The following is a 48,389-nucleotide window of genomic DNA, read 5'->3' on the forward strand; positions in this document are numbered from 1 at the left end:
TGAGTTGGTTTATTTTTTTCTGTACCATCAGGATTTATAAAATATAATCCTTTTGCATCTGTGATAGCAGCACTTCCTTTTATAGTTAATTCATTTGGTTTTGCTGTGTAAGCAATGTATAGGATATATTTTTCGTCCTTTACGTATTTTTTATTTAGTTGAATATAAAGCTTTTCTTTATCGTTTGTAAACTTTAACGGCATATTTCCTTTAGCACCAACTACCGAAATACTTTTAACATCCATCCCTTTTGCATCAAGAGTTACGGAATCAGTAGTGTAAAAGTGTGGTTTTAACGTTATCCAAGCTTTTCCATATAAATATCGTTTTGCGTAATCGAAGCTGACATCTAATTTGGTATGCATTAAATCGTTAACTTTTGTAGCAGTTACCCGATAGGTTGGATTTACTTTTGCTTTTTCTTCTTGGGCATTTGCCGAAGAAATTCCGCCTAAAATTACCAGACTCATTAATCCGGCTATGAAATGTTTATTCATGGTTTATATTTTTTTATTGGATTTAATTTGATAAATAAAGATACAAGGTAGGCAGAAAGCTACAAAACATTATCCGCTATTTATAATTTGGCAAACCTGCTTAATTTTTTGTTGTTTTGTAAATCGATTTTCAGATTAAACATCTTCACATGAAAACAAATATCAACACTGTTTTAAAACAATTAGGAATTGAAAATAGTAATCCGGCCTACAGTACAGGCAGTAATTGGGGCAAAACAGCTAGCGAAAAAATTATTGAAAGCCACTCTCCTGTAGATGGTCAAAAAATAGCATCAGTACAAGTTGCTTCTGCAAATGATTACGATATAGTAGTTGAAACTGCACAAAAAGCTTTTTTACACTGGCGAACTGTACCTGCTCCAAAAAGAGGAGAAATGGTGCGTCAATTTGGCGAAGCGTTAAGAGCAAACAAAGAAGCTTTAGGCACATTGGTTTCTTATGAAATGGGCAAAAGTTTACAAGAAGGATTTGGTGAAGTGCAAGAAATGATTGATATCTGCGATTTTGCTGTAGGTTTATCACGTCAGTTATATGGCTTAACCATGCATAGTGAACGACCAAATCATCGGATGTATGAGCAATGGCACCCGATAGGAATTGTTGGAATTATTTCGGCATTTAATTTTCCAGTAGCAGTTTGGAGTTGGAATACGGCTTTGGCTTGGGTTTGTGGAAATGTTTGTATATGGAAACCATCCGAAAAAACACCATTAACAGCAATAGCTTGTCAACATATTATAGAAAAAGTTTTAGCAGCTAATGACGTACCTGAAGGCGTTTCTAATTTAGTTATTGGAGATAGAGAAGTCGGTGAATTGTTAAGTAATGACTCTAGAATTCCATTGGTTTCTGCAACAGGTTCTACCAGAATGGGAAAAGCTGTTGGTGCTGCAGTGGGTGCTCGTTTAGGCCGTAGTTTATTAGAATTAGGTGGAAACAATGCTATTATTATTTCTAAGGATGCAGATCTAGATATGTCCATTATTGGTGCTGTATTTGGCGCAGTTGGTACAGCTGGACAACGTTGCACTTCTACTCGACGTTTAATTATTCACGAAAGTGTATACGATGCATTTACAGCTAAATTGGTTAAAGCTTACGGTCAATTGCGAATTGGAGATCCTTTAGATCAACACAATCACGTTGGACCATTAATTGATACTGATGCCGTTGCAAGCTATTTAGATTCTATTGAAAAATGTAAAGCCGAAGGTGGAAATTTTGTTGTTGAAGGCGGTGTTTTAAGCGGCGCTGATTATGCTTCTGGTTGTTACGTAAAACCTTGCATTGCCGAAGTTAAAAACGATTATAAAATTGTTCAACATGAAACTTTTGCACCAATTTTATATTTGATAAAATACAAAGAATTGGATGAGGCTATCGCTTTGCAAAATGGTGTTCCGCAAGGGTTATCGTCTGCAATTATGACCTTGAATTTAAGAGAAGCTGAACAATTTTTATCTACTCAAGGTTCTGATTGTGGTATTGCAAACGTAAATATTGGTACTTCTGGCGCAGAAATTGGTGGTGCTTTTGGTGGAGAAAAAGAAACAGGCGGTGGTAGAGAAAGTGGATCTGATGCTTGGAAAGCTTATATGCGTAGGCAAACTAACACCATTAATTACGCAAATACATTGCCTTTAGCACAAGGAATTAAATTTGATTTATAATAGTTAGCCGCAGATGCGCAGATTTTCCTTCGACAAGCTCAGGATTACAAAACCTGTATTATCTGTGTTTTCAAATTAATCTTATAAAAAAGAGCCTCAAATTGAGGCTCTTTTGATTTTAAAAATTGATATATGATTGGGTTATTATTTTGCTAACTCGTCAATTAGTACAATACTTTCTAAAGTTGGTTTCTTAACTGTAGCTAATTTTGCATAAATCGGTGCGGTAGAATTAACGCTTGAAGTTTCAGCTACAAAACAGCCCATGTTTAATTTCGCATTCGAGCTTAATACTGCGTAATAATCTGTAGTAGAACCACCTAATTTTAAGCTTGCATCATCTTTTACCGAAGTAAATAAATTTACTGTAGTTGTGTTAAGATCAGCGGTTGCTTTATCTTTTAAAATCACATCTAAGCTTAAGAAATTCACTTTACCGTAAGTTTTTATTCTTGAGTTATCTCCACCTTCAATTGAAGAAAGGTTACGTACATAAACTGCTACAGTTAACGTTTCTTTTTGGAAAGAGCTAATGCGTAACACACCATTCTCTTGTTGCACTAATGCATTTTTTGAATAATAACTATCGTATACTTTTACACTTTCAGTCGGTGCTTGTACCAAAATTACTTCAACGTTGCCGCTTACTACAATTTTATTAATGTTTTTTACCTGATTTAAGATAGTAACATTGTTTTCTTTTACATCTGTTGATGCGAATGCAGAACTGGTTAATACTACTAGTGTTAATGCTGCTGCGAATAATGTTTTAATAGAAGTTTTCATATCCTTAATATTTTAAATAATTGTTTATCTGATATTTATAATTTTTTATTTTCTGCGAGCCCTTGCTGGCAGGTTTCGTAATTAAGACGCCAATACCTGAAAAAGGTTGCAGCGCTTTCGTTCCTTTTAGACCATGAGCAAGTAACTCACGACGAACGGCTGTAATTTTTCGACGAACAGTAATGGGGAATTTGTTAATTAGTAACCGGTGCCTTAGATTGGGTAGTTAATCTACTGTATACAGCACGCCAAATGAACCAATGAACAAAAAAAATTGTCTATTGAGTTTGATTAGAAATTGAAATACTGTAAGTTTAGAAATTTTTAGCTGCTTATCTTTTCTTTCTTTTAGCCCTTAACCAATGTTACGCGTAAATAGTTCCAAACCCTGCAAAATCGTATATTCCTTATGTAAGCATGAGTTTTTAGGCTATTTAATTGAGCCACACATAGTTCAACTTAATCCACAGGGCGATTTTTCTTTAACTTATCAGCGTTTATTTACACATACTGCTAAAGAATTTTCGAAACATTTAACAGAGGTTGATTTCAAATTGATCAAAATTTTAGACGATACTGAGCAGGATTACATCATCAAAAAATACCATAAAAAAGCAATTAGGCCTTTTGAATTCTTCAGTAAATTTTACGATGAGAAATTTTATGAAAGCGTTCGCCCAAAAATTGAAAAGAAACTAGCAGAAGTTTTAGAAGTCCTTAAAATAAAAGATGGTTTATATTTAATGGATAAGGATGGTTGGCCAGCAGAGCGAAAAATAGATTTAGCTACTGAATCTGCAACTGTATTATTCCATTTTAGACGTGGAGAAACTGAAACCCGTTATTTTCCAACGATCAAATATCAAGGTTTACGCATAGATTTTATGTTTAAAGATGCGCAAGTTGTCTGTAATCAGCCTGCTTGGATGCTGCTAAATGACGTGCTTTATTACTTTGAAGGAGATATTGAGGGAAAGAAATTTGTTCCGTTTTTAAACAAGCGTTATATCGCAATTCCTAAAGCTACAGAAGAAACGTATTTCGAAAAATTTGTAGCTCCACTGATAGAAAAGCATCATGTGTATGCAGAAGGATTTGAAATTAAAACAGAGAAACATGATCCAACAGCAATAATTAAAGTTATTTACGTTGATGGTGGCATTTCACAAATTCAGCTTTATTTTAAATACGGAAGCTATGCTTTTGCAATGGGCAACGAGCATAAGGTTACTGTCCGCTTAAGTAAGGACGAAGACAATTATACATTTACTCGCATTAAACGTAATACCGATTGGGAAAAACAAAAATTTTCCACGTTACAAAACTTAGGATTAAAAAAGGTAAGTGCGCTTTTTCATCATTTAGAATTACCTACTTTAAGCGAAAATGATAATCCAGCTTATGCGATAATTACTTGGGTAAACGAACATATTGAAACTTTACAAGAACAAGGCTTTGAGATTGAACAAGCAAGCAGTAGTAAGCGTTTTGTTTTTGGCGCCAATAAAATTGATTTTGAAATTAAGGAAGATAACGATTGGTTTGATATCAACGCAATCGTATATTTTGGTGTTCATCCTATTCCATTTATCGCTTTAAAACAACACATTCTTCATAAAAAAAGAGAGTTCATTTTACCAGATGGTGATATCGCCATCATTCCAGAAAAATGGTTTACACAATACAGCAGCCTATTTAGCTTAGCCGATGCCGGTAAAAATCTGAAACTAAAAAAACATCACATTGGTTTAATTAATGATTTAGCTGAAGACAGTTTAGCCAATGTAACTTTAGATAGAAAACTGCAACGCTTAAATGATTTCGAGCAGATTGCTGATACACAAATGCCTGTAAATTTTAAAGGGGATTTGCGACATTATCAAAAAGCTGGTTACAATTGGTTTAGTTTTTTACGTGAATATAATTTTGGTGGTTGCCTTGCAGATGATATGGGTTTGGGTAAAACCATTCAAACGTTAGCTATGTTGCAGAAACTGAAAGAGGAAGATGAGCAAAATGCAACACATAGCACTTCGTTGATTATTATGCCAACTTCGTTAATTTACAACTGGTTAAATGAAGCGAAAAAATTTACACCAAAACTTAAAATCCATTCGCATACAGGTACTTTTCGCAATAAAGACATTAGCCTTTTTGATAAATATGATGTCGTAATTACAACCTATGGCATTACTCGTGTTGATGTGGAATTAATTAGCAAATTCTACTTCAATTATATTATTTTAGATGAAAGTCAGAATATAAAAAATCCATCTTCTAAGTCTTTCAAGGCAGTCAGACTGCTAAAATCAAGACATAAGTTAGTTTTAAGTGGTACACCTGTAGAAAATTCTGTTGCCGATTTATGGACTCAACTTACGTTCTTAAATCCAGGATTATTGGGCACACAATCTTTTTTTAATGAAGAGTATGTGCAGGCAATTGAAAAGCGCAAAGACGAAGAAAAAGCAAGAAAATTACAAGCGATTATCAAGCCTTTTGTGTTACGTAGAACGAAAGAACAAGTAGCAGCTGAACTTCCTCCAAAAACAGAGCAAATTTATTATTGCGACATGAGTGAGGACCAAGCTGCATATTACGAAAAAACTAAATCGGCGTATAGAAATGATTTGCTAACTAGTATGGATAATGGAACCTACGCAAAAAAACAAATTCAGCTATTGCAAGGTTTAACTGCATTGAGGCAATTGGCAAATCATCCAGTAATGATTGATGAAGAATACAATTCTGATTCTGGTAAGTTCAAAAATGTGATGCATACTTTAGATAATGTGTTAAAAGGTGGCCATAAAGTGTTGATTTTTTCACAGTTTGTAAAGCACCTAAGCATTTTTAAAAATTGCTTTGAGAAAGAACAAATTCCCTTTGCGTATTTAGATGGCGGAACAAAAAATCGTGGAGAGATTGTAGCAGAATTTCAAGAGAACAAAGATTTAAAAGTGTTTTTAATTTCTATAAAAGCTGGCGGTGTAGGTTTAAATTTAACTCAAGCCGATTACGTTTTCATTTTAGATCCATGGTGGAACCCTGCTGTTGAGCAACAAGCCATAGATAGAACACATAGAATTGGTCAGGATAAAAAGGTTTTTATCTATAAATTTATTTCGAAAGATACTGTTGAAGAGAAAATTCTCGCTCTGCAGCGACGAAAGAAATCTTTAGCAAATTCGTTAATTACTACCGAAGAAAGTTTCTTTAAATCGTTAAGTAAAGACGACATTAAAGAGTTATTAAATTAGATTTATGAAGACTTCAAAAATAAAATTTATTCTATTTCTGCTAATTATTTCGAGCTTAAATTCCTTTGCTCAAAAGTTAACTGAAAATGAAAAAACCGTTTTCGATGAGATTGTTTATAAGAGAAAACAGATTGGGGAATATGAGACATTATCTAAATGGGCAAAACCAATTCGATATAAAATCTATGGAGATACATCTGCTTATCTTGTTAAAGAAGTCGATTCGTTTTTCAATTTGCTAAAGAAAATAACTCCACTTGATATCAAAAAATCAGCTAATGAATCTGAAGAAAATTTCACACTAGTTTTCGGAGAAAAACCAGCAGATTTTCAAGCGTATACCTCTACAAACAGGCCTTTAGATGCTATAGGATCTTACCGAGTGAGAGCAACAAATGGTGGTGAAATTTATTGGGGTCAAAGTTTAATTAATACCAAAAAATTTGGCAGTAGAGCAAATATTAAAAATGCAATCAAAAAAAATATTGTTAAGTGCATTGGTTTTTCAGGCAGTTCTCAATTAGCTCCAAGTAGTGTTTTTACTATTAAAAATACCAACGACATTAAAATTGAAGATTTTGATATACATATTATCTCCGCGTTGTATTTGCCTGCAATAAAACCAGGTATGACAAGAGATCAGGTTGATGAGATTTTAAAGTGAGCCCAGCATCGTTAAATACTTTTCCCGACTTATCATTTCTGCGCCTAAAGTCATTAAATGTTCGTTTGGTAATTGACAATCAATCAATTCAAAACCCATAGTTGTGCACAAATGGATTAATGCAACTTTTGATGCGTTACTTACCAAACTAAACATACTTTCTCCGCAGAAAACTTTGTTAATTTTAACGCCATATAAACCACCAACTAGGTTTTTATCTTTCCAAACTTCCACACTGTGCACTAAACCTTTTTCATGTAAATTCAGATACGCTTTTTGCATGTCATTAGTTATCCAAGTTCCATCTTGTCCAACTCTAGGCGTTTTTGCACAATATTCAATTACTTTATCAAATGATTGATTAACAGTAATTTCAAAAACTTCAGCTTGTAAAACTTTTCGCATGCTTTTGCTAATTTTAATCCTATCGGGATAAATGACGCAGCGTTCATGAGGCGCATACCACAAAATAGGTTCACCCTCACTAAACCATGGAAATATTCCACTTTGATAGGCTAAAAACAATCGCTCTACACTCAAATCTCCACCAATAGCAAGTAAACCATCAGACTCTGCTAAAGCTGTATCTGGGAAAATTAAAGCATCTTCAAGTAGTCTGAAAACCATGTTGCAATGTTACTAAATTGTAACAAATGATAAAGCAAGCCGTCTTAAAAACATGAGTTTTATCGGCAATATTATCTGGGTGATTTTTGGAGGGATTTTTATTTTCTTCAATATCTTTTTGGCGGATTAGTTTTATGCCTAACCATTGTGGGTATCCCATTCGGTATTCAATGCTTTAAATTTGCCATTGTTGGTTTAGCACCATTTGGCGTTAAAATAACTGATACCTCTTCAAATATTGGCTGTTTATCAACCGTAATGAATATTATTTGGCTGGTATTTGGTGGAATTTGGATTGTACTAACTCACTTAATTTTTGGATTGTTATTTTGTATCACAATTGTGGGAATCCCCTTTGGTTTACAACATTTTAAACTGATGAATTTAGCCTTTTCTCCTTTTGGAAAATCGATTAGCTAATTATTCTGTTTTCGTAAAAACCATAGCTAGTTGACCGTCTTTTAATAACTGCAATTTGCCATCAACTATTTTAAAAGAATTTACTGATTTTAAGCCATCGGTATACGATTTTTCTGCCTGACCAACATCTTCACAATACATCATTGTACCTATTAATTCGCCGATTTTAATCGTATTTCCATCAATTGTAGCCATGCCTCCAAACCCATTGCAAAAAGATTTGCCACTAATTTTATTATCTGCATCAAAGTTTAAAGTTGCTTTTTTTGTAGTGCTAGGCATTGTTTGCCCTGGCCATTCGCTTAAAACCCATTTGGTATTCGCAACACTATTCATTCCTAGTTTTTCCGAACAAGCTTGCAATACAATTACGAGGATAAATCCTAAAAATATTCTTTTCATAACTCTATAATTTAATTAATCCGATTTTTATTGAATGCGCAATCGCATCATCACTATGTACAAATAAACATGTTTTTATTTGTTGTTGCTCTATTTTCGTTAATAACTCTTCTGTCTTACTTTGCCTTTCTGGTCTAATATTTCTAATATAAACTGCAGCTATATTTAATGGATATTTCTCTGCAATGGCATGATAAATTGCTGGATCTTGTTGCGAATTATCTCCAAAAAAAATAAATTGTTGATTTGGAAAGGCATCTATAATTCGCATTACTCTTAATAATTTACCTTCATGTTCAGTTTTTCCAGTTTTAATTAAGCTTTTCCATCTTTTAAGTTGATTTAACAAGAAAGCTCCCTCTGGCAATTGGTTAAAACGAAAGGTTTCTACTAAATAATCATATAAATTCCATTCGCTACTCGATACATAAAAAAACGGATTTGGTTGGTCGATTTCTGTATGTGTCTTTGCTAATAGTTGATAATGCTTTTGTACTGAAGGAAATGTTTTTCGTGTACGTGGATTTTTAATAAAAAGTTCTCGTAATCTCCTCCCAATTGTGGCAGAGTGAGAAATCATAATAGTATCATCAATATCAGAAATGAAAGCATATTGTGTGATGTGAGGGACAAATATTTTCCCTTCTGCTGCTGCAATAACTTCATCATTATCATCATTTAAAACCTCTATTTTTACCGCATGCCAACCTGCAGCAACATCTTGTTCCGCTTTCCATTCAAACTTAAAAAAGCCATCGTATTCTGCTTTCTGATAAACAATTTGCTCGTAAAAATTTAATCTAACTCTTGAAAAAGCATATGGTTTAACCACAAAAAGTTTAAATAGATGAACAATATTTACAAAAAGATTATTGCTATAATTCTGCGTAGTTTTTGCTTTAAATTTAAACACATGTCCATAAACAACTAAATTGTGTGTGTGGCCGTAACCGTGATATACTTTTACACTTGCAGTGTTATTCATGATATAATTAAAACAGAGTTTAGCATAAGTTGTTTGTAAGGAAGACATAATTAACCATCTGTGAAATCGAAAACTCAAAAACTGCTTTTTATTGTAAACCCAGGTTCTGGAAATCATGCCATTGATTTTAAAAAAGAAATTAAGTCATTTTTTAAGGCTAAAGAAGAAACTTTTGATATTTATGAATTGCCGAAGGACTGTGCAATTGTTGATTTAAAAGCAACTATCAAAAAATCAAAAGCAGATCGTGTAATTGCTGTGGGGGGAGACGGGACTTTAAAACTGGTAGCTGAATGTTTATTAGAAACGGGTGTACCTATCGGGATTATCCCGGCAGGTTCTGCTAACGGTATGGCTAAAGAATTGGGAGTTCCTTTGGAAATAAAAGAGGCCTTAGCATTAACAATAAGCGGTAAGCCGAAACAAATACATGCTATTTTAGTCAATGATGAATTGTGTATTCACTTGGCGGATATTGGTTTTAATGCCTTTTTAGTTAAAAAATTCGATGAATTACATGGGCGTGGAATGTGGACTTACGCGAAAGCTGCGTGGCAGGCATTTTGGAATCATCATAAAATGGATGTTGAGTTTAAAATTGGAAAGAAATTAATAAGACAGAAAGCAGCGATGGTTGCAATTGCAAACGCTACCCAATATGGTTCTGGTTTACAAATAAATCCTGATGGGAAATTAGATGATACTCTTTTTGAAATTATTCTGGTAAAGGAATACGCTGTAATGGAAATTCTTAAAATATGGGTTAGCAAATTACCTTGGAACCCCAAAAAGATTGAGAGCTTTCAGGCCTCTAATTTAAAAATAGCTACAAAACATAAGGCTCATTTTCAGGTTGATGGAGAATATATTGGAAAAGTTAATGAAATAGAGGCAAAGCTAATTCCAAAAGCGATACATATTATTACCGACCCTTCAGTTTAAGTTGCCCTTTTATAGTTAAATACAACCTAATAAATTCTATCATGATGCAGACCTTCAAGAGAATATTAGGCCATTTGTCTTCAAAATTATCAAGTGCTTCAGGTAAAAGCGTTATAAATCCGACAGTAAAAACCCATAAATAAAACCTAAAAGGGAATTGAATATAGTACAGTATAAACCCGATTTTTTTTGTAAAAAACAATCCATAAGCACCAACTAATACTAATAAAAACATTGGAAACATTAATATCGCTTCTACTTTTACGGAAAGTTGGTTAGGCATTTCATGATAGTTGTTTGCAATATTCCACAATTGCATTCCCATAAAAACTAGCGATATTAAATCTAAAAAAGCAAGAGAACGAAAAAGTAAGCGCATATTATTTACAGTATTTTAAGAGCAAATCATTTGCTTTCTCTGAACCCATATATTTTACAAAGTTAAAATCTTCACAAGCACCTTGTATGTCGCCTTGCTTTTGTTTTTTAAGGCCAGAGTTAACTTTGTCATCTAAATATTCATCATCAATTCTTAAATCGGATTTAATCTGTAAAATCTTGATTTCGTCTTCCTGTTTGTAATTTCCTTTTTCTTTATTTCGGTAAAAGTTAAGCACAACATTGGTCAATTCCTTTTCGTCTTTATATGCTTTAATGGCTAAAGTAATTTCCTTTTTATCTTTTCTATCACAATCGTAACCACTTAATGAAAAGTTAACAGGAACAATCACTAACGTTGTCGTATCATGATTTGATGGAACAATCCATTTTCCGTCAGTCATTCTAATTAATCGTAACGCCTCATCATCTAAATCGGTGCCTACTCCTTTTTTAACAACTGAATAGTAGACATTCCCTTTGGCGTTTAATTTAAATCCAATGCTAACAATTCCTTGAATGCAATTGTGTAAGGAATACGGTGGATAGATTTTATTCTCCGTTAAAAAAGACGATAATCCCCCTTTTAGTTTAGGTTCTTGTGCCTTAACTGAAACAGAAATTAACAGAAGAAAAGCTGCTGCAATTTTGAACATAATTAAATTTACGAAATTTAAGGCAAAGCCGATGTAAAAGTACGCTGCAAAATTAATGCGGGATCTGGGCAATTTAGCAAATACTCATCGCGTTTAGAAAACTGGCAAACCCCAGGGTAATCACCTTTTTTATTATCCATATCAAACATCAATTGAAAATGTAGGTGTGGTGGCCAATGCCCATTTTCTTGGGCAATACCAAAATTGGCAAATTGCTTTCCCTTTGCTATACATTGACCTTTTTGTAAATCAGCAAGCGATGATAAATTTAAATGACCATAAAGTGCATATAAGATTAAATCATCCAATTGATATTGCAAAATTATGGTTGCCCCGTAATCTCCAAAATTATCATTGAAATGAAAACTATGCACTTTTGCATCGTAAAAATTATAAATAGGCGTTTCTGCTGGTCCCCAAATGTCAATGCCTAAATGCAATCTTCTTGGTTCTTCAATGGTATCAAAGTGAACGCTTCTACTATAAATTGTACGGTGTTCATTATAACCCCCAATACCATATTTAGCATTATTTTTTGCTAGTTTTTCATCAACCCAAAGGGAAAACAGATTCGTATCTGCTAAAATTTCAGTTGTTAATTCTGTATTGTTTGCAGTAAAATCGAAAGGCAATAATGTATCAGTTGCCGGATTGAAATCAACAACTTTCCCAATTTTATGCATTGGATCAGTTAAGAACTCTTGAAGTTTTTGCAGAGAATTCATCACACATTAAAAACGTAAACGTAATTGTAAATAAAATGCGAAAGCGCACCAAAATTCACAAACACATGCCATAATTCATGACTATGAAAAAACCTATTTAAGGGTTTATCTTTCGCATAATAATAGGTACCTCCTACATAAAATACGCCACCAATAATTAGCCATGCAATCGAAGCTATTGGCAAAACTTGCAGCATTTTTTGCAGAAAAGGGATTACCAAACAACCCATCGCTATGTACAACCCAGTAGATAATGCTTGACTTTTTAAACGATTAAATATCTTCAATAAGCAGCCAATTAGTGCAATAAGCCACACAGCTCCAAAAAGCAACCATCGCAACCAACCATCAAAAACCAATAAAGCAGTTGGCGTAAAAGAACCTGCAATCATTAAATAAATACAACAATGATCAAATTTTTGCCAAAACCGAATGCCATATTCTGTTTTAGGCACACTATGATACATTGCGCTTACGCCAAATAAAATTAGAATGCCAATACCATAAATATAAGCCGCCGCATACTCAAAGTAAGTATGTGATTTTTGTAACAGCAGGTACAATCCTGGAATTGCTAAAAGCGCTGGAATAACATGAGTAAAAAAGTTTCCTGGTTCACGGATATACTTAGTGCTGTTCATCGTTTTCTTCGTCGGTATCCTTACGTTCTTTGGCAATTTTATTGAAAATCTTATCCATGTGCTCTACGTATTCGTTGGTATCATCAACAAAAAACGAAAGCGTTGGTATAACTCTTGCCTGATGACGAATACGCGAACCTAATTTATATCTAATTTCGCTAGCATGCGAATTAACAGTAGCTACAGAAAGACTAGTATTGTTGGTGTTTAAAAAGCTTAAATAAACTTTAGCCACGGCCAAATCTGGCGAAACACGAACTTTTGTAATGGTAACTAATGTGTTGGGTAAGTAGGCTGCTCCCTCACGTTGAAAAATAGCCGCAAGTTCTTCTTGTAATAATCCTGCAAACTTCTGTTGTCTTTTACTTTCCATATTCTTATTTTCTCTTTACCTCATTTAACACGAATTGCCAAGTAGGATATTTCAATTTTGCATTAATGTTAGATTGATAAACCTCTAACATCTCTTTATCGAAATAATTTGCCAAGGCAATGCTCGTTCTTGCTTCTTGTGGTTTAAACAGTGTTCCTGCAATATAACCCTTTTCTCCATTTGCCGCTCTTTTTTTATCAAAAGATGATTTAGAATTTACCCATTCTGCATGCGTTTTCTCACCTGTAAAAAATGGAACTAACCAGTCAACTGAATTTTTTAACGAATTTCCTTCTGGTGATTTATAACTATAAGGATTTTCACCCAATTTCCCATCTCTATCTAAAATAGTTGCAGCAACCATTAATGGATCCACATCATAAATATGATAGTGCAAAGCATCTCTTTCGTGAAAATCATGACTACTTCCATCCGCCAATAAATTTTTAGAAATCTGTTTTTTATAATTCTCGATTACCCAAGTTTTCAATTGTTCATCGTCAATTGCCCAAGCAACTTCTGCTATTTCTTTAATGCGGTGCGAATTCCAATTATTAAAATAAGTTGCGCTATTACTTTTTACCTTTTCATTATAGGTTTTAATTTCTTGAAGCGCTACTTTGTTTAACCAATTTGTAACTGTCGAATTTACATCAGCAGCTAAATCTTTTTTCAATAAATCATACGCAAAAATAATCCGATCTAAATTAGTGTCGTTAATTGGGTTGCCTTGCGGCTGATTTCTTTGCGCCCAAGCCAATAAAAATTCACTCGTTTTAGCTAAGTATTTCTTTTCTCCAGTAATTTTATAAGCAAATGCTAAAGAATATACCTTTTGCATATCCTCAATAGATTTCCAAGTTCTAGTTTTACGTGGATCACCTTGTAAAATGCCTTCGGTTAAAATAGTATCAGCAGGATTTGGTGTTGCTGTTAGTGATTCATCAGCAGTTTTTAATATCTCTTCCCATTGCTTTTTTACATCCGCTTGCGAACGAATTAAACTTTTCAACTTTGTTAATTCTGATGTGCTTAAACTTACTACTTGAGCTTTGGATACGGTAAATAATAAGCAGAAAGTGCTAAATAAAACAAGTTTCTTCATCATAAAATAGGTTATTGTTTCAGCTAATATAGTAACTTATCGTAAGGATATCGTGAAGTGTGTATGGCTTTAACCTTGTCGTATAACAATTGCTTAAACTCTTCGATGTTCTCCTTTTTAGTGGCAGATATAAAAATTGATGGTGCATTGTGGTGCGCCATCCAACTCTTTTTAAAATCTCCTAAAGTTAAAGGGGCCATTTCTTCTTCTTCGTTATATTCATCTGCTTTTGGTGTTACATACGCATCAATCTTATTAAATATCATGATGGTATCTTTATCTCTCGCACCTAAATCATTCAAGGTTTCATTAACGGTATGAATTTGGTCTTCAAAATTTGGATGAGATACGTCCACCACATGAATTAAAATATCCGCCTCCCTTACTTCATCTAACGTAGATTTAAAACATTCTACCAAATGGTGAGGTAATTTTCTAATAAATCCAACGGTATCCGATAGTAAAAATGGTAAATTTTCTATCACCACTTTACGAACGGTTGTATCTAGTGTTGCGAACAATTTATTTTCTGCAAATACTTCAGATTTAGCCAACATATTCATAATAGTAGATTTACCAACGTTGGTATAACCCACCAAAGCCACACGAATTAATTGTGTTCTGTTTTTGCGTTGTGTTTCGTTTTGGCGATCAATTAATTTCAAGCGTTCTTTAAGCAAAGAGATTTTCTCTAAAATCATCCTTCTATCGCTTTCAATTTGCGTTTCACCAGGTCCACGCATCCCGATACCACCTTTTTGGCGCTCTAAGTGAGTCCAGAGACGTGTTAATCGAGGTAATAAATATTGCAATTGTGCTAATTCTACTTGCGTTTTTGCTTGTGCAGTTTGTGCTCTTCCAGCAAAAATATCAAGGATTAAATTACTTCTATCCAAAATTTTAACCTGTAGTTCACGTTCAATATTCCGCAGTTGCGATGGTGATAATTCATCATCAAAAACCACCATATCTATTTCTTCAGCTTTTACATAAGCCTGTATTTCTTCTAATTTCCCTGTTCCAACAAATGTTGCTCTGTCGGGTTTCAACATTTTTTGTGTGAAAGTTTTTTCTACCACACCACCAGCCGTATCTACCAAAAAGGCCAGCTCGTCCAAATATTCCTTTGTTTGTTCAGGTTTTTCTCCAGGTGTAATCACCCCAACAAGTACCGCTCTTTCTTGTTTAAGGGCGGTATCGTATGTTTTTTGTTTTCCCATGTATAGTTACAAAGATACAAAATCTATATTCGTTTGGCTTTGCACATACAAAACCTTACATATAGATTAATGTTTGATTTTTTGCAAAGCAATTATTTAAGTTGCGTCACAAATTCCTTTATCGCTTGTCCAGGATTATCAGTTTTCATGAAATTTTCTCCGATTAAAAATCCGTTGTAACCCACTGCTTTTAATTGTTTAATAACTTCTGGATTATCGATTGCACTCTCAGAAATCTTCAAGAATTCATTTGGAATTTTATCCACTAAATCGAATGAAGTTTGAATATTAACAGTGAAATCGCCTAGGTTTCTATTATTAACACCAATCGCATTTACATTTGGGCAAATTGATTTTTCTAGCTCTTTTAGATTATGAACTTCCAATAAGACACTTAAACCTAAGCTTTGCGCTAATTTACCAAAATCTATAATTTGTTGTGGCGTTAAAATAGATGCAATTAATAAAATGATATCTGCTCCCCAGGCTTTTGCTTCTAAAATTTGGTATTCATCAATTATGAAATCTTTTCGCAAAATCGGAATTTGATTTACGGCCCTAGCTTGAAATAAATCTTCAGCCTTACCTCCAAAAAAATCAGTATCTGTTAGTACGGACAGCGCAGAAGCTCCAGCCAAATTATAAGCTTGGGTTACTTCAGCAACCTTAGCTGTACCATTTATTAACCCTTTAGAAGGCGAACGACGTTTAAATTCGGCAATAATCCCTGTACGATTTTCATCTAATAAAAAATCTTTAAAAACTAAAGGTTGTCTATTAAAGTTACTATTGGCTTCTAATTCTTTAACCGAAACTTTTTGTTTTGCTTCAGCAATTTCTTCCTTTTTACGTAATACGATTTTATCTAAAATATTCATATTTAGCCTAATTCTCTAACCAGTTTTTCATCATTTGCTTTCCATCTGGTGTCAATACACTTTCTGGATGAAACTGTACTCCGCAAACATTAAATTCTTTATGTCTTAGTGCCATAATTTGCCCATCGCCATCAGTTGCTGTAACTGTTAAGCTTGCTGGTAAGTCTGCTGGATTAACCACCCACGAATGGTAACGTCCAACTTCAATTGGCTCCACGCAATCTTTAAATGTTAAATCGTTTTTATCCAAAACTGTAATTGGCGTGGCGATTCCATGCATCGGCCTACCTAAATTTAACAAACTCCCTCCAAAAACTTCGGCTATTGCCTGCTGACCTAAACACACGCCCATTATACTTTTTGTAGGCGCATACTTTTTGATAACTTCTAATAAAAGGCCTGCTTCTTCTGGTATTCCTGGTCCAGGTGAGAGTAAAACTTTATCGTATGCTGCTACATCTTCCAATGCAAACTTATCATTTCTCCAAACCACGGCTTCATAACCTAATTCATTAATTAAATGCACTAAATTATAGGTGAAACTATCGTAATTATCGATTACTAAAATGGGTTTTTTCATTATATTTCCTCTGCCATTGCGATTGCTTTACGCAATGCTGCTATCTTGTTGTTCACTTCGTTTAATTCATTTTCTGCAATAGAATCAGCTACAATGCCTGCGCCAGCTCTATAATGCAAATAGTTGTTTTTGCTCATAAAAGTTCTAATCATAATGGCATGATTAAAATCTTCGTTAAAGCCCATGTAGCCAATTGCCCCAGCATAAAAATTACGACCTAATTTCTCGTATTGATCTATCAACTGCATGGCCTTATATTTTGGAGCCCCGCTTAAAGTGCCTGCGGGATATGTATCTGCAACCACTTTAAATGCACTTACTCCATCTTGTAAATTTCCACTCACTTTAGAAACCAAATGAATTAAGTGCGAATAATACTGCACTTCTTTAAACGATTTCACTTCTACTCCGCTACAATGTCTACTTAAATCATTTCTAGCTAAATCAACCAACATCACATGTTCAGCACTTTCTTTCGGGTCTTGCTCTAATTTCTTAGCTAAAGCAGCATCGTCTTCATCATTTCCAGTACGTTTAAATGTCCCCGCAATCGGGAAAATATTAGCCACATTATTACCAATGGTGATTTGTGCTTCTGGCGATGAACCAAACAACTTAAAACTGCCATAATCGAAATAAAACAAATATGGAGATGGATTTATAGAACGTAAACAACGGTACACATTAAATTCATCTCCCAAAAACCCTTGATTAAAAGCCCTCGATGGTACAATTTGAAAAACATCACCACGATAAATGTGTTTTTTCATTTGCTCTACCATATCCATAAAACCTTCATTGGTTAAGTTAGATTGTTCATCACCATTGGTTTTAAAGCTATATTCTGGGTAGTTTTTATTCTGAATAATGTATTCAACTTTTGTTAAATCTTCATTTTCATCGTTATTAAAAACATTTTTTACCAGTGTAACTTCATTCTTAAAATGGTCAATCGCAATAATATATCTGTACACATGGTATTGCATGGTCGGAATTTTCTCATCATCTGGCGTAGCCGAGGTAAATGAAATGTCCTCGAAATGTTGAACAGCATTCCATGTAAAATAACCAAATAAACCTGTCGAAATGTGTTTATCTTTTGTCTGACTAATCGGATTGAAACGAACTTTAAATGCAGCAATTTCATCTGCCAAAACGAAATCAGTTTTTGTTTCTTTTGTGCCATCAGGGAAATAAGTGTTCAATTTCCCATCTTGGAGAATAATTCCAGCAACTGGCTCGGCGCAAACATAGCTTGTCGCATTCTCACGACTATGATAATCCGAACTTTCTAATAAAATAGTATTCGGAAAAACATCGCGTAAGCGCAAATAAATGCTTACAGGAGTAGTGGTGTCTGCTAATCGCTTTTTAGCATGTGTTTGTATCGTATATGTTTTCATTCTTCTTTAATTCAATTACTCTTTGCCGTTGACTTAAGTCGCTGGACATAAAAAAACCCGGCGTGTGGTTACGTCGGGTTTTAAATGTGGTTTAGGTTTAGGTTGATAAACTATAAGGTGCACAAAGCTACGACGAAACTCTTTTGAGTACCACGCCATTGCCATGTATGTAAGTTATTGTTAATCATTGAGCAGCAAAAATATACAAAAAGTTAAATAATCAAAATATTTTGAGTTTTTTATTCAAATTGAATCCTTTATTCTATTTGACTACTTGAATTGTTCATGTTTTTTCGTTTATATTCTTTGTATATCGACCAGATTAGCATACCTGCAAAAATCCACGCTATAAATAAACTTAAACAGAAAAATACAAAATAAGGTGGATAGATAGTAGTATGCCAGCCCGGCAAAATAAATGACACAAAATCATTCTTTAAAAGGCTTACAGTTAAACAGATCAAAATTAAAACTGCAATTAAAATAAGAATTTGTCGAGGCTTAAACATCCAATGTTTTAAGAAACCCCAAAGAAAGTTTTAGATGGATCTGATTTTACCATCATAAAAATTGCTCCAACAATAATTACTAATGCCAAACCAAAGAAAATAGCAACAGCTTTATGTTTTGCTACAGCATCTGTAACTTTCTTAGACTTTGAATTACCAATTGTAATCAAAATAATGGCTAATATCATCATGCTAATGTGTTCCATTTTCCAATAACGGCCAATTGGCTCAGAAGAAGCTATTTTTGTAAGCGGACTAATAAAGTACAATGCCAATCCAAATAATAACTGAATATGCGCACTAATTAATGTGAAAAGGTTTAGTTTTCTATTCTGTTCTACATAATTTCTTTTTCCTATCCAACATGTAAAAGCCTGAATTACCGCAATAACCAGCAATAATAAAACAATATATCTCCAACCAGAGTGTGCACTTTTTAAAATTTGATAAAAATTCATGGCGTTTTTTATTTCAAAAATAATAAATAATTAGTCTTTATCTCAAAGATCTTCAGGTCATCATTAAACTAAAATTAATTTATATCCTTTCTAAGTAAAAAACCTGTTATAAATACTTTAAATCTTTATTTATCAATAGATTTAAGGACTTAACAAACTAAACATTATGAAGAAAATTCTACTTGCGCTCGCGTTGGTGTTTTCTACTGCATTTTTATTTGCTCAGCAAACTTATCCCGTTAATGGTTCTTTTGATGTTAGACCGGGATTATATGCTTTTACCAACGCAAACATTGTGGTTAACGCCAATCAAACTATTAGTAACGGCGTGTTGCTAATCAAAGACAAAACCATCCAATCGGTTGGTACAGGTACCGCTATCCCTAAAGGATATATAGTGATAGACCTGAAAGGAAAATACATTTATCCTTCCTTGATTGATGCTTTTACATCTTACGGAATTCCTGAAACACAACGAGCTGCTCCTGCTGGTGGTTTCTTCGGTAGACAATCTGTTTTTACGTCTACTAAAAAAGGAGCTTACAGCTGGAATGAAAGTATTCGTCCAGAAACTGAAGTGAGAACCATTTTTACGATCGACACAAAAAAAGCAGATGATTTACGCAAAGCTGGATTTGGTAGTGTGAACGTAATTAATCGCGATGGTATTGCTCGTGGTACATCTTCTGCTGTTACGTTAAATGATGGCAAAGAAAATGACGTAATGCTTAACGATCAAAGTGCAGCAAATTATTCATTTAACAGAGGTACTTCTACCAACGATTATCCATCTTCATTAATGGGTTCTATCGCATTATTGCGTCAAACTTATTTAGATGCAAGCTGGTATAAAAATCAAAAAGAGGAATACAATATCTCCCTAGAACAATTTAATAAACAACAAACCTTACCGCAGCTTTTTGAAGCAGATGGTTGGGCAAATATTTTACGCGTTGATAAAATTGCCAAAGAGTTTGGTAAATCGTACATCATCAAATCTACTGGGGATGAATACCAACGTATTGATGCCGTAAAAGCAACCGGCGCAACACTAATTATCCCAATTAGTTTCCCTAAAGCTTTTGATGTTGAAGATCCGATCGAGGCTAGAAATTTAAGTTTGTCTCAATTAAAAGGATGGGAATTAGCGCCAACAAATCCAGGTGTGTTAGAAAAAGCAGGTGTAAAATTTGCGTTGACTACCTTTGGTTTAGAAACTCCAAAAGACTTCTGGACAAACATTCAACAAGCTATAACTAACGGTTTAACAGAAAAACAAGCTTTACAGTCGGTTACAGAAATACCTGCTTCAATTTTAGGTGTTAGCGATAAAATTGGTTCTATCGAAAAGGGCAAATTGGCCAATTTCTTAATCACATCTGATAATATTTTTAAAGCTGGAAATATCATTTTCGAAAACTGGGTACAAGGAAAACGTTTTGTTGTAAACAGAATGGATGTTACCGATTTACGCGGAACATACAGTTTAAATATTGATGGTGTTGGTTCAACTCTATTAAGAATTACAGGAACTGCAACCGCACCAATGGCTTCCATTGAGCGTTTAGGTGCTGATAGTGTTAAAACTACCGCAACTTTTACACGTACTGGCGATTGGGTAACGATCGGTTTTAACTTAAAGAAAAATCCAGTTGGAGATGTTCGCTTAAGCGGGTACTTAACTAACGGAAATCCAGTAGCATTTAGTGGTGATGTAGTTATAAATTCTTCTCCTGCTGGTTTTTGGAATGGCACGTTTAAAGAAGCCGCTAAAGAAATGCCAAAACGTGATGAACCTGCTAAGCCAGCTATCGAGAATGGCGCATTAATTTATCCATTTATTGCTTTCGGAACAGATAAGGTCCCTACTCAAGAAACTGTCTTATTAAAAAATGCAACAGTTTGGACGAATGAAAAAGAAGGCATTCTACAAAATGCAGATGTCCTTTTAGAAGGAGGAAAAATTAAAGCCGTTGGTAAAAATCTATCAGCTGGTGCAGCTAAAGTAATTGATGCAACTGGCAAACACATTACTGCTGGCTTAATTGATGAGCATTCACATATTGCTGGAACGGGTGGTATCAATGAAGGTGCACAATCTGTTTCTGCTGAAGTACGTATTGGAGATGTAATTAACTCTGAAGACATTAACATTTATCGCCAGTTGGCTGGTGGTGTTACTTCATCTCAAATTTTACACGGCTCTGCAAATCCAATCGGTGGACAATCGCAATTGATTAAATTACGTTGGGGTAAATTACCAGAAGAATTAAAGTTTGCAGGTGCAGATGGTTTCATCAAATTTGCTTTAGGCGAAAACGTTAAACAAAGCTCTTCATCAAATAATCAACGTTTCCCATCAACTCGTATGGGTGTAGAGCAAACATTTGTTGATGAATTTACACGTGCCAAGGAATATGAAAAAGCATTGGCTGTTAAAGGAAACAATGTGCGCAGAGATTTAGAATTAGATGCAATCGTAGAGATTTTAAACAACAAACGTTTCATTACGTGTCACTCGTACGTACAAAGTGAAATCAATATGTTAATTCATGTGGCAGATAGTTTAGGTTTCAAAATCAACACGTTTACCCACATTTTAGAAGGGTACAAAGTGGCTGATAAAATGAAAGCACATGGTATTGCAGCCTCTACCTTCTCAGATTGGTGGGCTTACAAAATGGAAGTTCAAGATGCCATCCCGTACAACGGAAAAATTATGCATAACGTAGGTATTACCACTGCATTTAACTCTGATGATGCTGAAATGGCTCGTCACTTAAATCAAGAAGCTGGTAAATCTGTATTGTATGGTGGTGTTTCAGAAGAGGAAGCATTGAAATTGGTGACTTTAAATCCTGCTAAGATGTTGCACATCGACAACAAAGTTGGAAGTTTAAAAGTTGGCAAAGACGCTGATGTTGTCATCTGGTCAGCTAATCCACTATCTATTTACGCAAAAGCAGAAAAAACTTTTGTTGATGGTATCCCTTATTGGGATATGGATTGTGATGCTGCTTTACAAACTGCACAAAAAGCAGAAAAAGCTCGGATCATTCAAAAACTAGCAACAAGCAAAAGTGCTGGCGCAAGTACACAACGTGCTTTTGGTAATAGACCACCACGATTATACGCTTGTGAAACTGAAGAAGATTATTGGGCAGAACAAAATCAACTAGAAATGGAAGGAGCAAACAATCATGAATAAGTATATAAGTACAGCTATAGCATTATTTGCTTCAGTAAGTTTAACCTACGGACAAGCAACTATTTCTCCAGCCAAACCCCAATCGCAAAAAACTGTGGTAATGGGCGCTGTTATTCACACAGGCGATGGGAAAGTAATCGAAAACGGTTATTTAATGTTCGATAAAGGTAAAATCATAGGGATTGGTGATGCAACTGTGGTAAAATTGGCACTTACAGATGCGAAAGTAATTACCGCAAATGGTAAACATATCTATCCCGGTTTCATTTCACCAACCACCAATTTAGGGTTAATTGAAATTGAAGCAGTAAAAGCAACTGTTGATGATGATGAATTAGGAGAAAACAACGCACATATTCGTGCTTTAATTGCCTATAATACAGATTCAAAAGTAATTAACACCTTACGTAGCAATGGCATTTTAATGGCTCAAATTACACCTTCTGGCGGCACAATTTCAGGCAGTTCTTCTGTTGTACAACTAGATGCTTGGAACTGGGAAGATGCAGCAATCAAAAAGGAAGATGCAATGCACATGACCTGGCCAGTTGCCCCAAGAGGAAGAGGTGGTTTTGGCTTTGGCGGCAGACTTGCTGTTGGCACAACTGCTGTAGATCCTAACGAACGCACCAACAATGCAATACTAGAATTAAATAAGTTTTTCTCAGAAGCTAAGGTATATACCGAAACAACTCCTGCCGTAACCAATACACGTTTGGCGGCAATGAAAGGTTTGTTTAATGGAACTCAGAAATTATTTATCACAGCAGATGGTCAAAAAGAGATTGTAGCGGCTGTTAACTTTGCAAAGAAGTATGGAATTACCCCAGTAATTGTTGGGGGCGATGATGCTTATTTACTAACTGATTTCTTAAAAGCTAACAATGTAATTGTAGTGGTTAAAAAACCTCAATCTTTACCAAACAATGTTGACGATGATGTAAATATGCCCTACAAAAATGTGGCTCGTTTAAGCAATGCTGGCGTTACAGTAGTCATTAGTTTTGATGGAGGCGATGGTTTCTGGAGACAACGCAACTTACCTTTTATGGCTGGTACAGCTTCTGCTTGGGGAATGAGCAAAGAAGATGCACTTAAAACAATCACTTTAAACGCTGCAATAGCTATGGGAATTGATAAAACTACCGGTAGTTTGGCAATTGGTAAAGACGCTACATTCTTTATCTCAGGCGGAGACGCTTTAGATATGATTGGTAATAAAGTAGAACAAGCGTTTATTCAAGGAAGAGATATTAACCTAGATAACCTGCACAAACAATTAGATAAAAAGTTTAGCGATAAATACGGAATAAAATAAGCTTAGGATAAACAAAAAATTAGCCGCAGATACGCAGATTTCTTTTGATTATGTTCAAATAAGAAAATCAGCGCATCTGCGGCTTTTTCATGAAACAATCTGATCAAGAAAATCCTTAAATCCTAAAAATCCTGATCCACAAAAAAAGCGACCTGTACCTGGGCCGCTTTCCTTAACTAACTTATTATTTATAAAACTGGCTGTTGGGGAAGGAGTCGAACCTTCAAGGGGTAGTTAGCTGCAATTCAAAATTAATTTGTGGTCAACCCATAAATTGCGTTTGTCCCATAATCCCCACCACCGAGACAAGGAGGTGTGTCTGCCAATTTCACCACCCAACATTCTTTGTTAAGTTATATGTAATACGTTTTAAACGTAAAATCTAACTTGCTGTAGGGGAAGGAGTCGAACCTTCATAGAGTGGTTGTACCGTTACCGGATTTCCCATTTCCTCTACCACCGAGACAAGGAGGTGTGTCTGCCAATTTCACCACCCTACAGAGTATAAGCAAATGATTTAAAGAACTATTTTGTTGTACTTGCTTGATACAAACATAAGACAAATACCAAATATGTTGCAAATATTTTAATCATTTTCTTTTATTTTTACGATAATTGTAATAAATTAGCAGTATCAATAAAATTTAAGAAAATTATGCTTAAAAAAGAAACCCAAAATTTAGAAATTGACAACCTCGATATTCAGATTTTAACACAGTTGATGCACGATGCAACAAAACCGTATACAGAAATCGCAAAAGAACTCATCATTTCTGGCGGAACAGTTCACGTAAGGATGAAGAAATTGATAGATATGGGTATCATCAAAGGTTCTCATTTAATTATTGATCCTAAAAAAGCAGGTTTCGATATCACCGCCTTTTTAGGTATTTATTTAGAAAAAGGTTCTTTATATAAAGATGCGGTAGAACAGCTGAGCAAAATAAAAGAAGTAGTAGAATTACACTATACAACCGGTTCTTATAGTATGTTCGCTAAAATTACCTGCCGAGATACCGATCACTTACGCCATGTCTTGAATGAAGAAATACAAGCCGTAAAAGGAATACAACGTACCGAAACACTAATCTCCTTAGAAGAAAGTATTAAAAGGCAGATAGAGTTATAACCCAAGTCCGTCATTGCGAGGAACGAAGCAATCTCCATAAAAACAAACCAAAAAGGAGATTGCCACAATCATCACCGATAAAAAATCGCAGAACGATTCTCGCAATGAAGATGCCCCAAGTTTATTTAAACAATCCCTTCAGTTTCGCCAATTTCTCTTGCAAATCTCCATCTGCTTCTTTTTTAGCTTGCTGTTGAGGTTTTGCAACTGGCTGATTTGCTTTAGCCACAAAACTCTTTGCCCTCTCATCCTTCTGCTCGTAATGCTTTGATCTTTCAGCCTTAGGCTTTAAGCTTTCTTCCGTCTTCATCGATAAAGCTATTCTTTTCCTCGCTACATCAATATCAACCACTCTTACTTCAACAACCTGACTCACTTTAACCACCTCATTCGGGTTTGCCACATATCTATTTGCCAACTGACTAGTATGCACCAAACCATCCTGATGAACACCTATATCTACAAAAGCACCAAAGTTGGTAATGTTGGTCACAATGCCCGATAATTTCATCCCAGTTTTTAAATCTTCTATCGAGTTCACTCCATCAGCAAAACTAAACGCTTCAAACTGCTCACGCGGATCACGACCTGGCTTAGCTAATTCTTTTACAATATCTGTTAATGTTGGCAAACCAACCTCTGCGCTTACATAACGTTGCAAATTAATTTGCTTTTGCAGGTTTACATCTTTCATCAAGTCATCAACAGTACAACCTAAATCCTTTGCCATTTGGTTCACTAAATCATAACGTTCTGGGTGCACCCCACTTCTATCCAACACTTGTTTCGCATCGCGGATACGCAAAAAACCTGCAGCTTGCTCAAAAGCCTTATCACCCAAACGAGCAACCTTCTTTAAACTCTCCCTATTTTTAAACGCTCCATTCGTATTGCGATAGTTCACAATATTTTGCGCTAACGTATCGCCCAAACCAGAAACATACGCCAACACCTGTTTAGATGCTGTATTCAATTCAACGCCCACTGCATTCACGCAACTCATCACCGTATCATCCAAACTTTGTTGCAACTTATGTTGATCAACATCATGTTGGTATTGCCCAACGCCGATAGATTTCGGATCAATCTTCACCAATTCTGCCAACGGATCCATCAATCTCCTACCAATAGAAACCGCTCCACGAACTGTAATATCTTGCGTTGGAAATTCTTCTCTAGCCAAAGGCGATGCCGAATAAATAGATGCCCCACTTTCATTCACCATCACAACAACCACATCAGGTATTTTTAAGCCCCGAACAAAAGCTTCCGTTTCTCTACCAGCAGTTCCATTGCCAATAGCAATTGCTTCAATCGCATGTTTCTCGCAAAGCTGAGTAATTTGCCAAGCCGCATCCTTTAAATTCCCCTGTCCGGTATGTGGGTAAATTGTAGTGTTAACTATTAACTGACCTTGTTTATCTAAACAAACTACCTTACAACCAGTTCTAAAACCCGGATCAATAGCCAATACATTTTTCTGCCCCATTGGTGCAGCTAACAACAACTGACGAGCATTTTCTGCAAAAACTTTAATCGCTTCTTCATCTGCCTTTTGCTTAATCGTGGCTCTTAATTCAGTTTCCATAGCAGGGCGAAGCAATCTTTTATACCCATCGGTTATAGCCAATTGTACCTGATCTGCACACGCATTGTTAGCCGTAATAAACTGATTTTCTAATAACTCAATAGCAGCCTCATCTGGAGGAAGCACATCTAATTTCAAAAACCCTTCCTGTTCACCCCTCAACATTGCCAGTACACGGTGCGATGGTGCAGATTTAGCACCCTCTTCCCATTCAAAATAATCTTTATATTTAATTCCCGCTTCTTCCTTCCCTTTTACTAAAACTGTTTTATAAGTTGCCTTTTGCATAAAATGATGACGCATTTTAGTCCTAGCTTCCACATTTTCACTAATCAATTCGGCAATAATATCTCTAGCCCCCGCTAAAGCTTCAGTTTCATTCGCTACACCCTTTTTATCATTAATATAACCCGCAGCCTCTTGCAATGGATCAATTCTACTTTGTGCTAAAATGCGCAATGCTAAAGGTTCCAAACCTTTTTCCTTCGCTACCGATGCTCTGGTTTTACGCTTCGGTTTATAAGGCAAATAAATATCTTCTAAAGCGGTAATTGTTTTGGCTTCGTTTAGCTGTTTCTCCAAATCAGGAGTCAGTTTTTCTAACTCCCTAAGCGATTTTAAAATAGCTTCCCTACGTTTATCTAACTCTCGTAACTGTTGTGCTAAATCTCGTATAGCAGCAACTTGTACCTCATCCAAACTACCTGTTGCTTCTTTACGGTAACGCGAAATAAAAGGTACAGTTGCGCCTTCATCTAATAAGGCAAGAGTTGCACTAACTTGTTTAATCGAAATGTTTAATGCGCTTGCAATCGGTTGGAAATGTGTATTCATATATAGTTTTAGAACTGGCTAATTTAGGTAGATGATTACACAGATTAAAATGATTATGTAGTTAAGTTAATATTGACTACTAGTAAAGCTTGAACTTGCTCGTCTTCCCCGTGAAAACGGTCCCGTACGTACGGGAGTAAAACGATAAAAGCATAACCGCTAGATTAATTAAATTTGAAAAGCAAATGCAGTAACACCTATTAAAGTCAGCCCCGCTATTCACTACAATCTTTTTGTGCGAACGGTTCTCCGTCCTTTCAACCGTAGCGAAGAAATCTTTGGGCTGTGCCCTCTAGTCAAGATAACACAACACAAAAAGTATTTTCGTTGCTATCGGGTTTAGAGAGACTGGGCAGTACAAGCAATATCTTGCAAGATGCTTAATAAATCACCTCATATCATTTTATTTATCGGCTAATGTCTCACCTACCCGAAATCTACTTACTTCTACCTATTACTATATTTTCAGGTAAGTGAGAAAGATTTCTCCACTACGGTCGAAATGACGACCGTCTTAACCTAAAAATCCCCTAAGAAACCTTAGAGGACTTACATTCACCATTATTAAACTATCACTTCATCATTTTAAAAGCCAAACCAGAAATCTGTTTGTATTGCACACTACTCGCACCAAATAAAGATTTTACATACGTTTTTACATCCTGTGCAGTAGCCACTATTCCCGTTTCCACATTATACATTATATCATTACGCAACAACCGCACATTACTAAGTGCTATTTCGTTAGCAACAACTGTAGCATTTAACTGTTTAAGCGTACTGTATAATGAAGTTAGCGTAGTAACTTTCAGCTCCATTTCATTGGGTTTATATTGAGGAATAGAAGCAAGCAATTTTATTAGCTTATCAAAATTATCCAATATGCTATCATAGCTCAATTGCGATGTAGAAATCTGATTAACTACTTTTCCCTCACCTGCCAATACAGCTTTTTCCTCTGCTGTCAACTTAACCGATGCCCTTTTGCCCTGCAACTTCCTATTTAAAGTTGCCAAATTCTCAATAACCTGCGTCGGAGTATCAGTAGCTTTCAAGGCATTTAGCAAGCGAGTACCTAACTTATTTATAGGCTCAAACCCTATTTCCCGAGCAGCAACTGCATTACCTAAACTAGCCAATAATACGTGAAGTTCATTTATGGCATCTTTTGCTTTTACCACTTGCCCTTGCATGTTGCCGATATTAATAGACACTTTAGAGGGTTTATAAATGGAACCATAACCAATTATGTAAGCTATTAAAGTTTCAAAGTTTGCCACATTCTTTGCGTGGCCTGTTTCATAGATTTTTGACATTGTTTAAAATATAAATAGATAGTCTTGTTAATTAATTTCAAGGTATATAATTTTAATATCAGTCAAGAACAAGGTTTCTAGTCTTTTAGGGGCATATACTCCTACAAAAAGGAACCTGGCTAGTGCAAATTAGAACCTAGCATATACAAGTAGGAACCTAGCTTGTGCAAGTTAGAACCTAGCTTATGCAAGTAGGAAGCTGGCTTATGCAAGTTAGAACCTAGCTTATGCAAGTTAGAACCTAGCTTATGCAAGTAGGAAGCTAGCTTGTGCAAGTAAGAAGCTGGCCTATGCAAGTAGGAACCTGGCCTATGCAAATAGGAAGCTGGCTTGTGCAAGTTAGAACCTAACTCATGCAAATAGTAAGCTAGCTTGTGCAAGTAGGAACCTGGCCTATGCAAATTAGTACCTAGCTTATGCAGATTAGAACCAAGAGACATAGCGGCGGCGGCGGCTGAAAAAATAGAAAGATTTCTCCACTACGGTCGAAATGACGGAGTAAAAGGGAAACAAAAAATCCCCTAAGAAAACTTAGAGGATTATATTTTATGCGCTTCGATAACCTCAGCGTGACTAAATCAATACTATTTATTAACGTACATTACTTCTTTAACTGCTTTAATTACTCTTTCTGCATTAGGTAAACTAGCTGCAATAAGTGTTGGCGCATATGGAAGAGGCACATCTGCACAAGTAATACGTAAAATTGGAGCATCTAAATGATCGAATGCATTTTTCTGAACGTTAAACGTAATCTCCGAAGAAATTGAAGCCAATGGCCAAGCTTCTTCTACAATTACCAAACGATTAGTTTTCTTAACAGATTCGATAATAGTTGCATAATCAATAGGGCGAACGGTTAATAAATCGATCACCTCTACATTAATGCCATCTTTCGCTAACTCTTCTACAGCTGGGTTTACCACTCGAGTTAACATTTTACCAAAAGTTACGATGGTTACATCTGTACCTTCTTTAACAACTTGTGCTTTACCAATTTCTAAGGTGTATTCGCCTTCTGGTACATCGCCTTTATCGCCATACATTACTTCAGATTCCATAAAAATAACTGGATCTGGATCGTTAATAGCTGCTTTTAATAAGCCTTTAGCATTATATGGAGTTGATGGAACTACTACTTTTAAGCCTGGGCAGTTGGCAAACCAGTTCTCGAAATTTTGAGAGTGTTGTGCGCCTAATTGACCTGCATTACCTGTTGGACCACGGAAAACGATTGGCACTGAGAACTGACCACCGCTCATGGAAAGAATTTTTGCCGCAGCGTTTATAATTTGATCTATTGCTACCAATGAGAAGTTAAAAGTCATGAACTCTACTACTGGAATTAGGCCATTCATTGCTGCACCGATACCGATACCTGCAAAACCCAACTCCGCAATTGGCGTGTCGATAACGCGTTTGTCGCCAAACTCATCTAACATCCCCTGACTTACTTTATATGCACCGTTGTATTGCGCAACTTCTTCGCCCATTAAAAAAATGTTCTCGTTTTTACGCATTTCTTCGCTTAATGCTTCGCGTAGTGCTTCTCTAAATTGGATCTCTCTCATTGTTTATTCAAAAATTACCAAGCGCAAATATAACTATTGTATCGTAATAATAAAGTCTGTTTTAATTGGGCAGGCTAAATATTTTGTGACACAGAATTAAGTTCTCTAATAGCTTTAATCTGTATTATTTTATTCCTTCTCTTTAGAAATATCCTCTCCAAAATGGATGATATTTCCGTTATTATCTAAAATAGAAAACTGACGCATTTGCCATGGCATGTTTTTTAATTTCCCATTGGGATGTACAACGCCTTGCTTCTCGTACTCGGCATAGAGTTTATCAACCTCGGTTACATAAATATAACAGCCGGTGTTTTTTGGAATGCTTTCATCAGTTGTTGGCCACAAGTGAATTGATATATCATCTTTACTGAAGATTAAGTACCCATCCCAATTGTTGTGAAAGGTAAAACCTAATTTTTCTGTGTAGAACTTGATGGTTTCGTCGGCGTTTAAGGAGGCGAGAATTGGTGTTGCGGTTTTTAACATATGCTACAGATTTTGTAAATCATCTAAATCTTTTGGTCTTCCAGCAGCTTTTTTAGCACTAATTAAATCGTCTTTATGGATGGTTCTGATGACTAGATTATCGTCTTTAAAGTTTACTGCATTTTTAAAACTCTCTTTAAAATCCAGTCCTTTTACAGCCAGCATTAAATCTATTGCTGCTGGTGGATTCCCGAAAGTAAATACATCCCAGTTTTTATGCTTTAGAAAATTCTCTTCAGTCATATCGAAAACTGGCATACCAAATTGTAGAAAAGCTGCTTTTATTTTTTGATAATTATCTGACGTTCTTTCTACCCAAATATCGATATCTCCAGTTGTACGTGAATATCCATGTAGGATAACTGAAAAGCCACCAACTAAAATATACCTTACTTCATTATCATTTAAAGATTGAATGAAATCTCTGAAATCTTCATTAAAAATATTTCCCATTACTTTCTAGCTCGCACACTAAATTTGGTTCTATCTACTTTTGGAGGGTTATTTTCTGGAAAATTAAAAGCAATACTATTTAAGTAGTTTGCAATGCGCAATCTCTCTTGCCAAGTCAACGTATGATAATATTCAGCATGTGATTTTGTGGCTTCTTCTGCAGTATGCGCCTTAAATGCTGTCTTGTCTAAACGATACATAACGTAAAGATATAACTTATTTATTTTTCAGTAAGGAATAAATCTCACTGTCTAAAAATTTACCATTAAAATAATAATCTTCTTTAAAATAGGCTTCTTTTACAAAGCCATGCTTTACCAAAATTTGTCGAGAAGCATCGTTGCCCGGATTAATATTAGCTTGAATAGTATGCAGTTTCATTTCGTTAAAACCAAAGGCGATGGTTTTATTTAATGCCTCAGATATGATTCCTTTTCGCCAATAGTTGGGGTGCAACATATACCCAATTTCTGCTCTGTAATTGGCCAAATTTGTTCGCCAATAGCCAATGGATCCAATCATTTGGTTTGGGTTTTCTTTTAATGCAATTACCCAAGCTAAATGTTGGCCTTGTTTAAATCCCTCATTAAAGGTAGAAATAAATGTTTCTATATCTTGAATAGTCTTTGGTCTTTCACGATCGATAAAACGCATTACATTTTCATTAGTCCGCATTGCGAATAAAGTATCGGCATCAGCTAATGCATGTTCTCGAAGTAGTAATCTTTCTGTTTCTAAAACTGGGAAAGATGGAAAGTTGAGTTGAAGCATATTTCTACTTTGACAAATTTGTAGACAACTAGTTATTAATTAGTCAAAGTTATTTTATTCTTAAACTTTGACAAACTATTTGGATGGCGAGCTATAAGTTTGTCAAAGAAGCTATCCACATCTTCCATTTTGCCCTTTCCATCTTACATCCTATTTATTTCCCAAATAAAGTTTTATAAATAGAGTACTTATAATTATCTGGAATGGCACTAGCTACGAAATATGGGGCTTCAAATAATTCGGTTAGTTTTTTTCTCAGTTCTGCTAAAAACTCGGGTTTAATTTCTTCGAGGTAATCTCCAGATAAATTTTGTCTGCCAGATTTAAACCAAATCCCATCCTTATTCATTGTTTTAACTATATATAGATTTGGCTCTACACAAGTTTTACCAGCGTACTGCTCGTAAACATAGGTGTAAAGTAAAGTCTGAATTAGCGCTTTATTGATGTGTTTTCCATCCGAATCAAAAAGTGAAGGAATATCTTTAAAGGTTAGTTTATCACTTCCAGTTTTGTAATCTATAATTTTTGTAACACCATCTTTAACATCAACTCTATCTATATATCCAAATATTTTCACACTCGCTTCTTGTCCGTTAAGAGGAAAGGTAATTTCAGCTTCTACCTTTTGTTCTAAGCTGATGATGTTGAAAGGTGTCTGCTTTATATCTTGATCCAATATAATACTAACATATGCATCAACAATAGCCAAAATTACTTTCTGCATTCCCTTATATTCAATTACCTTATCAGGATGGTTGAACATAACAGCATTGAATGCTTTTTGTATCAGCCCTGGAACTAATTTTCTTCGTTCATTAATTCGTTCTGCTGTGATTTCTGCAACCCTTAAATCCTGATAGAAATATTCCATCACCTTGTGCAAAACTGAGCCAATTTCATTTGCTTCCACTATTGCACTTACTTCTTTTGGCTCTTTAATGCCTGCAATATAATTGAAGAAAAAATCAATCGGATTTGAAATGTATTGCGTTAAAGCCGATGGCGATAACACCTTAGTTTTATTAAGGTATTTTTGAAGTGTTTGTTGAATAAATTCGTTACTTGTCTTCTCAATCTGCACTTCCTTAAACGGCTCTGTTTTTATATCGAGGTTAAGTTCGTTGTATTTAAAATCGAAGCCACTTTCGAACTCTAATTGTTTTAGAATTCTGCTTGCTTCTCCAGAAGTGGATTCATCTGTTAAACTGTTATAAACAAAGTTGATATTCTTTGCCCTTTGCAATAAACGATACACCATATAGGACGAAATTGCATCTAAGTTTTCTAATACTGGCAAGCCATAAACTCTGCGGATACTATCTGGAATAAAGCTATTTCCGATAGATGATTTAGGGATGATGCCCTCATTAAAACCTAAAATAACAACTTTATCAAAGTTCAAATTTCTTGTTTCTAATAAACCCATTACTTGGATACCATTCAATGGGTCGCCAGCTAAGGGAACTGCTATTGCCTGCAAAGACTTTTGAACCAAATAGATCACAAAAGGTATTTCTTCGCTGCCAATGTGTTTACCAAAAGTATCGTTTAATCTATTTAACTCCTGAATGGTTTTCACAAACAATTCTGCATCAATTTTCTTTAACGTTTTTGCATTTGATAATCGAGTTAAAACGTAATCGAGCACTTCTAGTAAATAGTTAACTACATTTTCTGGCTTGTCGATTTTTTTATAGAAAACCTCAAATAATCCGCTTTGCTTTAACAAACGTTGATGGTCTATTTCTACAATGTTTTCATTTAGTAAAGCCGTCTGGATTTTATCTCTCATTTTTTGGCTTAAGCCAGATAATGGATGAGTGATAAAAGCTTCTACGTTTTTGTAGGAAACCTTACTGCTTTGCAAAATCTCTAACTGACTTGTTAACCATAAATCTGCCAAACCAAATATGCTTGATGTAGCCAATGCAAAACCCATTGTTACATTTAAATCGATTTCGTTTCCGTTATAGTTTGTTGGTATGGTTTGCAAAGTTGGAATAAGCAAACTTTCGTCCGCTAGAACCACCACAGTAGAGCCTAGTTCATCTTTTTTCTTATAGTCATCAACCAAAATATGGTTAAGAATTTTTGCTTGTGCAGATTGACCTTGTACTTTGAAAACATTAACTGAATGCTCAGTGGTTTTCATCAGACTTGTTTGGTTCTCAAACACATTTTTTAAACCCAACTGGTTGATGTTTTTCCTTAAGAATAAACCTGCTTCTTGCAAAGGGTCGTCCAAATAATATTCATCGGCGTCGAAATAAAACAGCGCTTTTTCTGCTTCTTGTAATTGGGTAAATATTTTAGCTTCAGCACTGCTTAATGCATTAAAGCCTACAAAAACAATTTTACCTTTCTCGAAGGTTTTTAAAAATTCTTGCTCGTTAATATTTCCTTCTGCCAACAGGCGATAAGCTTGCCCATTAGTGATATAATCTTGCGCTTTTAAAGCTTCATGAAACTTATGATAAAGCTTTGGCATTCTGCGCCACATCTTTATGAAAAGTTCCTGTTGTTTTTTATGTTTTCCTTCAGAATATGAGGTCCAGAATTGAGCTAAAAATTCATATTGCTCAGGACTTAAATAATCGAACTCTTTATTGATGATAGAAATATCTTCCAAATCTTGATACAGCTTTTCTGCATCAACCAAATCACTATCTATCTGACTAAAATCACTTAAAATAATCTTCGCCAATGGAAAAAATTTGTGACTAGAAATTGTTTCTAATTTCTCTTCAATCAATAGCTGATTATAGATTTTATGCAAGGTGAAAAATTGCAAATAAAAATCAGCAATCTTATATTTTGTTGCATTCGCAAAAAACTCTTGTATCGTAAAAAAAGACGGACTGAAAAATGGTTTTTGGATAATATCAGCTAAATGCTTCTGCAAATAGGCAGATGGTCTTTTGTTATTAAAAATGATGGCGCAATGTTGTAATTGCGAACCAAACTTCGCTATCAAATCTTCAGCAACTTCTTGTAAAAATGGTTTCGTTCTCATCTCCATATTAAACCAATTTTAACTTTCCACTAACTGCATAAAACAAGTAGGTTTTCACATTTTCAAACCCCATAGCCAACAATAAATTTTTGTAATTATCAATCTGCTCGATGTGTTTATCGCTCTCTTCTAAAGTGAATTTATAATCCAAAATGATTACTTCATCATCGGTAATTAAAACTCGGTCTGGCCGATGCAGTTTCCCCTTAGCATCAATAATATTTTTCTCAGTTATACTTTCCGTCGCTTTACTTAAAATTGCTTTCAAGTCTGCATTATTTAAAACCTCTAGCACAGCTGATTTCAAATCTGATTGTTCTTCATCTTGTACAATTCCTTGCAAAACCAATCCTGTGATGTACGTTTCAACTTCTTTTTCTGTACTGGCATTTGCCAAGATATCATGAAGTAGTGAACCTTTTCTTCCAGATTTTTCAATATTCACCAAATGCCTTAAATGTTTCTCTTCTGACGGAACATACAATTCAGATAACCGAGTGGTAGTTGGGTATGTCGCTAAACTGATAAAATTAGATTCCTCATCTTTGTTTTCAATCTTCACATAATCTTCAATCGCATACAAGTTATTTTCGTCGAAATCAGCATCAAAAGTGAAGTTAATTACATCGCCCATTGTAGAAAGCTTTGGTTCCTTTTTAGCCATTGTGGCGATGTATAAATAATCCTTAGACCTTGTTGTTGCAACATAAAGCATATTTAAGGCATCCATATTATTGTATAGTAATTCTTCGTAATATGCTTTTGAGATGGAAGAATTTGATAAGTCTTCCGTGTATTTTAAAGGAATGCCTCGCAACTCTTTGTAAATCGTATCTTCTGATGAAACCCAGAAAGTAGAATTCGCTTTCCCTTTAATTTCCCAATTACAAAATGGTACAAAGACAGCTCTAAAAGCCAAACCTTTAGATTTATGGATTGTGATAATTTGAATGGCATCAACTCCTTCTGGAGATGGTAAAGACTTTTTCACGCCATCTTCATCCCACCAGGTTAAAAAGGCAATAATTCCTTTTTCACCCATTCGACTTGCATTGGCTGTTAAATCTCTAAATGCTAACAAATATGGCAGATGTTCACTCAGGTTTTTTAAGCTATAACTTTCAATTAAAATCTCTACCAATTCTGGCAAAGGTAATTGCAACCAACTTTGCCAATTTTCGCACAAAGTGGATGGAAGAACACTTGACAAACTACTTAACGAAACAGCAGTTAAGTTTAAATAATGATTTGCGTTTGCTTCTTTTCCCTGTAACGAATGATAAAGCGCAATACAATTTGCTTTATATAATGCTGTTTGAGCATCTATGCCAATCAGCACTTTTAATGTATTGATGATTAATTGTATTGATGAATTATTTGAAATTAACAAGGCATCACCAGATAAAACTGGTAAATTTTGCTCCATTAACTGCTGAACAGTCAGCATCGCTTCGCTGTTAGAACGAACCAAAATAGCGATGTCTTTTAACGAATAATTCTGTTCGTTTTTTAGATAGTTGATTTCATTAATTACATCAGCTAAAGCCAAATCTCTAAAAACTGTTTCAGTAAATCTTGCTTCATTTGGCGCATCATCTTTTCCAAACTTCTTTATTTTTATCGTTCCACCTTTTAAGGTATTCGCTGCAAAATTTTGGGTTGATGCTCCGTAGATATCCGTAATAATTTGCTGGTAGTTTTGGGCTTGCCACCAGTCTGAAATACTTTCTGGTTTGCCTAATAAATTCTCATTTAACTCATTCTGCAAGGTTAACGGGATTTGGCGATACAAAAAGTTATTAAACGTAATGATGTTCTCCGTACTACGATAATTTTCAGCTAAACTATCTTCCAAAACATTGTGCGCACCAACATCTGTTTTGGCGTGTTTATGTAAAATATTCCAGTCGCCATTTCGCCAACGATAAATAGATTGTTTAGTATCGCCAACAATTAAATGGTCAATCACATCTGGATTTGGCGTAGCAATGGCATTAGTTAAAAGCGATTTGAAACTTCCCCACTGACTAGTCGAAGTATCTTGAAATTCATCGAATAAAAAGTTACGATATCGGTTTCCAACCTTCTCCCAAATAAATGAAGGATTGTCTCCTGCATCTTCTGTAATTCCAGAAATTAATTTTTGTGCATCGCTGATTAATAGGTTATCATTTTCTGCTCGATATTGTTTCAGTAATACTGCAATTTCTTGCATCAACCTTAGGTAGTACAGGTTTTTATTGAAAGCAATTGCTAAACTGTAGTTTGGTAAATGCGCTAAGTAATGAACTTTAATTTTATGTAGAATAGGATTTATGGTATCATAAACATCTGGCAGACTTACATTTTTTTGAAACCATTCTTCAGGCTCATCAATATATTTGAATAACGTTTCAAGGTGTGAGAAATCGCCTCTGGCAACTAAAATTATTTTCTTTAATCCGTTTCTAGATTTCCCTTTTAGGTCGTCTGTTTCAACTCCTAAAACATCCATCGCTTCGTTGGCTTCTGTTGCTAAAGCGATTATTTCTTCTTCAAAATTTTTAATCTCGGCTTTGGTAACACTGATGTACTTTTTGAATAATTCATCTATGTTTTCTAAGCCTAAATCTTCAACTGCAGTCTCGAAAATCTGAAAGCGTTCTGAGAAGATTTCACCAATTAAATTATAGAGCTCAATTTTGTAGTTCCAACTTTTATTATCGCTAATTCGCTCAATGGCTAAATCAATAATCCATTGTAAAAGTTGTTTGTTATGGTCTAAAGCTTCATCTAATTTGTTCACCAAATCATCTTTCACTTTATCATAATTCATCTCTAAATTATAATCGGCATTTAGGCCCAACTCAAACGCAAAACCACGAATTACTTTTTGCACAAAACCATCAATGGTACTTACTGAAAAACGGCTGTAGTCGTGAAGGATTTTACGGTAAACTTTTTCCGCCTTAAACTGCAATTCCTGTGCACTAAGATTTGGATAGGCAGCAAGAATTAACTTTCTGTAATCTTCAATTTTTCCCCTAGGATCTCCTTTTGCTAAGCCAACCAAAACCTCCAAAATTCTGGTTTTCATTTCTTCAGTTGCTTTATTAGTAAAAGTTACCGCTAATATTTCACGGTATTTATTTTCGCCACTAAAAAGCAGAGTTAGGTAATGCGCTGTTAAACTGAACGTTTTACCTGATCCTGCAGAGGCTTGAAGAATTTTGAGTGGTTTGTTAGGCATATATAATTCCCCTCTTGAGGGGTGCCCGCAGGGCGGGGTGGTTTAAATTTTATTATTAAGGGTGACTCTATCCTTTTACCCCATATTCTTTTACAATATAATCTTCTAATCCCATTAATACAAAATCCATATTTCTCATCACGTCATCTACTGTAATTCGATAAACTCGTAGACCTAATGAAATCAAATAATTGGCTCTTACTTTATCGTATTCTATTTTATCATCGTGACTTGCGCCATCAATTTCTATAACTAGATTTAGCTTTTTGGCATAGAAATCTACAATATAGTTTCCAACTATTCGCTGTCTATCAAAATCAAGTTGATGAAATCTTCCTTTTGTTATCTGCATCCAAAATAAAGCTTCTGGCAGGTTTCTAGCTTGGCGTAATGCTTTTGCTCTTTCTTTTAAATTTAGATTATATGGAAGTTCTAAAATAGGATTTAACTTTATTGAAACATCATTAATAACCACCCCGCCTTTCAGGCACCCCTCCAAAGGAGTGGAATTGCGAAATGCAGAACCTGCAGAGGCTTGAAGAATTTTGAGTGGTTTTGGCATATTAAAATACTTAACCCAAAGTACGTTTAAATCTTTAGAGTTGGAAAGCGGTTTTTCAACAATAATTTTACCCTACCAAAACACTAGTCTTTATTTTATTCTTTAATTTTGAGGCAAAATTATACTTTTAATTATGAAAAGATTACTTCTTATATTCTTTACGTTGTTTGTTGCTAGTGCAGGTTTCGCACAAACCGCAACAAAACCTGCTGTTCATCTTTACAACCCACAAGCTAATGCACAAGCAGATATTGATGCTGCCGTTGCAAAAGCTAAGGCAGCAAAAAAACATGTATTTGTTCAGGTTGGAGGAAACTGGTGCATTTGGTGTATTCGTTTTCACGATTTAGTTGATTCTACACCAGAGTTAAAAGATCTTCTAAATAAAAATTATGAGACTGTTCTATTGAACTGGAGCCCAGAAAACAAAAACGAGGCTATTCTTAAAAAATTCAATTATCCTGGTCGTTTTGGTTTCCCAGTATTTTTAATTTTAGATGGCGATGGCAAACTAATTCACACGCAAAACTCTGCGTATTTAGAAGAAGGAAATGGTCATAGCGTAAAAAAAATTACTGATTTTTTGAAAAACTGGAATTACGCAGCGTTACAACCTGAAAATAATAAATATTAGTAGTAACTATTATTAATAAAAAGGGAAGCACTTTTAGCAAGTGCTTCCCTTTTTATTTTATAGCCCATCACCATATTTAAAGAAATTGTTTACTGAAACTGGCAATTTACCAGTTGGCATTAATTGATTTTTAAATACTGATGCCGCAGCTTTTTGCATGAAATCTTCCTTTTGATACGCTACTAAAAGTGCCTTTGCATTTTCTAATCCTGGCATAGAAGCTAAATTATATGGATTAGCTAGTAATACAAATGCTGCATCTTTTTTAGCCATATCTGTCATAAACATTTTTAAATCTGCGCTTAAAACCATTCCATTTCCAGGTCTTAAACGTGTGTCTACAATGCTAATAATTACTTGATCTTCTGGCTGAATTTCTGATAATACTTTTGCAATTGAATTAGCGTTGGCAGTTTTTTCTAAGCTAAAAGCAATCGAATTTTTATAGGTACCAGACAATTCCTTTTGAAAAACAGTTGTATCTGGAGTTCCGATATTTATAATTACTGTTCTTTTATTAGGGGTTAATTGTTGTACAAACTCTCTTCCTTTTAGCAAAGTCATGCTCGCATCAGCTAATTGCTGTAAAAGCGCCATACTCTCTGGGCGATTTACTTCTGCAACTACATTATCTTCTTTAATGGTTTGTTTTACATTTAAACCTGCCCAATATTTAGCAGTCAGAATTTTCTTTACACTTTCATCAATGCGCTCCATTGTTAAACGCTGGTCTTTTATCGCCTGACGAACCATTTTAACCGCTCTTTTGCTATTTTCTGATAATTCTAAAATATCATTCCCTGCGATGATCCCCATTACATCGGCTTCGCCATCTTTAAAATATTTAACTACGCCTTTCATACCCATTGCATCAGAAATAATAATGCCTTTAAAACCAATTTCTTCTTTTAAGATGCCGGTAACTATTGGTTTAGATAAAGTTGAAGGCATATTTGGAGTTGCATCTAACGAGGGAATATTCATGTGTGCTATCATCACACCAGCTGCGCCTTTTTTTACTAATTCTTTAAATGGATACATTTCTAACGTATCTAATCGCTCTTTGGTGAATTTAAGTTGAGGTAAATCGAAGTGAGAATCTACATCAGTATCGCCATGACCTGGGAAATGTTTAATACTTACTAAAAGTCCACCATCTTGCATTCCTTTTAGGTAAGCTGCACCTTTTTCGGCAACATTATATTTGTTTTCGCCAAAGGAACGGTAATTAATTACTGGATTTTTTGCATTGTTATTTACATCTACATCAGGAGCTAAATTCATGTGCATGCCCACTCGTTTAAAGTCTTTGGCTACTTCTAAACCCATTTTATAGATCAGTTCTTTATTTTGAACTGCTCCTAATGCCATTTGATAAGGATATGCAATTGTGCTATCTAAACGCATCCCTAAACCCCACTCACCATCTGAGGCAATTAATAATGGTACTCGAGCTAATTTTTGATATTTATTGGTTAGTGCTGCTTGTCTACCTGGACCTCCTTGGAAAAAAACTAATCCACCTATGCGTTCTCTCCTAATTACCTTACCAATCGAATCTGTGAACGCTTTGCTTTTATTGGTATAAGCGGCAACAAAAAACATCTGGGCTATTTTTTGTTTTTTATTCAGCTTATTAAATACTGAGTCTACCCATTTTGGCTCTTGTTTTAATAGTTCAATATAAGGTGTTTGTTGTGCTTTTACTTGGGTTGTAATTAGGCCGGTCGCGATACTTAGGATATAAAACAGTGATTTTTTCATTTCTTACGATTGTAGATTGGGTATAAAATTAAGTAAAATATTAAGCTTAATGCAGCAGATGCGCATATAATCATAATCGCCAATATTAAATATTAAATAGATAATCCAAGTCATGAGCGAGTTATTGTATTAAATTTGATACACTTAAGTGGGTATTTTTTCGGTCTTCATTTTGCTTTAATAAAAGCCCAAACATGTATTAAATGGCTCGTAGTCAATTTATAACTATGTATTTTTAAAATTTTTAGTGCCCATTAAATCATTTTGGCATATTTATTCCTTAAGGGTAAGAAATCAAAATTGTAAAAAACGATGAAAAAAATAATTATTCTAGCAATTGGCTTGTTTATAACAGGCGTTGCAAATGCACAATCAACAGACAAGGCTATCCGATTAGGTATTAAAGCGGGTGCTAACTATTCTAACATTATTAAAGACGATGGAAACAACGATTTTAAAACCGATTATTTAGTGGGCTACCATGCAGGTATCACGTTAGATATTCCGTTACTGCCTAATTTAGCTTTTACTCCAGAAGCTTTATATTCTACTAAAGGTTACAAATCTAGCTCTACTTTTGGCGATTTTACTCAAACTACTCATTTTATTGATATTCCTATTTTAGCTAGCATTAAATTAGCTGAAGGATTAAATGTAGTAGCTGGTCCGCAAGTATCATTCTTATTATCTACTAATAATAAATTTGAGAATGGTTTTGGTACAGCTGAGCAACAAATTGTAGAAGATGATGCAGACCGTTTTAAAAAGAGCTTAGTAGGTGGTGTAATTGGATTTAGATATGACTTTAGCAATAAAGTTGGCATCAACGGTCGTTATGCTTTGGATTTCCAGAAAAATAACGAAAACGGAAGTACACAAACTCCTGAGTATAAAAACCAAGTATTTCAATTAGGTTTAGGTATTAAATTTTAAGTTAGCGATGGCGCAACTGCGCTTGTTAATTAAGGAAGACCGCCTTATAAAAGGCGGTCTTTTTTCGTTTAGTGATACTCCAGCTTACAAGGACATTCAAATTTCTTAAAACAATATCCTAATTGAAGAGTTATATTAACATCGCTCAACATAGTATTAACCTAAAATATATGTCATGAAAAATGTAAATACACCAAAGAACAACCCAACAGTACAGGGTGGTTCAAAAGCAGATAGGGCAACTCACAATATCAAATTGGATAAAAAGGAAAATGGCATTAGTAATGCCGGTGGGCAACGGTCAGATCAAACCTCAAATAAAGACAATCAACGGAAAAGAGGAGAATAATTAACAGAGCATCAGGTAACACTGGTGCTTTTTCATAACCTATTCTTGTGCCAATTCGATAATATCTTTTACTTCTAAAATTCTTCTCTCGTTATCAGATTTTAAAGTGTTGATCATGGCTAAACCTACTTCGTGTAGAGCTACAAAGCTGTTTTTATTTATAGTTTTTAAAATAGGGAACAGCCACATGAAAAATTTATAGAATTTATGTGAGTATTTTAATCCTTTGATTGGTTTTATAATCCCTGGTCGGAAATTAAATACTTGCGTAAATGGCAATCTCATTAAATCGTTTTCGGTTTTACCTTTTACAATTGCCCAATTTATGCCGCCTTGTTCGCTGCTGTTTGTACCTGACCCAGAAACATAACAAAAAGTCATATTGGTATTTAACTTGCTTAATGATTGAGCTACATGTAATGTAAGCGTGTGAGTTAATTTGAAATACAAATCTTTAGCCATCCCAACAGAAGATACACCTAAGCAAAAAAAGCAGGCATCATAGCCTGTTAATTGATTTTCTATGGAAGATAAATCGAAAAAATCTTGATGAATAATCTCTTTTAATTTAGGGTGGCTATATCCGCAGGGTTTACGATTGATAACCAAAACAGCTTCTATTTTTGGACTGTGCAAACATTCATATAGCACGCCTTCGCCGACCATACCTGTTGCGCCTGTAAGTATAACTCTTCCTTTTTTGTCCATCGTTTGTTTAATATAATAGCTAATTTAACTATTATTTATATTTGCTATACTAAACTATCAATTTATGCCCGAATTACTTTTATTATGTGTAATGCTAATTCCGCAAACTGTTGCCGGAGTTTTCGCAAAAAGCATGGGTAGAAATTTTTGGTTCTGGTTTTTTATTTCTTTCCTTATTCCTATCATTTCTTTAATCATTTGATGTTTTTGGATGATAAAATTGAACAACAAAAAGGCTATGGACTTGCGGCTCATGTTAATTTACCTAACTCATCAGATGAAGATAATGCTAAGTAAATTCAGTACTATGGTTTTACGAATTCTGCATACCTCTTTTTAATGTAAAGGATTATTTCATATTCATTTTGGCGTTTTGCTTCTTGAATTGTTGGTCGGTAGCGTTGCATAAAATTTTGCAAAGAATCTCCTTGTAAATGTGTAATCGATTCGATTTTCTCTTTCGAAAACACATAATCTACATAATTCTGTTCTTCATCTTTCAATAAAGTTTGTTTTAGTTTAGAAGTTGGTGTTTTGTTTTTACCTAACAAACTCAAAACTTGTAAAAAATTTACACTAACAATAGATGCTGTTGAACTTGGATTGATATTGGAAAATGGAGATTTATAGGATGGTGATTTTTGAATAAAAATATCACTAAAACTAGGTGCTTTGTAATTAAATACCGCCGCATATTCTTTTCTAAGATTTAAAGAATCTAGCTTATAATTTCTAGCGGCTCTAATAGTTACTTCTTTTAAACTAATTGTAGTTGATTTAAGGCTAATTCTGAGCGTGTCTTTAGGTGTTGAACTATTAATAGTTAACTCATACGTTTCATAACCCATACTTCTAAAACTAACCTTTTCGCCATTTTTAAGAGCGCCTATACTAAACTTTCCTGCAACATTTGTAAATGCAGTAGTATTTTTAGTAATAACCTGTACATGTTGGATAGGTAATTTTGTTGTACTATCTAGCACATACCCATTTACATTTTGTGCAAAAAGCTGATTAGAAAATAAAAGAAATGCTAAAATAAAAAGGGTTTTCATTGTTTTAATTCACCTATGCTAAATTAAATCTTAATTAGATGGGTATTAAAACTTTAACAGACCTTAACATTTCTTATTGCTACTTTTTAAATGACGAAGCCATCTTTCTAATAGGAAAGATGGCTTCGTTTTTTTCAATACTATGTAATATTAATTTCTAGGTCTTTGTGCCCCATCTAACAAATAATCTTTTGGTGGTTCCATATTTAATAGATTTTGTACAAAATAATCCCAACGTCTACGCATCATGTACGATGAGTATGGACCATAACCGTGTGCACTATTAGGAAAAAGTACTAAATCAAAACTTTTGTTAGCTTTTTCTAAAGCTTCTACTACTAACATGGTGTTAGATGGTGGCACATTATTATCCATCATACCGTGTGCTAGCATTAATTTTCCTTTTAGGTTTTTAGCATAGTTTTGGTTTGCTTGAGCTTCATAATTAGAATTTTCTACTAAACCATTGTAGCGTTCGCCCCAATCATCCTCATAGTTACGGTTATCGTGGTTTCCTGATTCAGCTATACCTACCTTAAAGAAATCTGGGTAGCGGAACATCGCTGCTGCAGTTGCAAAACCGCCTCCCGAGTGGCCCCAAATACCTACTTTATTAGTATCAATCGGATATGTTTTAGATAATTGTCTAATAGCTGCGATTTGATCTGGCAGCGTATTTTCTGCCATGTTACCATAACTCATATCGTGGAAACTTTTAGAGCGGAAAGGATTGCTTGTGCCTTCAATTACCACTACGATAAAGCCTAATTCGGCTAATGCCTGATGATCACCTCTCGATGCTGAAAACGACCAACTACCTACACTTCCGCCTTGTGGACCTGGGTAAATGTAATCGATAACTGGATATTTTTTATTCGCATCCATTTTGGTTGGCGTAAATACCAAGCCATAGATATCTGTTGTACCATCACCCGCTTTTACATTTACTGAAATTGGAGCCTTCCAGCCTGTAGCTGCTAATCTCGAAACATTTGTTTTTTCTAAACTAGTTACCAATTTCCCTTTCATGTCTCTGTAAGCCATTGTTGCAGGTGTTTCTGGGGTAGAATACGTATCTACAAAATAGTTATTTGATGGAGAGAAAGTAATGGTGTGATTTCCTTGATCTGGGGTTAATAGGGTAAGATTTTTACCATCAAAACCCACTTTATATAAATAACTAAAATATGGATTTCCTGGCTCTCTACCGTTACCCATAAAATAAAGCACTCTATTTTTTTCATCCACCCTAAGCAATTTTGAAACTAACCAATCGCCTTTTGTAATTTGATTTTTTAGTTTTCCTGTAGTGGAATCATATAGGTAAAGGTGTCCCCAATTATCTCTTTCAGAATACCAGATAATTTCTTTCGAACCTGGTAAATAACGCCAGTTGATTACACCACGTCCTGATTCGAATTGTGTTTTCACAGTTTCTTCAAATACTTCGCGAACAGCTCCAGTGCTAGCATCCGCAATGCGAAATTTCTCTTGTTTGTGATCTCTTGATGTAGATAAAAACGCCATTTCAGAACCATCTGCTTTCCAATCGATATCATCGAAAGTACCGCTACTTGCGATATCATCACTTAATGTAGCTCTATGCGGATCTGCAGGGATATTTAAGCTAACTACTTTTGCATTTTCTACATCGATAATTACTCTTCTAATCGTAGCAATAACTTTATCGCCTGGCAAAGGATATTTCCAAGCTTTTAAAACTGGCGCACCAACATTAGTAGTTACCAAATACATATCGCTCACATTTCTTTGGTCTTGTTGAAAAGTGGCTACTTTTTTCGAATCTGGTGACCAACGAACAATTGGCCCATCACTCATTGTCCAACCAGCATTATCAGTTGCATAACCGTAATTTTTAATGCCGTCGGTAGTTAATTGTGTTTCTTTTTTGCTCTCAACATCTCTAACCCACAAATTCCAGTCTTTAATAAATACTGCTTTTTTGCCATCGGGCGAAACCACCTCATTTCTATTGCCAAAGCGTCTTCCACCTTGTGCAGGAGCAGTTTCAGCCGTATATTCGGTCGTTAATGTTTTTGTTTTTTTACTTGGATCTACCAAAAAAGTTTGATTTCCGCTTTGATTTCTTACTGTATACCAAAATTTATCATTGTCCAACCAGTTTAATCTTCCTGGCGTTCCATCAATAAATTTTTCAGTATTGTAACTCATAAAGCTCTCGGCTCTTTCATAGTCCTTTGCGGTAAGACTACCTTGTTGGGCATTGGCAGCAAACGTTAGTACGATTGCTGATGCCGTAAGTAAATATTTATTCATAATTTATTTTCTTATGCGATAAAAATAAGATGTTTTCTATTTATTGATTTCAACGTATTAGGAATAATACATTTAGGCAAAAATTTACAATGCTAGTCGTAAACTTCCTTATTAATAACTTGTGGCATTTTTTGATTATTTAATGCAGCGATAATATTTCTTGCTGCCATTAATGCCATTTGATCTCTAGTCTCTACTGTCGCAGAACCAATGTGTGGAAGCACGCACACATTTGGCAAATTAAGTAAGGGGTTGGTTTTATCCATTGGTTCTGGATTGGTTACATCTAAACCCGCTCCCCAAATGGTTTTGCTCTGAATAGCTTCAATTAAATCTTTTTCATTATGTACCGCTCCTCTTGCCGTATTAATAAACAGTGCAGATGACTTCATTTTCGAAAAAGCTGTTTTATCAAAGATTTCTCGAGTTTCGTCAGATAGATTGGCATGTATAGAAATAACATCGCTCTGCGCTAATAGCTCATCAAAAGAAACGTAAGTTGCACCTATTAAATCTTCCGCTTCTTCGTTTCGTTTTCTATTGTGATAAATAATTTTCATTTCATAAGCTGCCTTAGCTTTTTTTGCTAATTCAATGCCTATTCTACCTAAGCCAAAAACACCTAAGGTTTTACCGTATAATTCAATACCTAAATCTGCAGTCGGTTCAAAATTTTTCCAACTACCTTGCTCAATTTTTTTATGCATATTAAATGCATTACGAGAAACGGCAAGCATTAATAAAAAAGCTATATCAGAAGTAGCTTTGCTTAGCACATCAGATGTATTGCTAACAGGTATTTTATACAAATTTGCTGCGTTAATATCCACATTATCATAACCAACACTCATTAAAGCAATGCATTTTAAATGGTTGCATTGTTCAAAAAAATTGGAATCTAATTGATTTCCTCCTACACTTACTACTGCATCGTGCTGTTTCGCTAAGTTGATCAGCTCTGTTTTTGTCAACGTAACTGTCTCCGAATGAATTGTAAGCGTATGTCCTGCTTCTTCAAGTAATTGAATTCCTTTTTGAGGTATCTTTCTAGTAATTAAAATCTTCATTTCGATAGGAAAAATACGATTAATATTTAATTAAATAGCGAAAGTAAAATGCGGAGAAAGAAGGATTCGAACCCTCGATAACGTTGCCGGTAAACCTGCTTTCCAAACTGGCTCATTCGAGCACTCTGGATCAAGCGTAAAACTCGTTTAGCAAGGTGAACAAATTAAGGTTAAGTTGAGGTCATCTTAATAGTAAGTCCGCATCTAGTCCGCGTTGTTATGTAATAATGCGGACTAGATGCGGATTTATTATGGTCTTAATATAACCTTAACACGAAGCAAATAAGAACTTAAATTCTCTTCCAACTAGTATATGTTTACAGGCAAAAATCAAAAAAGCTTTCCACAACTTTTTGCTTTCCACCACTCTCGCATCTTTCCCTTTTTCTTGAAAACAAAAAATGCCCAAGCAAAGCGAGGGCATCTCATTATTATATTTGGTTAGATTTAGTCTATAACTGTAATTTTAAGCATGTTTGTTTTGCCTTTAACTTCCATTGGTATGGCAGCTGTATTGATAATTACATCACCTTTTTTAATTAGTTTTTTCTTTTTCAAGAAATCGTTAACCTCAGTAATAGTATTATCGGTGCTCTCAAATTTATCATAAAAGAAGCCTCTAACGCCCCAAACCAAGCTCAGCGTATTTAATAATGCTTCGTTACTTGTAAAAATAAATATTGGCGATTCTGGTCGGTGACTAGCAATTTCAAAAGCAGTATAACCACTCAGTGTCATTGAAACGATACCCACAGCATTCGTTTGCTTAGAAAGAAAACAAGCAGAATCGCAAACTGCATCGCTTAAGAAACTATCTGAATTTGCTTTTAAAAATTTCTCTGGATGGAAAGGATAACTGTTATCTTCAATGTTAGAAATGATTTTTTGCATCGTTTC

The 48,389-nt window shown here is 34.9% G+C and carries 42 protein-coding genes, 2 tRNA genes and 1 pseudogene; 11 read left to right on the forward strand and 34 right to left on the reverse strand.

What is annotated here, in order from left to right:
* A pseudogene (locus tag WC622_RS09640) lies at positions 1-497 on the reverse strand (M1 family peptidase); the annotation flags it as partial.
* A 149-nt stretch (positions 498-646) separates the two neighbouring features.
* Between WC622_RS09640 and WC622_RS09645 the strand changes: the two are divergent.
* Positions 647-2,188 carry an aldehyde dehydrogenase family protein gene (locus WC622_RS09645; protein WP_372819483.1) on the forward strand — a complete coding sequence of 514 codons (1,542 nt, stop codon included), beginning with the start codon at positions 647-649 and terminating at the stop codon, positions 2,186-2,188.
* A 144-nt stretch (positions 2,189-2,332) separates the two neighbouring features.
* On the opposite strand, the gene WC622_RS09650 is transcribed toward WC622_RS09645, so the two are convergent.
* On the reverse strand, positions 2,333-2,974 hold the full coding sequence (locus WC622_RS09650; protein ID WP_372819484.1) for a GIN domain-containing protein: 642 nt from the start codon (positions 2,972-2,974) through the stop codon (positions 2,333-2,335).
* Positions 2,975-3,336: 362 nt separating this feature from the next.
* Between WC622_RS09650 and WC622_RS09655 the strand changes: the two genes are divergently transcribed.
* Positions 3,337-6,234 carry an SNF2-related protein gene (locus WC622_RS09655; RefSeq protein ID WP_372819485.1) on the forward strand — a complete coding sequence of 966 codons (2,898 nt, stop codon included), beginning with the start codon at positions 3,337-3,339 and terminating at the stop codon, positions 6,232-6,234.
* Between the two features lie 4 nt (positions 6,235-6,238).
* Complete coding sequence (locus WC622_RS09660) at positions 6,239-6,898, forward strand: DUF2927 domain-containing protein (protein ID WP_372819486.1); 660 nt, start codon at positions 6,239-6,241, stop codon at positions 6,896-6,898.
* Here the strand turns inward: WC622_RS09660 and aat are convergent.
* Complete coding sequence (gene aat, locus WC622_RS09665) at positions 6,890-7,525, reverse strand: leucyl/phenylalanyl-tRNA--protein transferase (RefSeq protein WP_372819487.1); 636 nt, start codon at positions 7,523-7,525, stop codon at positions 6,890-6,892. The genes WC622_RS09660 and aat overlap by 9 nt on opposite strands.
* Positions 7,526-7,672: 147 nt before the next feature.
* On the opposite strand from aat, the gene WC622_RS09670 reads away from it, so the two are divergent.
* Positions 7,673-7,945, forward strand: a complete 273-nt coding sequence (locus tag WC622_RS09670; RefSeq protein ID WP_372819488.1) for a YccF domain-containing protein — start codon at positions 7,673-7,675, stop codon at positions 7,943-7,945.
* Here WC622_RS09670 and WC622_RS09675 read toward each other — a convergent pair whose 3' ends face one another.
* Together WC622_RS09675 and WC622_RS09680 are read right to left on the reverse strand one after the other, a co-directional pair.
* Positions 7,946-8,347, reverse strand: coding sequence for an META domain-containing protein (locus WC622_RS09675; protein ID WP_372819489.1), 402 nt, complete (start codon positions 8,345-8,347; stop codon positions 7,946-7,948).
* Positions 8,348-8,351: 4 nt separating this feature from the next.
* Complete coding sequence (locus tag WC622_RS09680) at positions 8,352-9,332, reverse strand: App1 family protein (RefSeq protein WP_372819490.1); 981 nt, start codon at positions 9,330-9,332, stop codon at positions 8,352-8,354.
* A gap of 60 nt (positions 9,333-9,392) precedes the next feature.
* Between WC622_RS09680 and WC622_RS09685 the strand changes: the two genes are divergently transcribed.
* Entirely contained in the window at positions 9,393-10,274 is an 882-nt protein-coding gene (locus tag WC622_RS09685; RefSeq protein WP_372819491.1) for a diacylglycerol kinase family protein, read from the forward strand.
* Here the strand turns inward: WC622_RS09685 and WC622_RS09690 are convergent.
* The 11 genes from WC622_RS09690 to WC622_RS09740 form a co-directional block, all read right to left on the reverse strand.
* The gene (locus WC622_RS09690; protein WP_372819492.1) at positions 10,255-10,653 is read right to left on the reverse strand and encodes a hypothetical protein; all 399 of its coding nucleotides are present in this window, start codon (positions 10,651-10,653) and stop codon (positions 10,255-10,257) included. The two genes, WC622_RS09685 and WC622_RS09690, sit on opposite strands and share 20 nt — an antisense overlap.
* A 1-nt stretch (position 10,654) precedes the next feature.
* Positions 10,655-11,308, reverse strand: coding sequence for an energy transducer TonB (locus WC622_RS09695; protein WP_372819493.1), 654 nt, complete (start codon positions 11,306-11,308; stop codon positions 10,655-10,657).
* A gap of 17 nt (positions 11,309-11,325) precedes the next feature.
* A complete protein-coding gene (locus WC622_RS09700; protein WP_372819494.1) occupies positions 11,326-12,033 on the reverse strand; it encodes a peptidoglycan DD-metalloendopeptidase family protein in 708 nt (235 codons plus the stop codon).
* Positions 12,033-12,674: a hemolysin III family protein gene (locus WC622_RS09705; protein WP_372819495.1), complete on the reverse strand. Its 642-nt coding sequence runs from the start codon at positions 12,672-12,674 to the stop codon at positions 12,033-12,035. The genes WC622_RS09700 and WC622_RS09705 overlap by 1 nt, the downstream gene beginning before the upstream one ends.
* The gene (gene rbfA, locus WC622_RS09710) at positions 12,661-13,047 is read right to left on the reverse strand and encodes a 30S ribosome-binding factor RbfA (RefSeq protein WP_182922745.1); all 387 of its coding nucleotides are present in this window, start codon (positions 13,045-13,047) and stop codon (positions 12,661-12,663) included. The genes WC622_RS09705 and rbfA overlap by 14 nt, the downstream gene beginning before the upstream one ends.
* 4 nt (positions 13,048-13,051) lie before the next feature.
* A complete protein-coding gene (locus tag WC622_RS09715; protein WP_372819496.1) occupies positions 13,052-14,155 on the reverse strand; it encodes an alginate lyase family protein in 1,104 nt (367 codons plus the stop codon).
* A 20-nt stretch (positions 14,156-14,175) separates the two neighbouring features.
* Positions 14,176-15,372, reverse strand: a complete 1,197-nt coding sequence (hflX, locus tag WC622_RS09720; RefSeq protein ID WP_372819497.1) for a GTPase HflX — start codon at positions 15,370-15,372, stop codon at positions 14,176-14,178.
* 92 nt (positions 15,373-15,464) lie between these two features.
* On the reverse strand, positions 15,465-16,250 hold the full coding sequence (gene trpC, locus WC622_RS09725; protein ID WP_372819498.1) for an indole-3-glycerol phosphate synthase TrpC: 786 nt from the start codon (positions 16,248-16,250) through the stop codon (positions 15,465-15,467).
* 7 nt (positions 16,251-16,257) lie between these two features.
* A complete protein-coding gene (locus WC622_RS09730; protein ID WP_372819499.1) occupies positions 16,258-16,830 on the reverse strand; it encodes an aminodeoxychorismate/anthranilate synthase component II in 573 nt (190 codons plus the stop codon).
* A complete protein-coding gene (locus WC622_RS09735; protein ID WP_372819500.1) occupies positions 16,830-18,233 on the reverse strand; it encodes an anthranilate synthase component I family protein in 1,404 nt (467 codons plus the stop codon). The genes WC622_RS09730 and WC622_RS09735 overlap by 1 nt, the downstream gene beginning before the upstream one ends.
* Before the next feature lie 517 nt (positions 18,234-18,750).
* A complete protein-coding gene (locus WC622_RS09740; protein ID WP_372819501.1) occupies positions 18,751-19,200 on the reverse strand; it encodes a cytochrome B in 450 nt (149 codons plus the stop codon).
* A 166-nt stretch (positions 19,201-19,366) separates the two neighbouring features.
* On the opposite strand from WC622_RS09740, the gene WC622_RS09745 reads away from it, so the two are divergent.
* Complete coding sequence (locus WC622_RS09745; protein WP_372819502.1) at positions 19,367-22,408, forward strand: amidohydrolase family protein; 3,042 nt, start codon at positions 19,367-19,369, stop codon at positions 22,406-22,408.
* Positions 22,401-23,726 (forward strand): amidohydrolase family protein, encoded by a 1,326-nt coding sequence (locus WC622_RS09750; RefSeq protein WP_372819503.1) that lies wholly within the window; start codon positions 22,401-22,403, stop codon positions 23,724-23,726. Before WC622_RS09745 ends, WC622_RS09750 begins: the two co-directional genes overlap by 8 nt.
* Before the next feature lie 197 nt (positions 23,727-23,923).
* Here WC622_RS09750 and WC622_RS09755 read toward each other — a convergent pair.
* Positions 23,924-24,067 (reverse strand) — tRNA-Asp (locus tag WC622_RS09755).
* Positions 24,068-24,116: 49 nt separating this feature from the next.
* Positions 24,117-24,226: transfer RNA gene (locus tag WC622_RS09760), tRNA-Asp, on the reverse strand.
* A 155-nt stretch (positions 24,227-24,381) separates the two neighbouring features.
* Here WC622_RS09760 and WC622_RS09765 point away from each other — a divergent pair.
* A complete protein-coding gene (locus WC622_RS09765) occupies positions 24,382-24,855 on the forward strand; it encodes an Lrp/AsnC ligand binding domain-containing protein (protein WP_372819504.1) in 474 nt (157 codons plus the stop codon).
* Positions 24,856-24,976: 121 nt separating this feature from the next.
* Here WC622_RS09765 and WC622_RS09770 read toward each other — a convergent pair whose 3' ends face one another.
* The 10 genes from WC622_RS09770 to WC622_RS09815 all read right to left on the reverse strand — a co-directional run bounded on the left by WC622_RS09770 (position 24,977) and on the right by WC622_RS09815 (position 38,684).
* Entirely contained in the window at positions 24,977-27,277 is a 2,301-nt protein-coding gene (locus WC622_RS09770; RefSeq protein ID WP_372819505.1) for a Tex family protein, read from the reverse strand.
* Between the two features lie 572 nt (positions 27,278-27,849).
* Positions 27,850-28,593 carry a hypothetical protein gene (locus tag WC622_RS09775; protein ID WP_372819506.1) on the reverse strand — a complete coding sequence of 248 codons (744 nt, stop codon included), beginning with the start codon at positions 28,591-28,593 and terminating at the stop codon, positions 27,850-27,852.
* 584 nt (positions 28,594-29,177) lie between these two features.
* A complete protein-coding gene (locus tag WC622_RS09780) occupies positions 29,178-30,164 on the reverse strand; it encodes a pyruvate dehydrogenase complex E1 component subunit beta (protein WP_372819507.1) in 987 nt (328 codons plus the stop codon).
* Between the two features lie 129 nt (positions 30,165-30,293).
* Positions 30,294-30,653 (reverse strand): bleomycin resistance protein, encoded by a 360-nt coding sequence (locus WC622_RS09785; RefSeq protein ID WP_372819508.1) that lies wholly within the window; start codon positions 30,651-30,653, stop codon positions 30,294-30,296.
* A gap of 3 nt (positions 30,654-30,656) precedes the next feature.
* Positions 30,657-31,106 carry a DUF6036 family nucleotidyltransferase gene (locus WC622_RS09790; RefSeq protein WP_372819509.1) on the reverse strand — a complete coding sequence of 150 codons (450 nt, stop codon included), beginning with the start codon at positions 31,104-31,106 and terminating at the stop codon, positions 30,657-30,659.
* On the reverse strand, positions 31,106-31,306 hold the full coding sequence (locus WC622_RS09795; RefSeq protein ID WP_372819510.1) for a hypothetical protein: 201 nt from the start codon (positions 31,304-31,306) through the stop codon (positions 31,106-31,108). The genes WC622_RS09790 and WC622_RS09795 overlap by 1 nt, the downstream gene beginning before the upstream one ends.
* Positions 31,307-31,322: 16 nt before the next feature.
* Positions 31,323-31,877, reverse strand: a complete 555-nt coding sequence (locus tag WC622_RS09800; RefSeq protein WP_372819511.1) for a GNAT family N-acetyltransferase — start codon at positions 31,875-31,877, stop codon at positions 31,323-31,325.
* A 154-nt stretch (positions 31,878-32,031) separates the two neighbouring features.
* A complete protein-coding gene (locus tag WC622_RS09805) occupies positions 32,032-34,899 on the reverse strand; it encodes a PD-(D/E)XK nuclease family protein (RefSeq protein WP_372819512.1) in 2,868 nt (955 codons plus the stop codon).
* Position 34,900: 1 nt separating this feature from the next.
* The gene (locus WC622_RS09810; RefSeq protein ID WP_372819513.1) at positions 34,901-38,122 is read right to left on the reverse strand and encodes a UvrD-helicase domain-containing protein; all 3,222 of its coding nucleotides are present in this window, start codon (positions 38,120-38,122) and stop codon (positions 34,901-34,903) included.
* 67 nt (positions 38,123-38,189) lie between these two features.
* Positions 38,190-38,684 (reverse strand): endonuclease domain-containing protein, encoded by a 495-nt coding sequence (locus WC622_RS09815; RefSeq protein ID WP_372819514.1) that lies wholly within the window; start codon positions 38,682-38,684, stop codon positions 38,190-38,192.
* Positions 38,685-38,817: 133 nt separating this feature from the next.
* Here WC622_RS09815 and WC622_RS09820 point away from each other — a divergent pair, with 133 nt between their 5' ends.
* Positions 38,818-39,318, forward strand: a complete 501-nt coding sequence (locus WC622_RS09820) for a thioredoxin family protein (protein ID WP_372819515.1) — start codon at positions 38,818-38,820, stop codon at positions 39,316-39,318.
* 57 nt (positions 39,319-39,375) lie between these two features.
* On the opposite strand, the gene WC622_RS09825 is transcribed toward WC622_RS09820, so the two are convergent.
* The gene (locus tag WC622_RS09825; protein WP_372819516.1) at positions 39,376-41,082 is read right to left on the reverse strand and encodes a glycoside hydrolase family 3 protein; all 1,707 of its coding nucleotides are present in this window, start codon (positions 41,080-41,082) and stop codon (positions 39,376-39,378) included.
* A gap of 312 nt (positions 41,083-41,394) precedes the next feature.
* Between WC622_RS09825 and WC622_RS09830 the strand changes: the two genes are divergently transcribed.
* Together WC622_RS09830 and WC622_RS09835 are read left to right on the forward strand one after the other, a co-directional pair.
* The gene (locus tag WC622_RS09830; protein WP_372819517.1) at positions 41,395-42,015 is read left to right on the forward strand and encodes a porin family protein; all 621 of its coding nucleotides are present in this window, start codon (positions 41,395-41,397) and stop codon (positions 42,013-42,015) included.
* A gap of 175 nt (positions 42,016-42,190) precedes the next feature.
* Positions 42,191-42,364, forward strand: coding sequence for a hypothetical protein (locus WC622_RS09835; RefSeq protein WP_372819518.1), 174 nt, complete (start codon positions 42,191-42,193; stop codon positions 42,362-42,364).
* Between the two features lie 39 nt (positions 42,365-42,403).
* On the opposite strand, the gene WC622_RS09840 is transcribed toward WC622_RS09835, so the two are convergent.
* The 5 genes from WC622_RS09840 to WC622_RS09860 all read right to left on the reverse strand — a co-directional run.
* Positions 42,404-43,072: an NAD-dependent epimerase/dehydratase family protein gene (locus WC622_RS09840; RefSeq protein ID WP_372819519.1), complete on the reverse strand. Its 669-nt coding sequence runs from the start codon at positions 43,070-43,072 to the stop codon at positions 42,404-42,406.
* Between the two features lie 305 nt (positions 43,073-43,377).
* Entirely contained in the window at positions 43,378-44,127 is a 750-nt protein-coding gene (locus WC622_RS09845) for a carboxypeptidase-like regulatory domain-containing protein (protein WP_372819520.1), read from the reverse strand.
* 150 nt (positions 44,128-44,277) lie between these two features.
* Complete coding sequence (locus tag WC622_RS09850) at positions 44,278-46,425, reverse strand: DPP IV N-terminal domain-containing protein (protein ID WP_372819521.1); 2,148 nt, start codon at positions 46,423-46,425, stop codon at positions 44,278-44,280.
* A 92-nt stretch (positions 46,426-46,517) separates the two neighbouring features.
* Complete coding sequence (locus WC622_RS09855) at positions 46,518-47,492, reverse strand: 2-hydroxyacid dehydrogenase (protein WP_372819522.1); 975 nt, start codon at positions 47,490-47,492, stop codon at positions 46,518-46,520.
* A 447-nt stretch (positions 47,493-47,939) separates the two neighbouring features.
* Positions 47,940-48,389, reverse strand: a 450-nt coding sequence (locus tag WC622_RS09860) for a pyruvate kinase alpha/beta domain-containing protein (RefSeq protein WP_372819523.1), incomplete at its 5' end; no start/stop codon positions are given.

The sequence above is a fragment of the Pedobacter sp. genome, from assembly GCF_041662865.1.
Lineage (GTDB): Bacteria > Bacteroidota > Bacteroidia > Sphingobacteriales > Sphingobacteriaceae > Pedobacter.

Bases quoted from the DNA above. Each gene is read 5' to 3' on its own strand.
- WC622_RS09810 (WP_372819513.1), bottom strand. From the start codon at position 38,122: ATGCCTAACAAACCACTCAAAATTCTTCAAGCCTCTGCAGGATCAGGT.
- WC622_RS09850 (WP_372819521.1), bottom strand. From the start codon at position 46,425: ATGAATAAATATTTACTTACGGCATCAGCAATCGTACTAACGTTTGCT.
- WC622_RS09745 (WP_372819502.1), top strand. From the start codon at position 19,367: ATGAAGAAAATTCTACTTGCGCTCGCGTTGGTGTTTTCTACTGCATTT.
- WC622_RS09735 (WP_372819500.1), bottom strand. From the start codon at position 18,233: ATGAAAACATATACGATACAAACACATGCTAAAAAGCGATTAGCAGAC.
- WC622_RS09650 (WP_372819484.1), bottom strand. From the start codon at position 2,974: ATGAAAACTTCTATTAAAACATTATTCGCAGCAGCATTAACACTAGTA.
- WC622_RS09660 (WP_372819486.1), top strand. From the start codon at position 6,239: ATGAAGACTTCAAAAATAAAATTTATTCTATTTCTGCTAATTATTTCG.
- WC622_RS09680 (WP_372819490.1), bottom strand. From the start codon at position 9,332: ATGAATAACACTGCAAGTGTAAAAGTATATCACGGTTACGGCCACACA.
- WC622_RS09700 (WP_372819494.1), bottom strand. From the start codon at position 12,033: ATGAATTCTCTGCAAAAACTTCAAGAGTTCTTAACTGATCCAATGCAT.
- WC622_RS09835 (WP_372819518.1), top strand. From the start codon at position 42,191: ATGAAAAATGTAAATACACCAAAGAACAACCCAACAGTACAGGGTGGT.
- WC622_RS09840 (WP_372819519.1), bottom strand. From the start codon at position 43,072: ATGGACAAAAAAGGAAGAGTTATACTTACAGGCGCAACAGGTATGGTC.
- WC622_RS09730 (WP_372819499.1), bottom strand. From the start codon at position 16,830: ATGAAAAAACCCATTTTAGTAATCGATAATTACGATAGTTTCACCTAT.
- WC622_RS09845 (WP_372819520.1), bottom strand. From the start codon at position 44,127: ATGAAAACCCTTTTTATTTTAGCATTTCTTTTATTTTCTAATCAGCTT.
- WC622_RS09655 (WP_372819485.1), top strand. From the start codon at position 3,337: ATGTTACGCGTAAATAGTTCCAAACCCTGCAAAATCGTATATTCCTTA.
- rbfA (WP_182922745.1), bottom strand. From the start codon at position 13,047: ATGGAAAGTAAAAGACAACAGAAGTTTGCAGGATTATTACAAGAAGAA.
- trpC (WP_372819498.1), bottom strand. From the start codon at position 16,250: ATGAATATTTTAGATAAAATCGTATTACGTAAAAAGGAAGAAATTGCT.
- WC622_RS09715 (WP_372819496.1), bottom strand. From the start codon at position 14,155: ATGATGAAGAAACTTGTTTTATTTAGCACTTTCTGCTTATTATTTACC.
- WC622_RS09795 (WP_372819510.1), bottom strand. From the start codon at position 31,306: ATGTATCGTTTAGACAAGACAGCATTTAAGGCGCATACTGCAGAAGAA.
- WC622_RS09675 (WP_372819489.1), bottom strand. From the start codon at position 8,347: ATGAAAAGAATATTTTTAGGATTTATCCTCGTAATTGTATTGCAAGCT.
- WC622_RS09750 (WP_372819503.1), top strand. From the start codon at position 22,401: ATGAATAAGTATATAAGTACAGCTATAGCATTATTTGCTTCAGTAAGT.
- WC622_RS09785 (WP_372819508.1), bottom strand. From the start codon at position 30,653: ATGTTAAAAACCGCAACACCAATTCTCGCCTCCTTAAACGCCGACGAA.
- WC622_RS09765 (WP_372819504.1), top strand. From the start codon at position 24,382: ATGCTTAAAAAAGAAACCCAAAATTTAGAAATTGACAACCTCGATATT.
- WC622_RS09705 (WP_372819495.1), bottom strand. From the start codon at position 12,674: ATGAACAGCACTAAGTATATCCGTGAACCAGGAAACTTTTTTACTCAT.
- WC622_RS09825 (WP_372819516.1), bottom strand. From the start codon at position 41,082: ATGAAAAAATCACTGTTTTATATCCTAAGTATCGCGACCGGCCTAATT.
- WC622_RS09830 (WP_372819517.1), top strand. From the start codon at position 41,395: ATGAAAAAAATAATTATTCTAGCAATTGGCTTGTTTATAACAGGCGTT.
- WC622_RS09775 (WP_372819506.1), bottom strand. From the start codon at position 28,593: ATGTCAAAAATCTATGAAACAGGCCACGCAAAGAATGTGGCAAACTTT.
- WC622_RS09855 (WP_372819522.1), bottom strand. From the start codon at position 47,492: ATGAAGATTTTAATTACTAGAAAGATACCTCAAAAAGGAATTCAATTA.
- WC622_RS09740 (WP_372819501.1), bottom strand. From the start codon at position 19,200: ATGAATTTTTATCAAATTTTAAAAAGTGCACACTCTGGTTGGAGATAT.
- WC622_RS09780 (WP_372819507.1), bottom strand. From the start codon at position 30,164: ATGAGAGAGATCCAATTTAGAGAAGCACTACGCGAAGCATTAAGCGAA.
- WC622_RS09820 (WP_372819515.1), top strand. From the start codon at position 38,818: ATGAAAAGATTACTTCTTATATTCTTTACGTTGTTTGTTGCTAGTGCA.
- aat (WP_372819487.1), bottom strand. From the start codon at position 7,525: ATGGTTTTCAGACTACTTGAAGATGCTTTAATTTTCCCAGATACAGCT.
- WC622_RS09800 (WP_372819511.1), bottom strand. From the start codon at position 31,877: ATGCTTCAACTCAACTTTCCATCTTTCCCAGTTTTAGAAACAGAAAGA.
- WC622_RS09770 (WP_372819505.1), bottom strand. From the start codon at position 27,277: ATGAATACACATTTCCAACCGATTGCAAGCGCATTAAACATTTCGATT.
- WC622_RS09695 (WP_372819493.1), bottom strand. From the start codon at position 11,308: ATGTTCAAAATTGCAGCAGCTTTTCTTCTGTTAATTTCTGTTTCAGTT.
- WC622_RS09690 (WP_372819492.1), bottom strand. From the start codon at position 10,653: ATGCGCTTACTTTTTCGTTCTCTTGCTTTTTTAGATTTAATATCGCTA.
- WC622_RS09790 (WP_372819509.1), bottom strand. From the start codon at position 31,106: ATGGGAAATATTTTTAATGAAGATTTCAGAGATTTCATTCAATCTTTA.
- WC622_RS09645 (WP_372819483.1), top strand. From the start codon at position 647: ATGAAAACAAATATCAACACTGTTTTAAAACAATTAGGAATTGAAAAT.
- WC622_RS09805 (WP_372819512.1), bottom strand. From the start codon at position 34,899: ATGGAGATGAGAACGAAACCATTTTTACAAGAAGTTGCTGAAGATTTG.
- WC622_RS09815 (WP_372819514.1), bottom strand. From the start codon at position 38,684: ATGCCAAAACCACTCAAAATTCTTCAAGCCTCTGCAGGTTCTGCATTT.
- hflX (WP_372819497.1), bottom strand. From the start codon at position 15,372: ATGGGAAAACAAAAAACATACGATACCGCCCTTAAACAAGAAAGAGCG.